The following is a 57671-nucleotide window of genomic DNA, read 5'->3' as shown; positions in this document are numbered from 1 at the left end:
GCATCTCACGCATTTCGTGTATCATACCGCGACTCTTCATCCCCTCATAACTCGGAATAACAAATACGGTATCCAACATGGATACAAATGACTTATTACCACCCATTAAATCAATTAAACCTTGAGGATCGTGGAATACACAAAAACTCCAATGCCAAGCATTTCCTTCCGTATATTCTCTTGACCAAGCACTCGGGTCAAAATTGGGAACGAATGAACCGTCGGCATTTTTTCCGCGCATCAGTTTAGTACTTGGATCAAACAGATTTCTATAGTTCATTGCCCGTTTGGCATAAATAGCTGTTTCCGCCTGGGGTTTACCCAACATTTTACCAAACTCATAGATACACCAGTCGTTATACGCATACTCCAGCGAACGCGCTACATTTTGGTCAACCTTTACATCGGCGGGTATATAGCCTAATTTGTTATAGTATTCATAACCAAAACGGCCAGTAGATGTGTGTTTGGGATAGGCATTATTGGCGCCATGTTTCAATGCTTCCCACAATAACTCTTTATCATATCCCTTCCGACCAGTAATTAACGCATCCGCGACAATAGACGCAGAATTGTTTCCAATCATCGATGCGCGGTGTCCTGGCGAAGCCCACTCAGGAAGATAACCGCTCTCTTTATAAGCATTTACCAAGCCTTCTTGCATACGATCGTTCATAGAAGGGTATAATAAATTCAATAGTGGAAATAAACTGCGGAATGTGTCCCAAAAACCTGTATCTGTAAACATTTCTCCAGGTAACACCTGGCCATTGTAGGGGCTATAGTGAATACGGTTACCCCTTGCGTCGATCTCCGAAAAATCTCTAGGGAAAAGTGTTGATCGGTACAGACAGGAATAAAATGTACGCAGCCTGTCAATATTATGGTCTTCAACTTGTACACGTCCCAGAACGTCATTCCACTGTGCTTTACCTTCGTCAATAACCTGTTGAAATGTCTTCGACTCAACTTCTTTCAAATTAATTTCTGCCTGTTCAAAACTTATAAAAGAGGAAGCGATCCGAGCAATGACTTTCTCGCCTCTCTTCAGGGAAGGGAAGCCAACGACTGCTCCGGCGTGATTATCCTGAATTTCCAATTCATCTGTTCTTATCGCGCCGCTTTTAACAGCAGCTTTGTAGGAAAAAGGTTTATCAAAAGTAACGACGAAATAATTTTTAAAATTATCCGGAACGCCGCCGCTATTCTTTGTTGAATAACCGATGATCTTATTTTCCTGAGGAATTACTTTAATATAAGAGCCCTTATCAAAGGCATCGACGATAACGTAAGCACTATCTGTTTTAGGAAAGGTAAACTGGAAGATTGCCGCTCGTTGCGACGGAGACAATTCAGTTGTTACATCGTGATCTGCGAGATAAACACTATAATAGTAAGGTTTTGCAATTTCGGCTTTATGTGAAAACCAGCTTGCTCGTTTCTCCTGATCAAATTGCGGAGTTCCCGTGACAGGCATGATTGAAAACTGCCCATAATCATTATTCCAAGGGCTTGGTTGATGGGTTTGCTTGAACCCTTTGATTTTATCTGCAGTGTAAGTATATACCCAGCCGTCTCCCATCTTGCCCGTCTGTGGTGTCCAGAAATTCATACCCCATGGCCTTGCGATCGCAGGATAGGTATTCCCGTTAGACAATTCATACTTCGATTCGGTACCGATCAGAGGATTCACAAAATCAACCGGTGAGGGCTGCTGCGCCATAGCTGCATGAATAGCGCATAGAAAAAGAATGCTACCTGTAAGTTTTTTAATATTAAACATATTTATGCTTTTGGGTTGAACGTCATTAAGAAAAAAGCTAAAACGTATTAGTAAATATAGGGAAGAAATTTAAATATAACGGATTGACCAGCTGTTTTTCACAAGATGGTTACAAAAAAAAAGCGAATAGACCTCATCGCTCCCAAATAAAATTAGCCATAAGGTATTGTCTCTTTCAAGCCAATAACCTTACGGCTAATTTTCAAACCAGAGAGTCTCTTGTCGCTAACAACCTCAACGAACTGTTGTCAATTTTTTGTGTTTACTGTGGTAGTTCCAAAAGCCTAAATTCACTTATTTGGAAATTTGATCCAGAGGATACCGCTTTTAAAACATACCTATAATAGCTATAGGGTTTTGCGTTCGTAAAAGAGAAATTAACCGACTTTCTTCTATCTGCTGAAGTAGTACCAAAGCTATAGCCTGTGACCGTGCTTAATGTTACCCAAGTTTCTCCATTGTCGGATGCCTGTATTTCCCAATCTTTCGGATCTCTTTCCGGAGCATCATTTCCGGTTGTTATGGTATAACCATTGATCGTTTGGGGTTGATAGAATGCAAACTGCCAATACATACCGGGCTGATATCCACCGATAAAAAGTTTTGTCGTAATGTTGTTGTCGATTAATTTTTTCGAACCTTCGCCAGCATCAGGACCACTGGAATTGTCCTGAGAGATTCGAAAAGTATTGTCAATATTTGTCCAGTCTTTTACAATTCCCAGATCTGTCAGCATCTTGGTAATAACGATCTGCGAACCTTTCGGAGTTTTAACACGAAGTTGATAGGTCTCGAATTTACCGACTTCAATAGAAATATCTGCTTTTGCCTTATCGGAAACTTGCTCATACTTATCTTTATCCGTCATCTTTGACCAAGTGACTGCCTGTACTGCAATGTCGCTGTCGTATGCCAAAATCAGTTTACCAGTTCCATTCTTTGTCGCATTGAAACGAATTAATTTTTCAGCATCAATTTTGATAACTTCTTCACGTTGCGCCCAATCTCCATTCTCGTTGAGGACTTTAAGTTTGACGGTAAAATTACCCGTATTTAAAAAGGTATGTTGTGGCGAAACGTTTGACGAGGTGCTGTCATCGCCAAAACTCCAGCGCGTTTCGCTATAATCCGTTGACTGATTTGTAAATTCAAAAGTAAAAGGATCATCCTTGGCAACCTGTTTTGTAGAGAAAGCTGACACCGGATTGGGTAGCTGAGGTTTTTCAACTACTACTACTTCCTTTTCTTTACTGCAACCTAGACAGGTAAACAGTAAAAGAATATAAAAACTGTATTTTACTAATTTCATCTTCATAAATTCATCGTTGTAATACCATGTGTTGCCTTCCATCTATAAAAATTCAATCATCCTCCATTCAGAACATTGAAATAAGCTACTTCCAACATTTTCTGTAATATTTAGACGATAAAATTTGTAAATACCCGGCTTTTGGACATTAAATCTTCGTGTCTGAATTCTATTCGGGAAACTCTCATTTGTTCGTGTGTCAATCGTAACCCAGTTCTTACCATCTAACGATCCCTCAAGAAACCAGCTTTTTGGGTCACGCTCGATCGCATCATTTCCGGATGTAAGTGTATATGCCCCAATTTTCAGCGTTCGCGTGAACGTCAGTGTACACTGCAGATCGCCCGTAAATGCACTTTGCAAAAATTTGGTACTCGTGAGGTCGTCCACAAATTTTAAGCTACCTTCACCCGCACTTGCACCACCATTATTATCCCGGTTTACCGATAGTGTTGCTTCTCCGGTTACATCAAATTCAACGACTTTTGCGCAATCAATTAAAATCGTGGTATAATTCTTCTGAGGATTGATTACATGCAAGGACGGATCCTTTAAATAGATCGTTACAGCGAGAAACTTCTCTTTATTTTTGGTAATAACATCCCAAGGAACCGATATATTGAATGCCGCTGCAGACTTATTACCTAATACTTGCACGCGTGAAGGAAGCGCATACTCATTATTCTGCAAACCGATCGTATTCTCGGGTACTTTCTTATTCGTTATCCAAGTTGCAATTGAATCAGTTGTACCCCGCACTTCAACATAAAAAAATTTACTTGGAAAGGATGCTAACGAAACGCCGATTGGTATCTCGATTCCTGAAGGTGTAGTATTGTAATTGTTATGATCGCTTGCTAAAATAATATTGCCAGGTGAATTTGTTATCGAAAGATAATGGATATCTGTTGCTGTCAGCAGATTCTTTGAGTCCATCGTTACAATTACGCTACTGGGATTTCCCAGCTGATTACCTTTTCCAGGATTGGATAATTTATAGGACAACGCAAACTTTTTACCGTAAACACGTTCGATCTCTGTTCGCGAAATCGTTAATAAAAAAGAGGTGGTATCTGCACCATATTGAAATTTCACAATATTCGGAAAAGAAAATGCCGAATTGGGGAGTGTAACCACCTCTTTTAGTGTTCCTGATTGGATTAATTTATTCACCGTATCGGTATTCAATTGAAGTTCAACATCAAAGGTCTTTGACGCAGGACTACTCAATTTTACTTTCATCGGAACCTGTACATAATCATTTGTTTTGATCAGATCATTGCCTCCACCTTCAGCGATAACTTGAGCGGGAGCACCCTCCCGTAAATTAAATACCTCTAAATTATCTTTTGAACAAGCCAACAATTGACTTAAGAACAAAATGATCGTTATATAATAAAATAGTCTTTTCATAATTCGCTTTTTTAAGATTATTTATCAACCCAAACTCGTCCATCTAACTGCCAATTCTCCTGTCGCGCAATTTGCAACCAGCTAAATATCTGGGCGGTTATATCAGTGTTTTTCGGTACTAACGTACTTATTGTTTCAACAGACGGAGCGCAAAGAAAATCATTCAGCTTAGAAATTTCATACGTGGAATTGCCCATCTTTAAGGTATTTCCATAAGGCCCATCGTCATAAAGTACACCATCAGTAACCGTTCCCACAATAGGCCAATTGGCCGCAAGATTCGGATAATAGGGATGTTCTTCACTTACTCCAACCTGACAATTATACTGCGTAATGACGGCCAAAGGCAAGGCTACTTTCCAAAATCGTACATCAGCCAGGTAGTAATCACCTTGGTTCCAACTGCTTCCGCCGTTTAAAAGCCCCAGCCTAAATTTAGCTGGACTACTAATCGTTCCCCACGAACTTATGTCCATCTCATTTCCCGGGAGACCGTTTGTATAGGTTTTCACAATGCGTTTACCTTCACTTGTCAGGGCTCCGACTATAGTCACATTATTCCAAGTTGCGTTGTTCAATTTAGGACCATTTACCTCACCACTTCCGTTCGGACCGCGCCCGTTGAACATCCAATAATCATCTTTAAAAGCCATGATCCATCCATTTGTTGGTGCACCTGATTCCCATTTCTCGCGTTTGCCGATAAAAGATGGATAATTGGGAAATTTGTATGTATTATTTGGCCCTTTATTCTTCTTAACTTTTAATTCAATGGTAAATTCTTCCTTATCACCAAGATCGAAAACAGGATTATCACCTTCGGTTAACTCGGCGTAGACACCGCCTTTAAATCTTAGAAAATCTCCCGAAAAGCGACTGCCCAAGTAAGGTTTATTGATATACCTTGAATTATATTTAGGTGAGTAAAAGATAGTGAAGGTATTCACATTTGGATTACTAAAAATTGTATTGTCATTCTGCGCAGGAGGAATTTCAAAAGGTCCTCCTTTACTCGAAGTAATGATAACCAGCCAGTTCTCTTTTTTAAAAGCTGGGCGTTGCACCAAGGCCTGAATAACTTCCCCTACCTGCTTATCGAAATTTTCTATGGCGGATTTATAAACAGCGCTGCTATTGTCATAGGCGCTGGCCTTTCCAGCCTTATCAACCGCTGTGAAATGGGCAGTCAACAAGGTTAATTCCGGTTGCTTTAACCCTTCCTTAACACTATTGACAACCTCCTCGTCGGTACTCTCCAACTTAGCTACCGCAACAGGAGCAAGATTTTCAACAAATAGTTTAGAACTGCTATAGACTTTGAATTCAGGGTTCTTCATATTTGCAGCGACCCTTGTATAGACTGTTGGAAAGGTCTGAAAATTATTGTTCTTAAAATTATCACCAATGACCAAATGTTTATTTTGGTTCACCCCAGTGATAATACTGGCTAGATCGGCGCCCATAGCAGTTGCATCGTCATGCTCCTCGCTTAACGAAACCCAGGAATAAATCGAATGGTTGAGCAATCCATTCATCGTTGGAATATTTGCCGTCCGGACAGACTCTCCCCTTGCTCCGTCCACGATGAGCATGAGTACTTTTGGCTTGCCATATACTAGGTCAACGGTATCTTGTTGCCCCTCATTATCAGGCAACAGGCGTCCGAATTCATCATTACAGGATATGGAAATTGATAATATAATCAAAGACATTAGCCAGCGGCCTATATTTTTAAAATTAGCTTGAGATCTCATCAGTTTAAAATTTAAGTTACTGTTCCAATTTAATCCGAATCAGATTATGTACTTCTTCATTATTAAACCGGCTAAAAAAGCCCATTAAAAGTAATGCGCGTTTACCATCCTCTGTTTTTGTCTCAACAACTTTATTGATATAACCAGAGAAATAACCAGAAGTATTATAATCTCCATTCAATTCACCGTTCGGATTCAGGATCATAAAACCATTTCGGGCAATATTACTATAACGCGAAAAATCTCCAGAAACTACGATTAAACCGTCATTCAATTGCATCGCATAGAAAGGGTTTCCACCATCAAAGGTCTTCGCCTGAAACGTTGGGTCCACTGTTCCATTTGGATTCAACATGATAACTTTTATTGCCGATACTCCGTTATATTTACTGAAGTTTCCAACGACTATGTATTTATTTGTTACACTATTGTAAGTAACCGAGGAGACATTGTAGTCGGCTCCAACACCACCGGGGTTAAATGTGGCGTCCAATGTTCCATCAGCATTCAATCGGGTGATATATCCTTTGGGTTGTCCGTCGAACCTGTTGAAAGAACCATACACTAGAATTTTGCCTTTCAAGGGGCCATTCGTATGAAAGACCGTGGCTACGGTCCCATTTCCACCAGCCATTGCTTTGCCGTCTGACCCAAATCTAAAGGACTTATCCAACGAGCCGTCTAAATTCAACCGGGCAATATGTCTGATTTCTGTACTATCCAAGATAATTGTGTCCCTAGTTTCAAGCCGGTTGGGCTTATCATAGGTCCGGCGGATATAATATCTAAAATTGCCTGTTGCTAAAATTTTCCCCTCCGATTCGTAAATATTACCAATATTACCATCAAACCCTCCGTTAAATGTCGGATAATACTTCAACGTATCACTTTGCCCTGGACGTCTAAACGGTTTAATGCCCATCGTATCGATAGCGCCAGTGGTATAAATTCGCGTTAGATTGCTGATATCTGAGTTTCGCTGTCCATACCCCGAAAAAGAACCTGCTAAAAAATAATAATTCCCTAATTTTAAGATGCTGTTTAGCGAGTTATTTGCCCCGGTACCTATGCGAAAGCTTGCATCATAGGTTCCATCTGCAAACGTCCTGACAAGACGGTTAATTGGCCGTATCGATCCTTTATTATTATAATTTGTAAAAGATCCCGTAAAGATCATTTTACCATCTTCCAAAAAAAGAACATCAGAAACGGTATTATTTGTTCCAACCCCCACTTGAAAAGTTTGATCGATTGATACATTTCCTAAAACCGTAAATTGTGGCCCGAAAAAGACAATATCGTCAATGGCAACAGAAAGCACTCCTGTACTGGCAAAAGGTGGAACTTTCAGCTTTACATAATCTGCCGTTAGCTCGACAACCTGTGCTTTTTCGCCGTTAAATCGAATGATAGCCTTATCTTTATACTTATCCAAGCCTTTAATTCGCATGATGGTCTCGACTCCTGTTTTACCCGATTCGGGTTGCATTTTATCGGTTGGATTAATTTCTATACCCAATGGCGGAAGCCCCTCCTCGTATGGAGCTGAAAACATCTTATTATTCTTATTACAACCCCAAAAAAGAGCAATAAAGAACAATAGGGATGTATATTTCCAAATCGTATTGTACATAACTTTCATAATTTAAATTACAACTGCTTATTGCTATTAACGCTTACTTTCTAATATATCTAACAGAATATCACTCTGATTGAACCCAAACTGCGCTTTGGTATAATCAATTACATGGACAACCCCATTATCCGGCTGGATATCTGATGAGGCAACGGGACATGAACGCCAGTCGTTTGGCCTACTGATATCTGGAATGTATGAAATATACAATTGTCTATACCCCATATATTTCAACCGGGTAATATTGTTCTTGTCAGAGTCATTTATGGCGTCGTTATAGACAACACCTATGTTAGAAACTGTATTTGCAAATGAGGTGTAATTTTGGCCTTTATAGACATTTAGCAAATCAAAATCAATCTGAGGATAATCCATTAATTTTCGCTTATTATTGAACATATAACGCAATAAATATTTACGCCAAATAGCACTATCTACGTCTGCCAATGTTTTGATGGTATCGCGTCCCAAATCATAAAGCAGCCAGTTCACGCTAGATTGATTGCCGGGCACATTTGACTTAGCTTGACCGATCATCTTCTTTATATTCTCATCTCTAGGGGCAAAAAAAGTAAATTCCTTGGTCTTAAAATCTTCTTCTAAACCTGCCAACCTAATAATTTTGGCAATCGAATCAAATTCCCGCGGTTTGGAATCCAGATAATCCATAATAGAACCATCAAATTTTGCCTGTGCCAATCCACCATCTTTATAATATGCATCCTTTTTGCATGATACTATGGTAAAAAGTAACATCGTTAGCAACGCATATCCTATTATCTTAGCTTTTCTCATAATAAACTGATTTAATTTCCTCCTGTCCAATAATCGTTCAACACGATCTTTGAATTAAAATTTTTGGCCGAAGCATCCAAAGGCCAGGTCCATGCACGACGATTATACTGGTCAATTGTCATGGGATTCATGGTCCATTGTGGATTGAGTATCCTTCGCGTCCGGATCAGATCAAAATATCTCACCCCTTCTCCGATCAATTCACGACAACGCTCTTCGAAAATAAAATTCTTAAGATCAGTACCGCCACCGGCATAGCGTGGAGCTTCAGCTCGATCTCGAACTATATTAAGCACTGAGATTGCCTCGGACTCGCGCGCACCACCTAAATTAGCCAAGGCCTCAGCCTCTAATAACAACGCATCAGCATAACGAAAGATCATAAATGTATTGTCTGGATTAGAGTCTTCATTTCCTGACGCAAAGACATTGGCTGCAAATTTCTTTAAAACAAATGATCCATCATTCGCATACATATCCTCATACCAGAGTTCCTTTCGCTTGTCTGCAGGACCATTCAGCGGATAAATGCGATACATAAAAATGGAGGAATAATAGGCAATACTGAATTGCTGATTGTAACGGGGAAATTTATATGGCCAACGTAAAAAATGATCCCACAAAGGTGCGTAGGCATTATTCTGATCATTATAATTGATTGTTCGGTAAAATTCAAACAGTGATTCTTCCGTGCGTCCTTTTGAGACTTTAGCCCATTCCTCCGGGGTGAGTTTGTACAAATGATGCACACCACTCGCACGCAGCTCCTTTCCAAGGCTCGCTACACTTTCGTAATATTTCGTGGCATTAGCCGAGTCAAAATTCGCATTCCACATCTTCATATGCATCAACAGCGCGATAATGCTTCCTCGGCTTGCCCGCGCACCACGCTGTGAGGCTTCTCCAAATGTCCATGGCATCATATCTTTAACAGATTCCAAGTCGGCGATACTTTTACTAATAACAGAAACCATATCCTCACGTGGGAGTTGCTTTGCGAAATATGCATCCGTATAGTAAACCACATCGCCATACAAACGTACCATCCAGAAGTAACTTAGACAACGCATAAAAGTAGCTTCTGCTTTATAGCGGTCTTTATCTGCAGCAGATAACCCAGAGATTCCCTCATCCAATTTGGCTATTAAAATATTACAGCTCTGAATCACTTTATAATAGGTATCCCAGATAGAGACCTGATACATGGCATAACCACTTGACCGACCACCACTTAATGTATTGTTATACACTGCATTCATATCATTTGTCCCCAAATCGCGAAGTATCATACGATTAGTTCCGGATGTAGGAGAGGGAAAAATTTCTCCCGACCTCGCCTCGCCAATTGCACCAATTACCCATGACTCGTTCAGTTTTTCGAAAAACTGGCTATAAATACGCGCTATATTTGATTCTACATCTTCTTTAGACTGATAGAAATTGTTACCCGTAAGTCTATCGATCGGCTCCACGGTCAAAAATTTCTTACAGCCCATCATGACAGTTGTACATAGACATATGACAACCGCTATTCTTCCTATATTTCTTTTTGTTTTCATCCTACAGATCAATTAAAAATCAATATTAACACCAACATTATATTGTCTAGGCACCGGATATCCTCCGGAAGCGTCTCTTCCCATTGTGCTTACATTTTCGGGATTGGGCCCGCTGTACTTTGATAATGTCGTTATATTGTCAGCTGAAACATATACCCTTAAACGCTCAAGTCCATATCTTCTAACTGCATTTTTCGTAAACATGTAAGAGAGCGTCACACTATTTAACTTAAAGTAAGATCCATCTTCAGCCCATAAATCTTGGTCCATCCGAAACGGATTAACGCTTGAATACCTTCTGAAATCATAAGCATAAGGATACTTTGCAATATCGCCGGGTTTCATCCACATATTAATATCATCTAAAGGAACTACAGTCCTATCCCCATAGGGATCGCTCATCAATTGCAATCGCTCTGCAAGGGCATTGTTCAAGATGGTACGTTTTGCTGTATAGGATGCATATAAGTTCAAACCGAAAGATCCGAGGGTTTCATGATTGTAATTAAAATTCAATTGCATACCCCCGGTTATCAAAGGTTGAGAATTTCCCGTACGGGCATAGTCATTTTCATCTAAAACATAGTTACCATCTAAATCTGCAAAAATTGGATCCCCAGCCTGAAATTCAGTACCATTGGCCATTCGATAACGTCGTCCGGTCGCCGGATCAACAGGTACATCTGCATCCGTACTGTAAACACCCTGATTTAATAACATGTAATTGGACATTGTTGAGGTTCCAACCCTGAAAACAACATGTTGCTTATATTTATCAATGTTTTCCCAACGAACAAATTGGCCTCCATAATGCTCAGGCAGCTTTAACAAAACATCTCGGTTGTAGGCACCGTTTACCCCTATTGACATCGTAAAACGACCTTCGGTCCAAGGCCTTAACATCATTGATAATTCATGTCCATAATTGGCAATCGCAGCTGAGTTACTATTTACTTTTTCAAATCCCAACGAAGAGGAAAGTCGTTCTTCAAATAAAATATTGTTTACTTTCTTATAATACGTGTCATAAGTCAATTCAAACCTATTTTGGAAAAAAGCGAGGTCTAACCCCAGGTTGTATTGACTTGTTGTTGTCGGTTTTAGATCAGGATTGGGAATTTGCTCATAATTAATTCCGATACCAATCTTATCATTGTAGCTTCCTGAAATATCATATTTTCCATAAACGCGCTCTAAAGTACTATTAGGCATTACATTTACCCCCCAGCTAGTCCGAAGGGAAAGCAAATTAATCCAGTCTACGTCCCTCAGAAAATTCTCATGATAGGCATTCCATCGAAGACCAACAGCAGGGTTTTTTGTATAAAGATTTCCAAATCCATTCTGCGAAGACCCGTCCATTCTATAAGAAAGATCGACCACATATTTCTTCATGTAATCATACGTCCCCGCAATGGCAAAAGATAAGCCTCTTTCCTTTCCAAAACCACGACGCAATAATCCCCCACCCTTGGAAAAATAGCCATCAAATCCGAGAGGGCCTTCAAATTGATCATTTGGCGTACGGGCCTGCAAGGTAGCATTCGCCTGTTTATCCAAGGTCCGAACCTCATTAAATAGATTGAAAAATACCGTATGGCTTTCATTAAAAGTATGGCTATAATTGATGGAGTTCCTATTATACAGGGAATTGTAACGGCCATAATAAGCATACACCTGTGCAAATTGACCATTTGCTGCCGCCGGGGTAAATGTATTTTCATTATCAGAAGTAGATTCGTAACTCATTGTTGTCGTTGCCCGCAAGCCTGGAACAATTTCATAGGAAGCTTCAATGAAAGGTTTGATCGATTTAGATGAATTATCATTTCTAGTCTTCAATGCTGAATTATATCCTGAAGATGCCAGATAAAAAGATGGGCCCGGTAACAACGTTGAGGCCATCCCATTTGTTGCCACCCCAGATTGTAAAATCCCTAAGCCATTGCCTTTACTTTTTGATCCAAGGGAAGCGCTTACCTGTGCCGTAAACTTAAATTTCTCATTGGGATAATATTCAAATCGCATATTGGTCATGTAGCGATCAAAACCCGTATTTTTGATAATACCATTTTCATTATAATAATTTAGGTTCGCTTTGTAGTTTAATTTCTGATTCCCACCATCAATCGCCACATTGTGGGTCTGGTTGTAGGTTGTCGCATAAAACAGGTCCTGCCAATTGGTAGAATTATTGTAATAAGGGTTCAAACTATCCGATAGCATGGGGGTTTGTGAAATTCGGTCGAGGTCATCCTGCGACAATGCATTTCCATAGATCTGCAATAGCTTTAGACGACGCTCTAGATTACCCCCCAAAGTTGGACGCAACTGAGGCGGTGTTTTCAGGAAGAAATTGCCCGTATACCTCACCCTGGGAACCTCGGAGTTCCCCCGTTTCGTATTGATAATAATTACGCCGTATGCAGCCAACGATCCGTACAACGATGTTGCTTGCGCATCTTTAAGCACCTCGATACTTTCGATATCCTCAGGTGGGATTAATGATAGTGGGCTGATGCCTGGCCCTTGCTGGCTTAATCCGAGTTCATTGGCTCTATCTGCATCCATTGGGACGCCATCAATGACATACAAGGGTGAAGTGGGTGTTAGAAATGACTGATCACCGCTACCCGTAACACTGATAGTCGAAAGCCCACGGATTTGAGTAGACCCTCTAAAACCGGGTGCTCCGGTATTTACCTGTATATTAAGACCCGCAACCTTACCCTGAAGTAAATTTTCTACGTTCGCCGATGGAATATCCTGGATTTCTTTTCCACTGATCTTAGTCGAGGATCCAGTAGTCGTCTCTCTCGGGCGCTTTACATAGCCCCTAACAACAACTTCATCCATTTGATTATCGATCTCTTTTAATTGAACGATTACATTTCGGTCTGACCGCACCGTCATAGTGGCTCCATCATAACCAATTAATCGAAAGGCAACCGAAGTGCCTGTTGCTGTCGTTAAGCTAAATGCTCCGGACGAATTTGTCGAGGTCGCCTCTTTTCCAGATTTGCCAAAACGTACTGTAACACCCGCCAATGGCCTTCCTTTGTTATCTGTTACCTTACCCGACATAATGACTGTCTGCGCAAAAACCTTCGCCGAAAGAAACACACACAATATCAACAGCATGCAGCTGTTATAAAATATCTTAAATTGCATAGCTATTTCAATTATTCATTATCAAATCGTGGATTCTCCCTTTGAAAATGGAAAACAATCTCCCAATCCCCCTTAGTAAAAATTTTAAAGTTCAACCCAAAATTGGCTGTAATTAGACCTCCACCGAATCCCTTTCTGGAGTAGGAAAAATCGACCTTTGCGCTATTTCCATTTGTATACTTTGTTGGAAAACTTGTTAGAGGAATTGGATAAGCTACATCATATTGCACATAAGTAGCCGTTTTTTTCATGTTAAAGCCATGCACCAGTTCGTTCCACTTTGTTTCATTAAAACTATCCGGATTAATGGGCTCACCCTTATTGTTTAAAAAGACAAAGCGTAAATTATGTCCATTCCCTCCGGTAAATCTGCGGATATAGACGACTAGGTCTTTAAACTGATCATCCGTGCGTAATAACTGATTTGACAATTCCCCATAAACCCCATTCATATAAGAAGGCCAGATATAACTTTTCTTTTTTGGATTTTTAGGATCATTTGGATCTGGAGCAGTTTCACCATTATAGGGGTTTTTATCCGAATAAGGTTCATAATCCTGAACACGCCAAGGGAGAATCATAAAATCTTTAATTACGGTGTAACCACCAGAATTAGAGACCTTTAAATCAAAATACCGAATATTCTGCACCAGATCTATACTGTCTTTAGAACGCGGCTCTATCAGCTCATTTGTCGATGAATTCCACAAAATAAAACTACCCGTAGAGTCAACCTCAAAAAGAGGTCGAAACACTAGCTGACGCTTGGCCTCAATTTCTTCCAGGTTCTTTTCAGTACCATCATAGCGGTAAATCCAACGGTAGACAGGTTTGACTTCGAAAAGATCGGTATAAGGTCGCCCATCGCCATAACGGGGGTTAACAATTTCAAAACGCAGCGGTGTGGTCGAATGATCGGTATTAATATTCCCCATCAGCGTAGTTCTTCCCAAGATGGGATAAAAAGATTTTCCGTCGTAAGTCAAGTTGACACTTAAAAATTCCTTTTCATCCGGCAAATTGTAAAGCTTTTTACATCCATTTAAGCAGACGCACATCAAGATGAGCAGGCCCAAGTTGCATGTCTTATTTAGTGTATTGAATTTTCTAGCAATTTTCATGTCCATACATTCTTAAATTGGTTATTGATTACGGTTCATTGTCCAATCTGCCAACTGGAAATCGTTACCACCATGCATACGTGCAATATTCAGACGATAAGCTTTGTACGTCTTTGTATTTGTAAAAAAGAATACGCGTAGTTGAAACCTTTCGTCAAATTCCTCCCCTTGTCTAGAGTCCAATAAGATCCATTTTCCACTTTCTCCATCAAGTCCCTGTAACGTCCAGTCCGTTGGATCCCGATCTTGAATATCATTAGCTGAACGGAGTGTATAACTGTTAGCAAGTACTTCGACAGGAAAATCCCATTGCAAATAGAACTGTCCCGGACTTGATAAAAAGAACTTTGTCTCTGGATTACCATCAAATACATATTTAGATGCTTCGACAGCATTTGGTCCACCCGAAGTTTCCTTCGACGCAGAACCTAGCCCTTTGAATTTTATGAAAAGATTTTCTGGCGGTGGGATATAGATAATCTGACTGACGAATTTGTTGAAACCGAACACATGATCAGGGTTCAATACATGAACAACAGCATTGTCTGTTTGGATATTTAATGAGCTGGTTTCAGTCGTTACCCAGTTACGGTTGAAAACAGATCTTCTCGTATCGGAAAAGTCAACAATCGTAGGACCTCCATTTATATAACCAGATGAAGATTGTTTATTTAATCCAATATGCATTGGATAGCCATATCGAATACCCCGTACGTCCTTGCCATCCTGGCTATTGAGGGAATCACTTGCAATTCTGCCTTGGATAATATATTGGCATAGCAGTGAATCCAGTATTTCATACTTAACTGAATTCAAATATTGTGCAGGCTTGTCAGAGATACTCAACGTATTGTTGAGGTTTTGAATAGCTAGTTGAAAATTGGCATTGGTCAACGCAAACAGTGTCACTGTGCTATCTTCCAATTTTTTTTGCAGACCGATTCTATCGATGACTTTCACCAAAGAATCATATATTCCAGGCTTACTTTTTAGATAACTATATAAATTACCCTTATAGATCGCTTCTTGGGATATGGGCGAATAATAGCCTTTGTCTTTAGCACAAGCATACAGCAGGACGGTAATAAAAAGTATATATACACCGCGTACAAATAGGTTATTTCTCATAATTAGTTCTTCCTTTACTTCCAATAAGCATTTTGTTCGATTAACTTATTTTGAGCGAGAATTTCTCGAGCAATTGGCCAATAGATCCCATCGTTAGCGATTAATTGTGCTAACTGCGGATTGTCATGTTTTATCTTTTCCCGTCGAATCATATCATACCATCGCTGTCCTTCACCCATCAATTCCCGTTTTCGTTCTAAAAATATAGCGTCAACCAAATCTCCATTTGTCGTCTCACTATAAACTTTAAGCCCTCTGCGTTCCCTAATTTCATTAAGTAGTTCAATGGCGGTCGATTTTTCACCCAAGACAGCTAAAGCTTCGGCACGTAAAAGCGTAATATCTTCCAAACGAGTCAGTACTGTCGCACTGGTAAATATGCGGAAGGTGGGATCCGAAGAACCTCCCATAATACATTTGATTTTGCTAAATATGGGATACTTGCCGTTGAAGTTTCGGAAATATACTTCTGTCGTAGGATTTCCCAGTGTATCGATACTAAACCGTTGGTCCTTCTTTTCGTTAAATGTTTTTAAAATCATTTCCTTTGGCATATAAATATCCGGTACGGTCTTATTGACAACAGGAGCAGCCAGCGTCAACTCTTCAATATGTCCCGTGAACGATGCCTCCACATGTGCCCATATATAAGGAAATGAGAATAGCTGCTCGGAACGCTTCTCAAAGAAAAATCCATTGCCATCCGTTAAAAACGAAGTAGACAGGTAATAGGCTCCCCCTTTACTATAATTGTCCATCACAAATTGTGAATAAGAAGCCGCATCCGCATAATTGGCTTGCCATGCAGCCAAATGTGCGAGGATAGCATATACCGAAAGTTTCCTGACCAACGCACCATTCCATCTGGAAGATGCTTCATTGTAGTAGTTCCCAATTTGCTGTTCATCACCCGTACTATAGGAATAAGGTAATAATTGAGCGGCATCATACATTTCTTTTTCGATCCAAGCGTACAGTTTTAATCGGTCCTCCTTGGGCTTATTCTCAAAATTTCCATCATGTGAATTCAGTATCAGGGGTACATCACCCCAAATGCGGACCATATTGAAATAAGCGTAAGCACGTAGAAATCGAGCCTGAGCCATATCCACCACCAAATTATTCTCCGTGTAACGCATATCTTTTTCTCTTACTCCCGGTGCGCGCTCCATAAAAATATTAGCAGCATTGACTACAGCAAACCAACGTCTCCAATTCGACAGTGCGTTCAGCGATTCATAATTCGCTTTGAGATCATTCTTAATAATTGCCTTAAGATCTTGACGGGTGGGGCTATCAAAATCCCCCGACCTCACCTCTCCATACAGCCAATAAGCATTATTATCGTCCAAAGCTGCTTTGGTTAAACCGTAAATCCCCATCAAACCTGCCCGCGTGTCTTCCAAAGCATTCCACATATTCTCTTCATTGACCGTTCGAGAAGAGTCTATATCCAGCATTTTCTTACAACCTCCCAGAAGTAATGAGAAAAATAGTGAAACACTCCATATGAGATGATATCTTTTCATTTATTTTCGTTTAAAAGTCAACTTTTATTCCTACCGTATAAATTCGTGGTATCCTCATTTTTGATCCAATATCATAACCCGTATAATCCACGATCTCAGGATCTACACCACTGTAAGATGTAATTGTAGCGACATTATTAGCAGACACATAAGCATAAGCATTTTTGATAGCTTGATTCCGGCCTGCCAAAAGAGATGTTAAGTTATAGCCCAGCGTGATCGCCCGTATTTTAAGAAAGGAGGCATTTTCTAGGAAAAGGTCTTGATCGGCCTGATAAGCAATAACCGTACTCCAAGGATTATACAAGGGATATTTGCCATAATCCCCTCTTTTTTCCCAATAGGTGATCTCCTTGATTGCATCTAGGCTTTTCGCACCTTCATTATTGATAAAATCAAAACGATTGGCCATTTCCTGATTGATGAGTTCCCGACCAAGATTATAATACATGTTCACCCCCAGGTCCCATTTGCCAAAGACAAAATTGTTGTACCAATTGCCAAAAACAGCAGGCAAACGATTGCCCTGCAGTTTCCGATCTTCATCGTTGATCATATTATCACCATTTAGATCCTTCCATATCGGATCACCTGCATGCAATTGAATCGCATTATAAGTCATTCCCTGAGGCACATCAGCATCAGTTTTGTAAATACCGTCGTTGGAAAGCAGCCAATATTGGTCTAAGGGTTTGCCAACCTCCAAAAGATTATTACCGATAACCAGCCTATCGAGACCGTTCGGTAATGCCTTCAATTTATTCTGATTATGGGATACATTGAGCGCTGTTGACCACTTAAAATTATCGGATTGAATGGGATCTAGTCCAACAGTCAATTCAGCACCGATATTCTGCACATTCATCCCAGCTGCATAGCTCGATTTATAGCCATACTCGCTATATGAAGGAATATTAATTAGGTGGTTCTTTGTCTGTTTCAAATAAACATCCAGTGAAACATAAAAATTTTTCTGTGTATTCGCATAGTCTAAACCCAAATTACCCTGGTCTATATAAGCCCATGGAATATGATAACCAACCCACCCCGATTCATACGGCCGTACCAACCCTGCAATCGCATTATAGCCAGCAATAAGCTGATTTCCCGTAAATCCCATTTGAGCGACATAATTAGGCCCTTGCGCAAAATCATCAAACACATTGTTTAGGCCGATACGTCCGACACTAAAACGGGCGGTAAGATCTTTCAGGTCAGTATTGGTCGTAAAGTAGCTATTTTTAATATTCCAATTTACCGACAAGGACGGCGTAAAAATCCAGCGGGCATCCGGTTGCGCATTAGAGGATCCGTCAGAGCGAAGCAATAGCGATGTTTCGACCTTATCCTCATAATTGTAAGTTGCTTTTCCATAAAATGAGACCAGGTTATGACGGATGCGATCTAAAAACTTAAAGATAAGCGCTTTCGGATACGCCGTCGCTTCGAGATAATTTGATTTCAGCGCATCGTCTTCCAACAGATTCACCTTAATAAAATCATTTACACCTTTATAAGCATAAGCATAGTTGTAGCGATAAGTATCCCATTGTAAACTATTGCCAACCAATAGGTTTAACGTATGGCTTTCATTTATATTCCAATCATAAAGAGCTTTATTGTCAAATACCGCCCGCTGATTATAACCATAGTAGTTTGAAGCAAAATTATTGGATTCCATCAACTTACTGTGGTAGAATTGATCCCGATACCCCTCATTATAATCGAGCATTCCTGTTGAAAGAAAATGAAAATTTCCAAAATCAAATTGCAGCTTTCCATACCCCTGCACAACGTTCGTCTTGTTATTATCAAAGCCTTTTTTATAATAGCTCAGGTACTCGTTGTAGACCTCCTTATTAGGTGACAAAGGCGCAGACAAATCTGGGAAATAGGCCAGCTGGGCAAATCTATCCCGCAGATTCAGGTTGCGATTTCGATCGAGCCGAGTGATATTTGCCTGCATAGAGAACGTTAACCAAGTCATCGGCCGCATATTCAGGCCAAACAAAGCATAATACTTATTCAATTTTACCTGGTCGGACACACCCTTATCCTGTGTTGAGCCCGCTGCAAATTGAAAATTTGCACGTGGCCCACCACCGGATAAATTTGCATTCAAATTGTATACTAAACCACTATTGTAATAAGAATCGGTCCAATCGGATCTCCCAAAATAATTCATATTAAGCGAGTCACTCAAATACACTGGATAAGAATCTCCATCATCATACTTGCCATTGGAGGTATATAAATCATAAAATTGCTTTCTGAATTTGTTTTCGTATTCACCATTGATCGTTGTGACATGTGGACGCTCAGCCAATCCCGTATACATGTTGATCGCTATCCGGTTGCTTTTATCGGCTTTATACTCTTTCGTACGAACGACGATAGCTCCATTTGCAGCATTAGGACCATACATCGCCACCGCAGATACATCTTTTAATACTTCAATAGACTTTACCATATCGATATTAATATTTGCAAATAGATTGGTCGCAGGCCCAATACGCTCGAGATTATACGTTTGTACGGCGTAAGCAAAGGGGTGTTCTCCGACCAAAGGAATTCCATCTACAACAACCAATGGCTGATTTTGAAATACATCAATATCAGAAAACAACGGCCTCGAGATGCCTCGAAAGTACATGGGCTGCTTAGTGCCTGATTCGCCGGACGGCTCAGTAACGTACAGTCCAGTGTTATTTCCTTTTAGGTATTGCTGCAGGGAAGAATAAGGTAATAAAGCTTGTTTCTTTAGTTCTACTGGATTTACTTGGCTAGTTTTAATCTGAAATATAGAATCCAATTTCGAAGTTCCAATCTGAAGCTTAAGACTATCGGACGGTGATAACACCTTATCTTGACCAAAAGCAAAAGAATAACAGGCACAGGACCACCCTAAAAGAATAAGCCTATCCAAATACCTCTTTTTAATCATGTACATATAAATGATATATAATTAGGTTATTTTTACTTTTCTACTATTACTGGTTAAAATCACCTAAAAAATAAGGCGAAATTTACTGATTTTTCGAGATAGGAAAATTGGTCGATTCCTCTCAAAAATTTATATTATGCGGTATCAAATAGAATTAATATCATAATTTAAGGTTTTAAGTATAAAATATAAAAACGTTTTAGCATAACACAACATAATGGAATGTTAAAACGGATCGGTTTGCTTAATTGGTCTACACTTATCTCACTTGGTTATAATGAAGATATATAGAAAAATGAGAAAAAAAAACTTTATGCGTTATTTTTTTTGTTTGCTAAACTGGTTTAGTAATTAACATTAAGCAATTTATAGCTCAAAAACTGGTTTTTTACATTAATAAAATATGATTTTGCTAAAATGACAGATTCAATTAATTTTTTTTCAAATTGTAACGTCATTCCGCAAATGAATCACAAAACGAATGGACAGTTTCGTACTTAAATGACTAGTAAGTGGATAGCACTATCCCTTCAGATCGCAGGGAAAATAAAAACCCCTCGTAAAGGAGGGGTGTGCATTATAGGATTTTATCTTTTACTCTTATCTATTCGGTTTATTACTCATCTCGAAGACTAATTCACCGCCATCTATAATGCTACTATAAGGTAGTCGCAGATCAGCTAATCTTCGTCCATTTAAAGAAACGGATTTAACGTAAATATTCCTTTCAGACTGATTATGGGCAACTATAGACAGGCTGCGTCCATTTTCAAAATTTACCTTTGCCGATTTTACCAGAGGACTGCCAATCCAATAACTATCTTCCCCAGGTGCAACAGGATAAAAACCCAGTGCAGTAAATAGATACCAGGCCGACATCTGTCCACAGTCGTCATTACCGCCTAATCCCGCATGACCATTATGGTACTGATTTCGGATGATTTGTCTGACACGTGCTTGAGCTTTCCAAGGATTCTTGGTGATGTTGTATAAATAAGCCACATGGTGGGAAGGCTCATTTCCGTGGACGTAATTTCCGATAATACCATCTCGCGTAATATCCTCTGTATGCTCAAAATACTTATCCGGTAATTCCATTGTAAAAAGAGAATCCAAATAAGTCTCTAAGCGCTGCTTACCTCCCATGACTGCCATCATTTCGGTAGGCTGATGCGGTACATAAAGGCTGTAATTCCATGAATTACCTTCAATAAATCCCTGTCCATGTGTATCCAGCACATCAAATTTCTCCTGAAATTTACCCGCTGAATCCTTGGGGCGCATAAATCCAATAGCGGGATCATAGAGTGATTTCCAGCTTTCAGCCCGCTTAGAAAATGTGTTATAGATATCCTCTTTCCCCAATTTTTTCGCTAGTTGCGCGATACACCAATCGTCATATGCATACTCCAATGTATTAGAAACTGATGTTCCCGATACATCTGCAGGAACATATCCCTTATCAATATAAGCACCGATCCCCTCATATTGACGCGTATTTGCTGTTTGAACGCACGCCGCTAACGCCGCTTCCGCATCACCTTTATAGACGCCCTTAAGTATGGCATCAACAATAACAGACACCGAATGATAGCCGCTCATGCACCAGTTGTCATTCGCATAATGCGACCAGATGGGCAACATCTTCAATACACTCTGGTCATAATGAGCCAGCATGGATGCCACAATATCTGCATTACGGGAAGGGTTGATTAAATTCAACAAGGGATGAAAAGCCCGAAATGTATCCCATAGCGAAAAAGAGGTATAATTCGTAAAACCTTTGGCGCTGTGCACCTCCTGATCCAAGCCTTTATACTCACCATTAACGTCCATATAAACCGTCGGCATTAAGCTGGCATGATACATCGCTGTATAAAAATTGACAAGATCTTCCTTGTTCAACATTTCAGCTTCTATCTTATGCAGTTCCTTTTCCCAAGCCTCCTGGCCTTTCTTCACGTACCCATCAAAATTCCAGTCGGGAGCCTCAGCCTCCATATTGGCCAATGCATTCTTCATACTTACAGGACTTAAAGCTACTTTCAGCAGTATTGCTTCGTGTGCCTTTGTATCGAAATCCAAATGAAGCTTCATGTTATGAGCCGCTAAATCGGGGAAATTATTGCGTTGATCGAACTTACGCCAAAAACCATTATAGACAGATTTCCCATCTTCATATTTAGCGCCATAATTTTTAAAAGCTTTGGATGTCTTTATAGCAAAATACACCGTACGGGTTCTTGACCAACCGTTTGTCTGACGGTATCCAACTAACGTAGAATCGTTCAGTACTTTCACAACAGTCCAAACATTTTTTCCTTCGTAATTATAGATCCCAGCAGTTAAATCAACAATTAGATGTGACGCATCAGACTGGTTGAAAGTATACCGATGTATACCCACTCGCGTGGTCGTCGTCAACTCTGCTTTAATCTGATGTTTATCCAGTAAAACACGGTAATAATTGGCTTCGGCCAATTCGTTCGTATGGCTATATGGAGATCGATAACCATCTTGAGGACGATCAGCTGTACCTGGATTTAACTGAACTTTACCTTGGGTAGGCATAATCTGTATATCACCAAGATCGGAGTGACCGGTACCGCTAAAATGCGTATGACTGAATCCCACAATCGTGGGATCATCATACTGATAACCGGCACAATATTTATAAACATCACCATTATAGCGGCCATTGACAGCATAAGATAGCGTATCCGTATCCGGGCTTAACTGTATAGCACCAAAAGGAACTGTAGCGCCCGGAAACGTATGACCCATCCGCGCCGTACCAATAAGCGGTTTAACGTACTGGACTAACTTAGTTTCCTGGGCCTTTAATACAAATGGAATACTAAGTAATCCCCAAAAAGCCAAACGTTTTATATTCATCACTTATGAATTATAATTTAGGATTTTTACTGTAATCCGTCCATAGCTCATCGATCGTCTTTCCAGTTTGTGCTTTCCAGAATGAATCGTTATAGCTTTTGCTACGCATTGCCGCATCCAATTTTTTAACAAAGTCTTTTTTTACATGCGTATTGATCCAATAGAGAAATCTGGCAGTAACGCGATAAGAATCGGTGTATTTCTGATTGTCGCTATAATCTGGCAGCTTCCAATTTGCACCTGCATTGTCAATTCCATCATCAAATCGGACAAAATCCGCTATCCCTTCCGTAATCCACCACGGACCGGCCCCATCAGGATACGCTTGAACAATATGCATTACCTCATGGGTAACTACGTCAATATCACCTGGATTTTTGGCAAACCATCCCGGGCTATAACGGACAATTCCGCCAGCCGTAGCAGCAACACCTTTGTAGTCTGGATCAATAACAAAAGACACTTTTTTTAGGGTCTTATTATTATATTTCTTGGCTAGTTTGGGGTAGTTTTCAAAATAAGCCGTAATGAGCCGATCTTTTAAAGATGGACTAAAATCTTTGTCCTTATTAATCCAAATCAATGTAAAACCACCTTTGCTGATACTATCAACATCCACAGCAACCTTACGGTCACTTTCTGTATGTCTCCAGTTATCTTGCGCGAAAATCGAACAAGAACAGGCCAAGCCAAAGATGGTAAGGCCTACTTTTAGATTTCTAAAGTTTATCATAACTCAAATGCTTATTTCTTTTTGTTCGATTTCACCTTGATATTTGATTGCAAATCTGTTGTCATAGAATATGGCACAGCATTTTTGGATGCTCCCCTAGTATAGTTAGGTTTTGCCCCCATATCAAAATGCAGTGCCCCACCTTCATGCAAAGCTTTGTGACTTAACCAGTTTTTTCCATACTCCTTACCGTTCATCTGTAGTGCATTTACATATACATTTTCGGCCGAATTCTTAGGAGCATCGATGATCAGTGTCTTGCCATTTTCAAACGTTAACGTCGCCTTTTTAAATAATGGCGCTCCAAGCACATATTCATCGGTCGCAGGACAAACCGGATAGAATCCTAAGGCTGAAAAAACATACCATGCCGAGGTTTGACCATTATCTTCATCACCACAATAGCCATCAGGCGTTGGTTTGTACATTCTGTCCATCACCTGACGCACCCAATATTGCGTTTTCCAAGGTTGACCAGCGTAATTGTAAAGATACGGCATATGTTGAATGGGCTGATTACCATGCGCGTACTGTCCCATATTGGCAACTTGCATTTCGCGAATTTCATGGATAATACCCCCATAATAGCTATCATCGAAATCTGGAGACTGAACAAATACCGAATCCAACATACGCACAAATGTTTTTTCTCCGCCCATCAGATCGATCAGCCCTTGAACGTCATGGAATACGCTCCATGAATAATGCCAGCTGTTTCCTTCTGTGAACGCATCCCCCCATTTCAATGGATTGAAAGGAGTCTGGAATTTTCCATCTTTATTTTTTCCACGCATAAGATTGGTCGATGGATCGAACAGGTTCCTGTAGTTCTGTGCACGCTTCGCATAGAGATCAATTTCAGCTTTCGGACGGTTCAACGCTTTTGCTAATTGATAAATTGTAAAATCGTCGTAGGCATATTCCAAGGTACGTGCCGCATTTTCATTGATTTTAACGTCATAGGGCACATAGCCCAAGCTATTATAATAATCAACACCCTTTCTACCAACTGCACTCATTGGTCCCTCGTTATTGGCCCCATGCTGCAACGCTTCGTACAACTTATTGATATCGTAACCGCGTATTCCCTTGATGTAGGCATCCGAAACTACCGAAGCAGAGTTGTTACCAACCATAATATCCGCGTATCCAGGACTACTCCACTCAGGTAAGAAACCGCCCTCCAAGTAAGCATTTAAGAGACCTTCCTGCATTTCCTTATTGATAGAAGGATACATCAAGTTTAAGAACGGATACAATGCTCTAAAGGTATCCCAAAATCCAGTTCCTCCAAACAAATAGCCCGGAAGTGTTTTTCCATTATACGGACTGTAATGGACAACTTTACCCTGCGCATCAATTTCGTAGAGTTTGTTCGGAAAGAATAAGGTCCGATACATGGTCGAATAAAATGTGCGCAATTGATCAATATCATCGCCTTCAACTTTAATTTTCCCTAACGTGGAATTCCAGATCTGACGTCCATCTTCTTTAACTTGATCAAACGACTTGTCCCCCAACTCATTTAAGTTTAATAAGGCTTGTTCGGCACTGATAAAGGACGAGGCAACTTTCACCTGAACGGGTTTCGTTTTATCCTTTACCTTAAATCCAACAATAGCGCCAGTGTGGTCACCTTTGATCTGGAGCTGGCCATCCTTTTTCTCTTTCCCTTCCCAAGTAGCAACATTTGCAAACGGTTGATCGAAAACCAAAACAAAATAATTCTTGAAATTCGCAGGCAGTGGACCACGGGCGTATTTTGATGAATAGCCAACGATCATATTTTTTTCAGGGATAATCTGAACTTCAGACCCCTTTTCATACGCGTCCAACACGATATAAGCGTCGTCTGTCTTATTAAACGAAATCCTAAACATAGCTGCTCGTTCCGTTGGTGTCATTTCCGCAGTGACATCGTGATCTGCCAGATAGACCGAATAATAATAAGGTTTTACGATCTCAGCTTTATGTGAAAACCAGCTCGCACGTTCATCTTGATCAAAGACAGGCTTTCCTGTCACTGGCATAATGGAAAAGACGCCATAATCATTCATCCAAGGCGACGGTTGGTGGGTTTGTTTCAAACCACGGATCTTATCAGCAGTATATTGATACTGCCATCCATCACCATTTTTTCCTGTTTGCGGAGTCCACATATTCATTCCCCAAGGCCGCGCGATTGAGGGATAGGTATTTCCATTGGACAACTCAAATTTGGATTCGGTACCCATTAATGGATTAACAAGATCGACAGCATCCATTTGCTGTCCTCTAAATTTCTGAGCCAAAACCGGTTTTGCGCAAAACAAACCAAAAGACAATAATGAACCCAGAAAAAGGCTTAAAGATTTATTCATTATTTAGGATATATAAATTATTTCTACTAAAACGTATTAGTAAAGATATAAAAAAGAATACTAAATCAAAACAAACCATAGGAATTGAGCCGGAAGGTCTTATGATTTTTACAATACAGGGGTTACAAATCGAGCTATCGCCGTATGCTACCTCCGGATCAATTTGGTTGAAATAATATATTCTTTAGGCGTGGATATCCCCTGATCTATTTCCTTTAACAAAACTTTCACACAAGTTTTAGCCAAAGGTTCTAATGGCTGTTGTATACAGGAAATTTTAGGGTTTAAAATATCAAACAACTCATGATCATCAAAAGAAAGCATCGGAAAGGCATAGTGATTTTCATCCGCTGGCCGCAGTGCTTTTAACCCAAGGATACACAGATAATTTGTCGTAAAAAAGAGACCATCTAACCCAGTCTGCTTCGCTGCCCAATTTTTCAACATACGCGCCCCCTTTTGCTTCAGTTCTTGATAGTGTAATTGCAGGATGCGAGGCTCCATACCGTAGGCTTCACAAAAATCCAAATAGGCACCTTTACGCCCCAACATTTGCGGCTGATCGGAATCGATGGTTACTAATCCAAAATCTTGGCAACCGATAGATTTCAAATGATCGCAGGCTTTTTTTGCACTAACGTCATTATCAATGTGCACATAATGGGTATCCACATCTGGAGAATTTCTATCAAAGACTACTAGTGGAACCCTATGTTCCAATATTTTTCGCTGATATGCTTCCAGATCTACTGTTGGAGCTAAAATAATCCCCTCCACCTTCTTTTCCAACATTGAATCGATGATATCCCGCGCATTTTGTGAATCTCCAAGGGTACTACTGTAGAGGACGTGATACCCTTTTTTTCGAAATAATTCCTCCACATACAAAGCAAATGGCCCAAAAAAAGAATCCCCGATATTTTCCACAATCAGACCAATGGTATTTGATCGCCCTGTTGCTAAACTCTTTGCAAGCGCATTAGGCTTATAACCAACTTTCTCAACGTAAGCAAGTACGCGATTTTCCAATTCCTTACTAATGCGAGCTCGCTCGGCTTTGTGATTGATGACTAATGAAACAGTGGATTTAGAAACATTGAGCTCCTGTGCAATTTCTTTAATTGATTTGGCCATAAAAGCATTTTCATAAAATTAAGGTGAAATTAGAAAATAAATATGAACATATCGGAAATTACAATTGATAGCAGACAATAAATTAACATTCCACTCTTTACTATACAAAAGAATTAGACTGACAATGAATAACAAACAAAGGCTCCTTTACCCCAAAAGATATTTCTGACTACATGTAGATTGGTAAAACATCACCCCAACTGCGGGTCAGTCTTCGAATGGCTTCCAGTCTCGACGCGACCGGCAAACTCACGTACAAATTTGGTATCCGCCGCATGTACAGTCACATCATACCAACCATGGATTTTGTGGGATTCCACAATCCATTTGATAGACATTCCTTCGGCAAGTACACTGGATTTCTTCCAGGTGCTGTAAGCGTTATCCACGGCATGTACACGGACCGGGTTTTTTCCATGATTATAAATCTCCAGCACAAGATTGCCTGTCAACTGGCCTTTCTTCCCGATTTCATAACTTGCTTTAACAGACAGCGGTTCGCCCTCTCCTTTGAATCCGCGCATGAATCCGTTTGGTCCATATACGGTCAGATCATAATAACCATCGCTAAAATCCGCTAAGTTCCAGTCAAAACTAAGCTGTTGCCCCGCAATAACAGCAAATGGCCAAAAGCTTACGCCATCTTTATAGCTGGGTCCACTATAGATATTAAATGGGCTATTTAGCGATTTATTGCCAAAGATGCGATTACCTGCTTCCATTGTCAGATGAATCTGTTTTTGATGTTTAACAAAAGACTCATTCACATAAAGTTCATACGCTAGCGCACTCGAGTTTTTCTGACCTTTTTCCTGTCTTGCCAGTAAAGTGGAATGACCCTTAGCCCGCAACCTCGCCGCCTCCTCTTCCGACCATACGTGAAAATTATTGGGTAGCGGTTTCGATTTTGCCTGATCAATAACATAGATCTGCTGATTCCTATCCAGAAAGGGTAAATCAACAACATCCGCTCCTTCAGCTTTTCGAAATACCGATGTCAAATCGCCCGTAATCGCCCGGCGCCACGAACTGATATTGTCCTCCTTCACCTGCCTACCGAGCTTTTTCTCAAAGAAATGTTCCATAAACTGAATGGTCGATGTAATATCGCAAATCTCAGAGTTTACCCACCCCCCTCTTGACCAAGGAGATGCGACAATCAACGGTACGCGGTAACCAAGTCCAACAGGCCCTTCCGTTGCATTGCCTCTATCCGCAACATCGGCGATCTCCTGAGCCAAACTCACATATTCACCACTATAATCTAATGTAGGTGAAGTTTTTCCAGAACGCTCATCTGCAGGATTAGGTGCCACAAAAGGTGGAACGTGGTCGAAATACCCATCGTTCTCATCATAATTGAGAATAAAGATAGTCTTCTTCCAGATTTCGGGATTCTCCGTCAGAATATTCAATAGTTCAGACACATACCAAGCACCATACATAGGTGCACTCGGATGGTCTGAGAAGCTTTGCGGTGCTACAAGCCAAGACACTGCGGGTAACTTCCCAGATTTCACATCATGTCTAAATTGGTGTAAAACATCTCCCTTAGGAACAGTAATCTTTTCACCTTCATGTGTCACCACGCTTGTCTCACGATAGAAAGAATCACCCTCATTCGTTTGGAAAGCGCGTTCATGCAAGGCACGCTGTTCTTTAGGAAGCTGCTGAAAAGCATGATCCGTAAGTCGTGCCAAATGTTTTTGATAGCTATTCAGCTGCTCCTTCTTCTGCTTGAGTTTATTCTGTGTTTTCTGGACACTCTCAGAGCTATTATTAGCTAATGCTTTTTCAAGTTCTTGAATCTCCGCTGGTAATTCTGCAACACGTCTACGCATAAAATCAAGATGGCTTTTCTTGAATTCAATATGATATTGTGCAAACCATTCCAAATTATTGTCCGTGAAATTACCCAACAGATCCTCACCGTCTAAGCCGCTTTCTATGCTGACTTCATTTTGGTAGACTTTCCAGGAGATCCCTGCTTCTTCCAAACGCTCAGGAAAAGTCTTCCAATGTGCCCAACGGTTAAAATAGATATCTGAATTCCGCACTAATGGCTTCGCTCCTTTATGTGGTACACAGGTTCCCGTCCAAAAGAAATGCCTATTGGTTGTTGTACCTGTAATAGACGAACAGAAATGCTGGTCACAGATTGTAAAGGCATCAGCCAATGCATAATAAAAAGGGATATCTTCACGTGTATAATAACCCATTGTCAAAGGGATCTCTTTTAAGCTCTTGCCCCCTGGGCGTTTAGCGTCGATCCAGTTATCATGCTTTCCATTGTTACGGGCTGCCATCTGATTTTCCCAAGAATGCGGTAAATCTCCCGTCCAGGCAGCATTTGAGTTTTTGATATCCAGTCGGAACGGCGAATAGGTCTTACCTGCAGCCGAGGACTGCAACCATACAGGGTTACCATTAGGCAATTTAATCGCCCGTGGATCATTGAATCCCCGAACACCATGAAGTGTTCCAAAACTATGATCAAAAGAACGATTCTCTTGCATTAATAATACAATATGTTCGGCATCTAAAAAGGTACTTCCTGTTATAGGTTCAATCGCCAATGCACGCTGTATGGCATCTGGCATAGCACTCTGTAAGCCAAAAACACCAGCTAACAATGAAGCCTTCTTAATAAAATCTCTCCTGCTATCCATAAATAAATTTGTTATCTCTCTACTAAATTCAATGGTCTAAAGCGAATATATCCATTCGCTGTCGTTTTTAATGTAACGTTTTTAACAAAAATCCCCGCAAACGATTGATCTCATCTGCGGGGATTGTTTTTTTCGAAGGAATTATTTCAAAAGCCACATCAATTGGTTGATTTCATCCTTACCGCCATATTGGCGGGCGAGTGCTTCATCCAGATTTTGTCCGTTATAGTTGTACTCACTGGCTGGATAACGCCAACGAACAGGTATTTTGGTTGGATCATCTGCATTTAAACTGGATTCTGGGTTGATTTTCCATTTTGGGTAACCCGTACGACGATAATCGTAGTAGGGATTTATTCGTCCCTGCAAGAAACTAGCTAAATACTTTTGCGTCATAATTGCCTCAATCTGCGCTTCTTTAGCAGCAGGGAATTGATTACCATAGGAAGCAGTAGCACTGGCGATATAGGCTTCATCCAAGGGCATATTGTGTGTGTATTGGCTAGTATTTGGGGTGTTGTCAGCAATGAATTTCATTGCTGACTCAATACCTTTTTTATACCAATTGACTGAAGACTCTGTAACCCATCCTCTTGCAGCTGCTTCAGCAACTACAAAACATAGATGCGCATAGCTGTACTGTTGCGTTGGTTCGCCACTTACGAGCTCAGTATAGCGATCATTCAATTTAGAATAATCGTTTTTCTTCTTCAAGTCCGCAATATCGCCAAATGCCAATGATGGATCAATACCAACGTATGCTTCGAAATCACTCACTTGCTTGCCATTGGCAATTTGCAAAGCTGATGGATTTGCATAGAAAAATAGCCTTCTATCTTTATACTGCTTCAAACGATCGATAATCTCCGTAGACACAACGGGATAAATAACGAAACTATTACTGATTTTATAAAAAGGATAGGTTTGACCACTTTTATCCGAGCGTACTAACTGAAAATTATCGGCATTCGCTGTGAATATAGGCTTGTTCGTTAGAATCGATTGAAACCGTCCCTTTAAATTCAAATCTGCATCAGCTTCCTTTTTGCTCAATTGGATCAGTACATTTAACGCAAAACTGTTGACAAGCTTTCTCCATTTTGTTATATCTCCACCATACATCGGATCGCCTGCAAATTTTGCTCCGCTTGCAAAGAGCTGATCTGCTTTTTCTAATTCATCAAGAATACCCAAAAAGACTTCCTTTTGGCTGTCGTATTTTGGAAAATATGTTTTGTCAGACTCCCCTTTTAATGCTTCTTTATAAGGTATATCTCCAACACTCATGGTAGCCTCATAAAATTTTACAGCCCTAGCGAAATACATTAATCCATTGTAGGAATTTGCTAACACATCTGTCGAAGCATACTGTCCCATAAAGTGAGCATCATTGATTGCATTCATCGATATACTCCCTTCACCGAATCCGTTATATTGATACCCTTCAACCAATTCCGTCCATGCAATCTCCTTTGTTAATAAATAGGGCTGCATAAATGATTTCTGAGTAGGCTGGTTCGCTAAATTTAATATGATACGAGTCGCTAACATCGAAGAATTCACTTGAACAGGAGTTTCCGGATTCGTGTTTATCTCATCAAATTTTGAACAACTTGCCAATGAGATTAAACTCCCCATGGCAATATATATACACATTTTTTTCGTTTTCATCTTAATTTTACTGGTTTTTAGAAAGTTACATTTAAATTAAAACCTATGTAACGCATAGATGGTGAGTTCAAATCTTCTGAACCTACATCTGGATCAGAAAAACGGTATTCTTTTGTCCAAAGAAGCAAATTCTGCCCAGTAACCCCCACACTGGCACGCTTAGCTTTAAATTTAGATGCTAATTTCTCAGGGACGCGATAATTGAGCGATAGCTCGCGAAGTTTAATAAATGTCTCATCCCAATAATTACGTCTTCCAGAATACGCAGATTTCCAATAGGTCTCATAAGAAACTACTTTATCATTGTCTGCAAAAACACGCGTGTCTTCTGCAATTTGTCCGTATTTATCATACGTAACACCTCCTGAAACGATCTTCACACCAGGTGCAACAAACGTTTTATTACCATTAACGACCTCTTCGTAACGATATGAATTGTCTGAATCAGGATGCGCACCCGTCTGCCATAAACGAGCGTTCATACCTGAATAAGACATTCCTTTTATTCGACCGTCAACACTCAAAGAAAGCGAGAAGTCTTTGTAACGAAATTGATTTGTCAATCCACCGAACCATTTTGGGGCAGTATAACCATACAACTGAGCAGCATATTTTGCAGATATTGGCATTCCCGAAGCATTGTTAACAATCTGACCGTCAGGCGATCTTTCCCAATCCTTTACTGTAATATAATCCGTCCTAGCTCCTGTTTTAACGTATAATGCATCTGCAGAATAAACAGGATCAAGCTTGTGGAAGAATTCCAAGTTTTGCGACATATTTAAAATAATATCCCATTGGAAATTTTCCTTTTTGATAGCAGCTGTACCCAATGTAATTTCATGACCTTTGGTCATTTTCTCCTCTTGCGTATTAATTAACCGCGAAGTAAAGCCTGATGACCCCGATATGGTTGCATAAGTTGTTACATTATGTAGTAGACGATAATAGCGGGTATAATTACCATAGAATCGATTTTTCCATAATCCAAAATCAAAACCGAACTCTGTTAAATCGCGCTGCGTAGGTGATATGGAGTAATCCTTGATTGAATTCGGATAAGAAGCGGTTGGCAATCCATCCCACACATTGTTGCTAATTGTAAAGGCCTGGTTTATTTCATATGGAGAAGGTACTGTCTTCGTAACGGCCCAAGATCCACGGATTTTAAACATATCCAACCAAGCTGGCTTATTTCCTATAAGATCACTTACGACTATACTACTTGAAACTGAAGGATAAAAATAGGAACGTTGTTCTTTAGATAAAGCCGAAGACCAATCGTTACGTCCTGTCGCTTCTACAAAAACAGCATTACGCCAGGAGACAGAAAGGCGTCCATAGGTGCTGTTGACCATTTCTTTTGTTTTACTTTCAACAGTCGACACTGGATCAATTGAGTTTCGAAGTGAGTAAAAACCTGGAATCGATAACCCATTGACTGTCGTAGCTGTAACGGCATTGTCACGTCGATAAAAAAGAGCACCGCCCACTAATCCGTCGAAGCCAAAATCACCAACTTTCTTTTTCGCTGTAAAGATTACGTCATTTGTTGTACTAAAACCATCCTGATTTTGCATCCAATACTTTCCTTTACTGTCAAAGCCGGAATATCCCCCCCTCGTACCATAAATGCCCATTGGATTGCGTTGCTCTCGTCTTTGTCCATAATAATCATATCCTGTACGTACCATCAGTTTCCCCCAATCAGAAACCTTATAATTCAAGGTCAAGGCAGCGTTCATCTTATTAACCAGCTCAGGGGTAACCTTCTCATAGGCCGTTAAATATGGATTATCATACCAGGCTTTATACATCCAATTTTGAGATTGATCTTTAATCAACCAATAATCTTTGTAATCCTGTAAATTATACTCAGGCCCAGTCCAGACGAGAATATTGTAAATATATCCCTGATCATTATATCCTGCGCCAAAATTACTTGTTGCTGAACGACGGTTATAGGCAAGGCGCGTTTCTATATCAACTTTTTCGCTAATCTTGGTCTGCCCAGCGACAGACATGTTTGTCATATTCAGCTTTTGGTTTGGATATTGCCCTTTATTATAGATATGATTGATCGACGTTCTAATACTTCCGTGTTCACCCTGATTGGTAAAACTCACGGAGTTATTGGATATAAATCCCGGCTCAAGGAAATTCTTAAAATTGTCCTTGCCCCGGGAAAGCAACTCCATCTCTTCTAGTTGTTTTGTCTGTGGGTTCCATTGTTTGGCTGTACGCCCAATATCCAGTTTATCTCCCCACACATAATCATCATTATTAAACTTTCCCCCTTCACCTGAAGAGTAACCATGTTGTACCTCGGGCAAAGCTAGATAACCCGAAAAAAACATGTTATTGCTATTGACGGAGATCTCCGTTCCTTTTTCCGCAAGTCCCTTTTTTGTCGTAATCATAATGGCCCCACCAGCCCCCATGCTACCGTACAAGGCCGTTGCGGTTGCACCTTTCAGAACGTTCATATCTTCGATATTATCTACCGGCACATCACGTAGGGTAAGATTTTCATAGGCGACACCATCGATCACCAAAATAGGCGTTAGTCCCCTTACTTGGATTTGGGGTGTACTGTTAAACTCCGTACTGTTCAAAACACGGACACCCGAAATACGTCCGGTCAATGTGGTTCCTACATCAACCCCCTTTACACGCGTCAGATCATCACCTTTAATGCTTTGCGTTGCATATCCCAGTGCTTTTTGTTCTCTCTTTATACCCAGTGCCGTTACAACAACTTCACCGAGCTCTTCGGAAGATTTGCCTAACTTAATAACATCAGCATTTGAAGCGGATACTTCACTTGTCTGATAACCAATATAGGAGATCAATAAAATGGCATCGTCTGCCACATTTGCAAATCGAAAAGTGCCTTGCTGATCGGTCGTTGTTACTTGTGTACTGCCTTTAACACGTACCGTGACTCCAGCGATAGGCTGCCCCGTTTCTTGGTCGACAACCTTTCCTCGGATCTCTTTGGCTGCATTAGAAACCGGCTTTTCGTTTTTAACCTTAGTATCGTTGCCCGTTTTCCTCGATATCACATAAAGCTTCTCATCAATTTTTTTGACCTCAAGATTTCCGTTAGAAATGGTCTGTATAAATTGAACGATTTGCTCCTTTTTCAGTTTATCAAGGTCGGCGGCTTCATTGATCTTTTGGTTCGAGATAGAAGCATCATAACCAAATTTGACGTTAAATTTCTGTTCCATTCGCGTGAGGAGTTTCCCAATCCCTTCACTGGTAGAAAATTGTGAGGCCAAGGTATGAAGTGCGAGCGACTGAAAGAGCAGTGCACTTCCCATAAGTTTTAAATAGTAATTGGTCCTTTTCATAAATTACTTCTTATAGATAATTGTTTGATTAAATGCGGTATTAAGCATCTTGAGTGACTTTTCTAAATCACTAGCAGGTAGATAACCCGTATAACTTTCAGTCCGGAAGGAATCGATTAATTCAAGATGACTATCGGGATAAAGATTATTTAGATCGGCTACGATCTGCATGAGTGGAACTTGATTAAATGACAAGAGATCACTCTTCCAGTTCGATGCAATGCTCGTATCCGCTTTGGCAACATTAAATTGTCTTTGTCGCATATCGTAGGCGACTTTTTGGCCAGGGGTAACAAATGAATATTGCCCGGCACGTGAGACCCGTACTTTACCATGACTCAACACGAGACTGCTACGTCCTTCAGAACAATTTAAATTAAATGCGGTGCCTAATACGCGTACATCAAAGTCGCCAGAACTGGCGATTACAAAAGGTTGTTCAGCATTCTTAGCTACTTCAAAAAAAGCTTCCCCCGAAAGCTTAATCCGACGTAAACTGTCTGTATCAAAATCTGACAACAATTCAATATGTGCACCTTGCCGAAGAGAAACATGTGTACCATCGGGCAATACAAGCTGCTTAACAAATTTTGTCGGATTGGAATAATGAACAATTTCAGAAACTTTATTAATCTCTTGTTGGCCCTTAAATTTAAATTGGAAGAGGCCAGCAAGACCGATTAAAAGTAAACAGGCAGCGGCGGAAATGACAGACCACCGTCTTTTCCAAATAGGTATTAAGCGCGGAGTCAATGACGAACCTGTAATTGTAAAGAAGATATCCTCGGAAGTCGTTTTATTTAGTTCACAATCGCGATTGTCCAGCGAAACTACCTCCTCGACATCTGGAAGTTCATCCCTGTCACAAGAAGTCAGTAAATCAAGAAATATGGCGTTTTCTTCGGGACTAAGTTCTCCCTTAAGGAATTTTTTATATAAAGCAGCTATTTTGGAATTCATCATTCTATGCCCATCTTTAAATACATATACGTACCTAGATGACCGAAAGACGATGCGGTTCTAAAAAATTTTTAAAAAAATCAATAGGGCTATTGAAATCTCAAAATGATCAAGAATATATTGCCGAACAAACTTGTTGCCCTTAACCAATTGATCACGGACGGTATTGACGGAAATCCCAAGCCTATCTGCAATTTCCTGATTATCCAAAAACTCTTCTTTACTCAACAAAAAGATTTCGAGTCGCGATTTTGGGAGTTTTGAAATGGCCTCACGATAAACTCGCTCCAAATCTTTAAACCGAATTGCTTCCTCATTCGAATTGTCTACCAATTTGGTCCAATCGATATCTGTAGCCTGAAATTGGAATCTGACCTTTTGTTTCCGCAATTCGTCAAACACAAGGTTCCGGGCAATCGTATAGAGATAAGACTGTGGATTTTTATTACCATCCAATTCTTCCCATTTTTTCCAAATGCGGGAGAAGGCTTCTTGTACCAAATCTGCGGCAGCTGGTTCTTCTTTAAGGTGTAAATAAGCATATTTATACACTTTATCCTTGTACAGCAAAAAGAATGTTTTAAAATCCAGGACATTATTATTTTCAATAGGCATTCTTCATCACTTATAATTGATCCTACAAGTTTAGTGAGAATTTTTTAAAATATACCATGAGACGCACATCATATACGACCTATAAATCGCAGTTTTACAAGTGATAACACTTTAATTATAATGAATTTATATTAAATTAACACAATGGGTAATCGGCGCTCCATTAAAAATACTGTGATCACTGAATCATATAACCTTATACATCCTGGACAAGCTGGAAATAAAAAAGTCTCTTTGCAATAAGCAAGGAGACTTTTTTTTATGGTCCTGTAATTTTATAGCAGACTACACGAGCTATTTTAATAACGGAAATGGTCCTAAAAAGTAAGTTCCGCGTTTATAGAAACGGAGAAAGAAATCAAGTACCTTATCGTTCACAGGAAAGAAAAATTGCTTATCCACCTCTGCCTTAAATAGATTAATATAATACTTAGGTAACTCGCTTGGAAAGAAATCTTCAACCAAAAGATTCAAGAAATACCGTGCATAAGGCAGTTCTTCCTCACTATCCTTCACTATAAAGCTGTTAGTATCTAATGGAAAAAATTCTTCTATGCCGCCGAACACTTCCAAACCAGTTTTAGGATTAAAGAAAACAGTCACTTTAGCATCTTCTGTAAGATCCAGGTTTGATTCAGGAAGCGGGGATTCTTCTTTACTGGGATATTTTTGCTGATATTTCTTAAAAAAATCAGTTGCAAATTCCTTTACTTCTTTTCCTTCCATAAACGCAACTGCTGCCTTATGTTCTGCTTGGAATAATTTGCCCATATCTTTCAGCTGCTTTTCAGTTTTCTTTAAGCTCTTATCCTTTCCATTCAATGCCTCAATACGATACGTCATCTCATACTGCTCAGGTAAATCAAAATTTACTTCGTCGGGGTTAACAACGGTCATGATTCCAGACAAGTTCCAGGCATCTTTCCATGGTACAATTTCCATGTAGAAAGATAACGTTTCTGTAGGCTCAACAAATTGCTGTATGGAGTCCTTAAAGATCTTAAACGGAGTTTTTGTGCCGATATGCTTTACATGCACATACAGCTCGTCTGTCTTTACATATTCAAAAAAGCTATTGATGCGGTTACCTAGCGTTTTGACAATACGGTATAGCGCATGTTCCTTTCCTATCACCTCAGCGACAAATTCAGAAGCCTTCAATGCAAACAAATGTAGTCTATAATTATTGAAGTGGTTGTCTCGCACACGATAGATCATCTGTTGTAATTGATTTTGGTCGTGTTGATATCGTCCAATCTCAGCAACTTGCATCAAATGATTCAAATTGGTATTATATTCGCCCGCCGTCAGGTAATTTGTAGCAACAAGTTTCTCTATAAAATTACGGACGTCAAAATAACTCGCACCTTCTTCCAAAACATATTCTAGCTTTAACTTCTCATTTTCAGGCGCAACCTCATAATGCTCTTCCAAAATTGAATAGGCCAAATCTGTAATCAACTGAATCAAACGTCCACGTGGATCGATAAACAAATGTGGATTACGTTCGCTGAAAAACAACCAAGTCAATACAGCAATATCTTCGCTATTAATATCCTCGGCGTAATAATCTGTCAAGGCATCATCAGTATAGAAAGGTAGAAGTTGATTATACAGTTCTGTATGGATTGTTCTAAATGCGGAAAAAATTCCTGTTTTTGCGATAACATCTTCTAAGTAACAGGTCAGATAGATACTCAATGTTTTTAAAGCATCTGTATGTATTAGATCATTCGTTTCTTGCTCCTCAAACCAAAGCGTAGATAAACTATCATTGATTTCATTTGCAACACGTAAATAATAACTATCTATTTCATTTGTTTTTTGATAAGTGTGGTGTGCAATCCAATCTTGAATAAAAATTCTGTTTCCTCTCATATGAAAAATGCTAAAACCAAAAGTAGCCAAATTTTCGAAATATCCATATGGGCAAAATATAAACATCAATTAAAATAGTAGACTGTGGTTAAAGCAGTCACAAATAGCAAAAGATACCTAACTATTCGAGGTATAATTTACTAACACTGTCCACTGAAGCACTTGCAATTAGCGTAATTCGAGAAATTATACCCGCCAAAAGAATAAAATTGCCACAAATAAAAAGAAGAGATACCCAAATAGATATCTCTTCTTTTTATTAAAAGTTAAAAGGGATCTGTCAATCACCCTGTAGCAATCACATTCTTACTATCACCAAAATGATCTTGCAACGTAGGATTCAAAATAGCGCATGTTTTCAATAAATCACGTACCGGATATTTGGCCACAACATCTTCCAGGGCCGCCAAATGCCGTTCGTGGTGTACATCTGTTCCTACAAAATCATACATCCCCGATTTAATCATAGTTAAGGCTGTAGATTTCACTTCAACACCATAATAACGACTAATTGAGAGCAAATTAAGCTGTAACATGCACCCTGCATCCTTGATCTGCTTATACATATTGAAGTTGTAATGATAGTAGTTATAACGCTCTGGATGTGCCAAAATAGGTTGATAGCCCAGATTTTGTATATCCAATATGGTTTGAAATAGCGCTTTGGATTCTTGTAAATAGGACATCTCGATCAATACATATCCCCCCGGCATAACACACAACTCATTCGATTGGATGAGATTTACAATACCGTCATCAATCATATGCTCTGCAGCGGAATGGATTTCCGGCATATTAGGGAGCCCCTTCATACCAGCTAAAAGCTTACCCTTAGCCGCTTCAATCGTACGAATTGAATTTGGATGTACACCATCCATAATATGCGGTGTACAGACATATTTCTCAAAGCCCATCCTTCCAAGTCCTTTCAACAGTGTCAAGGATTGCTCAATAGATTGACTTCCATCGTCTATTCCAGGCAGAATATGGTTGTGCATATCCACTTCCAAGAAGGCCAATTTTCCCACAACCTTTACTTTTGAATCCTGAGTTTTTTTCCCAAACAGTTTTGAAAATATCCCCATATTGTGCTGTATAAATCGTTTAGTTAGTCTATTAAAGTAGTTTGTTAAACACCAAATGTACCATAAACAAGCCAAATAAACTTAATATTATTTTAACATTATGAAAATATAACCATAATATTACAAAATTGATCAAAACAATAGTGTAATAAATTTGTTTTGACCGCCTTTTAGTTACTTTTTATTTAATTCTTTGATAATCTGATCCATTAAATAACTGACTGCGCCATCGCTTGTCTGAGGTAACCGTGTAGACATTTCAACTTCAGCGCGGTTGCCTACGATTCCTTTGGAAGTAATTGCAGTACTGCCATATTGATTGAGTTGTGTCAACATTTCTTCCCATTGTTTCCCTGGTGAAACACCCATTTCCTTTAACATATCAGGCAGCTTTTTTAAATCCATCGCCGCCGACATCTTATTTTGCTTCATCAGCTTGATGAAATCTTTGTTTGTTGGACCACTCATCTTATTTTGACGGATGTCATTTAAAGACAGAGAATCATTACTGACCATAACCAAATCCTCCTTTAGAAGAACATACATTGGAACATCCACATTTTTCTTGGTTGAAAATGCATAAATACCATCATGGACTTGGCCAACATGCTTTGAAACAGCCATTTCTAAGCCTTTTTTGATCAAGCGTTGATCCTTTGATGTAAACATCCAAATAAATACAGGAAGTGTTTCTTCTTTGGTCTTTTTCACTTCGGTTGCATTGTAATCATCGTCATAAGTATAATCGATGTAGTCTTTCTTGAATTTACGAAGACCGTTAACAACTACAAGATGGTCGCCCGGCATTACTTGAGCAATTGCTTTTTCATCTAGTGCTATTTCGAGCGCCATCAGCCCCCATTCTAAAACATCCTGTTGCGGCCCCAGCAAACCACCATAATATTTTGCCATATAGGCCGGCATTTCTGTCAGATAAGCTTCCGAATTAATATTCACATTGAAGAAACCTAAAGTCTTATCGGTCAAATATTTATTAAACTTAGCATTAGGCTTTTTAGCATACATTCTTTTGGACATCTCAGCAAGCCCTTTATCCAATCCAACAGAACCTTTTAATTTCAGCACACTTCCTTCTTGCGCAAAATCCAATATACCATCTTGATATCCGGTTTTGAACTTATCCAGCTTAATCCCCATGTAATAATAAGGAAGTGAGGTATACGGAGTAAGGCCACGATAAAGATCCTCTACACGGGGAACGTACAAGCGAATAAGTCCCATGTTTTTCTGAACTTTCTCCTGATCAGCACTTGATAGGGACTTGTAATTCCCTGCAAGCAACCGGTTAGCTTCGTTCAACAACCACTTTTCAAGTAAGCCATTGCGGATAGAATCATTTTTTCGATTTTGATCTTCATATGCTGTATAAAGTGAATCATAGTAACTCGGGTCATGCATTTCAACTTCTTCACTCCCAACAACATCCACTACCGGCGGCTGAATTTCTGCAGCAGCTAATTCAACGGTATCCGGGTCTACATCGATAGCAACAGGAGGCGATACCTGCTCAGGAAGCTTTACAGCCTCATCCCACACGACCGCTGCGGAATCCATTGCCACCACTGTAGTATCTGCCCAGGCGTCCTCGTCATCGGCCGGACGTGCGATATAGTCTACCTTCTTAATACCATACCGACCAGCGATTGAATCATTATCGAAAAAAGTGGGATTTGCCGTCGCCGAAATAAATCGAGCAATATGATCGTTATAGACCAACATGCTGCCCGCTTTGAGACTGACGCTGCTGTAGCCATTTGAAAATGCTTTTGGTTCACCGGCTGCATGGAGCAATTGTTCAAATTGCCCCTTATTGTTCAAAGAAAATAAGAATTCCGTAAAACTAATACTATCAGTTTTCCTGGTATAAAAATAAGCAGGCTTAGAAAGGTCGACGCCTAAATTTTTGATATCATTGTTCGCAGAAATACCAGCTTTTTCAAAAAAACCCGCTTTTTGAAGTAACTCGTTCAGTTTGTTCGCATTTGCTTTCTGTACAATATCTTTCAGGTTGAAAGCAGCAATCACTTCCACATCTTCGGGGACCTGTTTGATTAGGTCCTGCGCCTGAGCACTTGCCCCGAAGGACAAACAGGCGAATGCAACTAATATAAATTTTGATTTCATCTTATAAATAATTTTTCAGCTGAACCGGACTTGTTGTTCATTTGCAGTTTATGCGCTAAGCACGTCTCGGTTTTCACCCTATTATGAGGTTATTTTGTTAGTGTGATTTTATTCGCCAAACTCGATTTACCATACACCAGATCCATAAAAGGCAACTTCAGCAGTACCCCTTTTTTATTTCCTGCAACCTTTGCCAAACTGTTTCCCTGAGAGATTACAGGCTTTTCAAAACGTACGATCTGTGTATAGAATGCGTCTGCAAACTGGGTTGTATTGTCGCTTCCCAACTGATTGAATTTTGCTTTCCACTCATTGGAAGCCACAAATTTGCGTTCAAATACATGAGATTGCGCATGATAATAATATCGGTTCGAATTCGATATCTTAGTTTTAAAACGGTTTGCCAAGATATCCGAAAAAGCATTCAACGATTCAATCTGGCTAAAATCACAGGAAATATTAACAATGTAATTGGTAAAATCCGTCTTGTACGCTACATTAGAAATACCTTTAGTCTGCTTCAATAACTGAACAGCAGATCGAATTTCCTTCTCCATTTCGGCTTGAGAAGGTATTCGGATTCCCTTTATACTTTTCATCTTCATTAAAGAAGACACCTTCGTCTTACTTTTACTCAAATTTAATGTCGCCGCAATATGCCCAGAACCGTCTGATTTTAAATCAATCTGTTCAACAAAATCAAAACAACTTGACAATGTCAAAGTCATTAAAAAGGCACAAATCACGCCATAGAATCTTCTCAATTTTCTTTTTGCTTTAAATCCATTCATTAGAACTCGGTACGATTAATAATTTGTCAAATCAATATATGTTTTACATCAGCAGCAAACATTGTGCTATTTTTTCTTATTGACAAAATTATTAAAGTCGCGAAAGCATTTCACTACCTGAATTCAGGGAAAAATGAGAATACATATATTAAACCTACTCCTTCACGAAAGAATTAAAGCCGCTATCTTTAGACCATTGCAGTGTATTATAATAGGGATGTATCCACTTATTTAAATCATTAGGGACATAACAGGACAGTCCGGAGTACCGCAAAATGGGTTTACCCAGAAACCTGGCCGTATTCGCCTTATAGATAACCAATTTCGAAACTGTAGCCTCGATAGCTGTTGTCTCTGAGGGCAACATGTTCTGATGCACAAAATCAAGAAAATCAAAACCAGCGGATAAAGACTTCTCGTCAAAATCCAGTCGCTGTAAGTTGTCGCGATATACCGTTGTCAGGGGGGATTTATTCAGTGCAATATGGACGTTGTTTGCAAGATCCGACCAATAGGCATTATTCACTACAGCTATCGTAGCAGACTGATAGAGGCCTGTTAACTGATTATAAAAATTAAAATATGTTGCCGCTGCAGACCTCAGCCCCCGCTCTAGATTAGGATCAAATAAATCTTTCAAGACCAAATGATAAGGCATACTAGTGGATAACACTTCAGCTGGTGAAGCAATCGTATATTTAGCTTTTTCCCGAAGCTGATATAAGACTTCCACACTCGCCATGGAACAGGCATCGAACATTAAAAAGTCAAGCCCAGAAGGAATAACCGTTTGCAGATCCCTGAGTTCAGTTTTGCTTCCCCTGTCTTCGTTAAAAGACATCAATTTGACACCAACATTTGGCAGCCAGTTTGTCGCATGTGACCATAACACAAGCCCTACTGGACGACTGCCGGCATATGCATTCATAGTCAATAGGATTTGTTTCATTACTTGGGGGCTTGCCGAATCTTGATCCCCATATGATTTGATGACTGTACTTTTAATTTCTTGACTTTGATCGGCTACAATTTTGTAGATTTTGGGCGTGGTGCCCGCCAAAGAGGCATATACATAAACATCGGCGTCCAATCCAACCAACCCCTCTTCCATTGCATTGATGCTGTTATAAGCATCTGAAACCAGGTTATTATTAGCACCAATATAAACCAACAACACACGGCTATCGCTCTCCATTAACTTGTCTCTTTTGTCATTGCAACTATTTAACAGCGTCATAGATAAAATAGACAATACCATCAATACGCGGAACATAATCAAATTCATAGTAAAAACACTTAAAAACAGTAACAAATATATCTAAAAATCAAACTGATACATCAATAAAATAATTATTTACACAAAAGAATACGAAGACTTCATATTAATTTAACTTAACTTAAGTATTTTTGCCATTACTTTATTAACAAACACTAACTATCAATATGATTAAGAAGATCATAACTATTCCACAACAGCATATGTTGCGAATAGCTTGCTTTATGATTGCATCGCTTACATTTAATTCCTGTCAGAAGCCTGAATCTCGAATCGAGCAGCCGGCAGTAAAATTTACCCCCACCATCGTCGGCCAAATCAACACAAAAGCTACCGGAACTACCTGGGAACAGAATGACCAAATCGGTGTATACATGTACAGATCAGGTCAACCGTTGGAGTCAGCGACTGTTATCGACCAGGTCAACAATCACTTGTTCACTTTTAATGGTTCGCTCTTTCAAAGCAACAATTCAATTTTCTTAAACGCTGAAAAAGTGGATTTCATCGCATACTATCCGTATAAATCGCTAACAGATTTTCAATATCCAATTGATTTAAGTGATCAGTCCAATCCCGCAGCTTTAGATCTGATGTACGCAAATAACGCTAAAAACATCGATAAAAGTAACAACACCATCCCGCTTAACTTTGTAAGGCAATTGAGTAAAATCAGTATTCATCTCTCCATTACCAATACCGCTGTACTGGAGGCAAATCAAGTTACGGTTAAATTACCAGCAATAAGCACGCAAGGGGGATTCGACTTAACATCTGGAAAATTGACGGTGAATTCAACGGAGAAAAAAGATGTTCAGGGAAAATTAACGGTAAATGCGAATAAAACAGCTTTAATTGAATTTCTACTCCTTCCGGGTGAAGATATCACCGGAAAGGCAATTAAGTTTGTTGCTTCTAATGGCGATAGCTATACCTGGACGGTACCACAAAATCAAAACCTAAAGCAACTGACCGCAGGTAACAGATACAGCTTTGACATCAAAATCGACAACGGTAAACCGAGCGGTGGAGTCGGTGATTCACAAGCCTATCTAGAAATTCCCAAGATGAACAGTCTCAGCAATGATGAGGTTTTTATACAGCATTTTATGCCGGACGCCAGCGACAGTAGAAACTATGCGATGTTATATGACAAAAAATTAAAAATGGCGTATTGGGTAGCTTATCCGTTATACAGCAGCATTTTGGGATCGGGCAATCGCACGGATGCATGGGGATATGATCCGCAAGTCTCTACGGCTTTTCAACCTAATTTATTTAATGGTTTCAAGCCAAGCGGCTACGACAGAGGACACCAATTACCAAGTGCGGACCGCAACTTAAATACAACCCAAAATAAAACAACGTTTTACTTCACCAACATGACCGCACAAGCTTCACGTCTGAACCAAGGTATTTGGGCAAACCTGGAAACGAAAGTCAGAACCTGGACGGCACAGTGTGATACGATGTATGTCGTAACAGGAGCAATGCCTACAACAAGTACCAATACAGTATTGGATTTCGCGCAGGACAATGATGGCAAAGATATCGCCAAACCCAAATATTACTTCAAAGCACTAGCAATGAAAAAAGGATCCGAATATTATACCATTGCCTATAAGATAAATAATGAAACCCCACCTTCTGGAGTAACCTTTGAAAACTATAGATTATCGGTAAGCGACCTTGAAAAGGCTACAGGATTCATGTTCTTCCCCGATCTCAATGACGCTCAAAAAGCAAATATTAACACCTCTATTTGGAAATAATTAATAAACGACTTAGTCATATCAATTCATTTTAATTATGAAAGTAAACCAACTTTTATTCCTAGCGACTGCAGCAGCAGCCATTACAAGTTCCTGCCAAAAGGCACCTGTTTCAGAACAAGAAATTACTAAAGCGGTAACTTTTTCGTCAACAATCTCCAATCAAGTTACGACCAAAGCAACTGGAGCAAACTGGGAAAGCAACGATGCTATCGGTGTTTTCATGAAAACCGGCAGCGGCCTAAGCAATGCATTGGCAAGCAACAAACAGTATGTTACATCGAGTGGAGACGGAAACTTCAAAGCGAATGGCACTACCGAAGAAATCTCTTATCCTGCTGATGGTTCCAACGTAGATTTCATTGCCTACTACCCTTATCAAACAACCATCAGCAACAATGTCTACCCAGTCAATGTAAGCGATCAAAGTCAACAAAATAAAATCGACTTATTATATGCTAATAATGTAACTGGTGCCAATAAAAATACAGCAAACGCCCAATTACAATTTAGCCACAAACTAAGTAAAATTGAATTGACGATTGCGGCCGGAACTGGCGTTAGTTCCCTATCAGGTCTTACCGTAACTTACAATGGATTCAATACAACTGCAAATTTCGACCTTGCAACAGGTACATTAGCTGCTGGCACTAACCCGGCGGCTATCAAAGCAAAAACAACCGCTGGAACAACCACTACATCAGCAGAAGCCATCTTATTGCCTGTCGCCAACATTTCTGGAGCAAAAGTTGAATTCAAAATTGGCAATGAAATCTATACGTGGACTTTACCATCATCAACAACTTACGAAGCTGGTAAAAAATATAGCTATAACATTACTTTACAGGAGGAAGCAGGCAACAATACAGCTATTGTAGCTTCAGGAAGTATTGTTGACTGGACCGATGTACCTTCGGGGTCTTATACTATCGGGAAAGACGAAGAAAATGGCGGTGGCACAACTGATCCCGTTGAGCAGACATTATATACTGAAGATTTTGGTTCAACAATAGTTTCATCAAATACGAAGATCGCAGCATTTACAGGCTGGTCAAATACGGCTGTAACCTATACAGATCAATTTGCGGTGTCTGATATTCGCGTATTAAAATCGGGAGATAACTTAACAAACCACGTATGGCTACCGGCAAATAAAGATGCTGAATTGGCTATTAGCAACATTAACACCGAAAAATCATCCAAATTAAAACTTACATTTGATATCGCCGCTAATGTGTTTAACGCAGGTACAAAATTCGACATCAAAGATCTCTCAATAGATTTAAATGGACAAAAATTTAGTCCAACTTCCAAAGTATTATCGAAAGAAAATAATGATGCAAATATTTTTTACACGGTAGAGGTTGATCTTTCCGCAGCAACATCAGTTCCTGCTAGCTCTAAAATTACATTAACAACAACTGTTACAAATAATACTGTTGGTGTCCGCATCGATAATATCGTCTTAAAAGGCCAAAAATAAAATACAATAAAAACATCTTCAAATGCAACACATCCATCATGTGTTGCATTTGTTAGCTAAATACATTTCACTTTTTAACCTCAAGCTATGTATAAAAAATACATACTTTTTGCGCTCTTATCGGCGGCCAGTACCCCTATCTTTGCCCAAAAGGCCAACGTACAGGGTATCGTACGCAATCAGTTGAGCAAAGAACCTTTTTCCAATGTACGTCTCGTCTTTGAAAAAAATCAAAAAACAGTGGTTACGGATTCCAAAGGAAACTTCAATCTACCGAAGTTAAATTCAGGCGAGGAAACCATCCTGATCACGGGCGGTAACATCCAAGAAACTAAAATTACTGTTCAAATCCCGACCTCCGGTCTGCTCAAAATGGAAGACATTTATGTTCTTCCAAGTACTGACAATGATAATATGGTACAACTGAGCATGGCTGCAGATGATTTATTGGATGATGATAACGAATCTTTCGATCAAAACATTTCGGCCAAAATTATCCTTTCCAATGACGTATACGTTAACAAAATTGGTTATCAGCTCTCACAGTTCCGTTTCCGCCTTCGCGGATACAACAACCGATACGAACAAAAATATATCAACGGTGTACATTTCAATGACCAGTTGCGTGGTGTCTTCAACTACGCCTCCATCGGAGCCATCAATGATTTGACCCGAAATGGTGACGAAGACAACGCCATGGATGCCTCGACTTTTACATTCGGCTCCATTGGCGGCTCTGAAAACATCAACATGCGTGCAAGCACCTTTGCGAAAGGCGCAAAGGCAACAGCTACCTATACCAACCGGAATTACTATAGCCGCAGCATGCTGAGCTATTCTACCGGTCTCATGGACAATGGCTGGGCATTTACAGGGTTGATCGGTGGTCGTTATGCCGATAAAGGTTATGTAGAAGGAACATTCTACAAGAATGTCTCTTATGCCCTGTCGATTGAAAAACAATTCCAACAAGGAAAACACAGCTTATCCCTAGTTACCTTTGGTTCACCCGTAGAGCGCGGTCAACAATCAGGCTCCTTTCAGGAAGCCTACGATCTCCTCGACAATAACCTATACAACCCCAATTGGGGTTACCAAGATGGAAAAATCAGGAATTCGCGTGTAGTAACGGCTTACGACCCTACCGCAATCCTTTCACATATCTGGAAAATCGATCCGAACACAAAACTGACTACAGGTATATCACTGCATTATGGCAAATATGCCAGTACTGCATTAAACTGGTACAGAGCAAAAGACCCAAGGCCTGACTACTACCGCAATTTACCTAGCTACTATACACAGCAAGAGGATATTGACAAATATACCGAAGCATGGAAATCCAAAGCAGTATCTCAAGTCGACTGGGCTAGTTTATATAATCAAAACAAGGAAGCGGTAATGAAAGGTGAGCTTTCAGCACTATATATGGTCGAAAAACGTCACAGCGACCTGCTGGAAAGTAGTTTCAATTCGACGTTAAACAAGACCATTAACGAACATTCAAAGTTAACGGCAGGCATTGCAGTTAAAGGCTCACAATCACAGCAATATAAAACAGTAGACGACTTGTTAGGTGCCGAATATGTATTGGACACCGATAAATACGCAGAACAGGATTTTGGACAAGGAGCTTTACCAGCCCAGAATAACCTGTTAAATCCAGACTTTAAAGCTCGTGAGGGTGATACATTTGGTTACCGCTTCAATATCAATATGAAGTCGGCGAATGCTTGGCTACAAAATGAATACAGCTATTCGAATATCGATTTCTTCTACGGGACACAACTTTCCTATACCAGTTTTGAACGGATTGGTTATATGAAAAATGGACGTTTCCCAAATGATTCTTATGGAAAAGGACAGGAGCATCATTTTGTAGACTATGCATTTAAAGGGGGGATGACCTACAAATTCAATGGACGTCATTTGTTGAATGCGAAAATCAGTTACCAAACCAAGGCTCCTTTGGCCAATGATGCCTACGTCTCACCACGTGTAAGTGACTTCACCTTAGCGGACTTAAAAAGTGCGAAGATCTTCTCAACAGATATTAGCTATATTTTCTCCTTGCCAAAGTTAAATGGACGCTTGTCGGTATTTCAGACTAATTTTACGGATCTAATTAGCCGTCAAAGTTATTACAACGATGCTGCACGTACATTTATCAACCACGGTTTAGAAGATATGGATCAAATTCATAGGGGGGTTGAGTTAGGCTTAACATACAAGATCGATAACAACTGGAGTATTGATCTTGCTGCTACAAAAGCCGAATACTACTATAGTAATAATCCAATGGGGGTCATGAACTCTGAAAATGGATATATCAATGGTATTCCTGCGACTAATGTACGTGAAACAGTATATCTTAATAATTATTATGTTGGCGGAATGCCACAAACAACAGGAACATTTGGCCTCCGCTATTTTGTCGATTATTGGTTCTTTGGTGCCAATGTAAACTATGCAGGCGATATGTACTTAGCCAAAGCACCGCTTCGCCAGTTGATGTCCGACTATTCGACCATCAGTCCGGATGATGCAGAACTTTACGAGGCATACCAAAATTTGACGCATCAAGAGAAATTTAAGAACAGTGCGACTGTAGATCTTTCTATCGGAAAGATTTTATACCTAAAAGATCGTGGTAAATCAATCAATTTCAATTTGGCTGTCAATAACGTATTAAACGACAAAAACATTCGAACAGGCGGTTACGAAAATGCACGCCTGGACATTACCGCACCTAATAAGTTTAATTCGAAATATTATTATATGCAGGGGATCAACTGTTTTTTGAATGTATCCTATAGATTTTAACTTCAATAATCATGAATAAAAAAAATATACAAGCTGTCTATACCACGATGTTATCAGTCATCTGTGTCGGACTTATCCTATTTACCAATGCGTGTAAGCGCGACTATACTGAGCCGCCATTGACTGAACCCATATACAGTGGTCCAGGTGCTAACATCACAATAGGAGCATTAAAAGAAAAATATGCTAACATTGTGGATCCAAAAGTAATTGAAGAAGATTTAATTATTAAAGCATTTGTCACAGGTAACGATATTTCGGGAAATATCTACAAGCAGCTATACATTCAGGACGAAACTGCAGCCATTAATATCGGCGTCGATCAAAACAGCGTTTATTCATCCTTTAGAGCTGGCCAAGAAGTTTACGTTAACCTAAAGGGTTTATCCATGGTCAAATATGGTGGTGAATTGCAAATTGGTTTTAGCGGAACCAATGCGAATCGTATCTCGTGGCTTGTTTTTCAAGAGCATGTACTACGAAATAAGTGGTCTGATGCAGCTAATTTAACGCCGTTGGAAGTCGACCTGTCCAAGTTAGACGCATCAATGGTCAACAAATTGGTCATTATTAAAAATGTACGCTTCAACAACGGCGGCATTAACGCCTTCGCAGGTGGAACCGCTACTGTCAGCGAAGTCGTCAAAGATGCGAATGCCAAAACATTGGATGTTCGCAACAGCAACTTCTCTACCTTTGCTAAAGAGATCCTTCCTAAAGGAAACGGAACACTAGTCGGAATATTAGGTCGTTACAATGGTGGTTGGCAGCTCTTCTTACGTGACAAGACAGATGTTATTGACTTTGATGGTACAGATGCGGGAACAACACCGACTGATCCCGAAACCGGAGGGACACTATTCAGTGAAACATTTGGCAATGGCACTTATCCAAGTGGCAACCGTCCAAAAATTGCAGATTTCACCGATTTCGACATGAAAGCTCCGGTGACCTACACCGAAGAAAGCAATTCCGCCGATATTCGAACAGCGACAGGAATCAGTGCCTCGGTTTGGCTTCCGGCAAACAAAGATATTACACTGAAAATCGCTGGAATACAAACGGCCAACAAAACGGACCTTACATTGAGTTATCAGCTCGTTCCTAATATTTACAATATTGGTGAAGCGACCAACCTTAATGCCATGAAGGTGAAGGTAAACGGAACAACTTATACAATTCCAAGCACACCAGTAGCGATCACCTCAACAGATGACCGTAATAAATATTACACGGTCAGTATTCCTAACATTACACCTGCAGCAACAAGTACCGTCGAATTTATAATGACTGGCGCGGACAATGCATTTGGCTTCCGTTTAGATAATATTAAAATCGTAAGCGCAACTGGCGGAAGCGGTTCAGACAACACGATTATCGTTACTAAATAGATGAAAGATGAACTATAAACACATCAGCTGCATTTTACTTCTCCTTTTATTTGCTGTAAATCCGAGTTTCGCACAAACCAACCGTCGGGTTTACCCCATCGCATTCTACAATTTGGAGAATTTATATGACGCCGTAAAAGATTCTTCCATCAATGACGATGAGTTTACGCCAAAGGGTGCCAACACATGGACAGAAGCCAAATACCAGCAAAAGATTAAAAATATGGCGCGAGCAATTCGCGCTATTGGTTCGCCGAGTTCAAACCTCGGGCCCATAGCTTTAGGCGTAGCCGAAATTGAAAACCGCCGGGTTCTGGAAGATCTTACACGAGATCCCCAACTCCGTGAGCTGGGATTAAAGATCATTCATCATGACTCCCCTGACCGCCGTGGTGTGGATGTTGGATTCCTTTATAATCCAGAATTCTTTACCCCCTATCGCGATCAGGCATATTCCTTTCATTTACCGGAAAATCCCGGGTTCAAGACGCGTGATCAGCTCTTAATATCCGGAACTATTGCTGGCGATACAGTGCATATCATTGTTAACCACTGGCCTTCGCGTTATGGCAATAAATCTTCTGGACTTCGCGAATTCGCCGCAGGTATTACTAAAGGGATATGTGATTCCCTATATCGTGAAAATCCGGAGGCCAAGATTATCATCATGGGCGATTTGAATGATGACCCCAAAGATAAAAGCGTGAAGGATGTCTTGCAGGCCAAGAAAAACCCACAAGATGTACCAACTCAAGGATTGTTTAATACCATGTGGAAGTTTTACGATAAGGGAATTGGATCACTGGGTTATCAGGGGCAATGGAACCTCTTTGATCAGATCATTATTTCCAGGCCACTATTGGATAATAAAAACAAAGGCTTACGTTTCGTCAAAGCAGAAATCTTCAATAGAGACTTTCTGGTTCAACAGGAAGGACGCAACAAAGGTTACCCGCACCGGACATTTTCAGGCGGCGTATTTATCAATGGCTACTCGGATCACTTTCCAACATTGATCTTTCTGGTAAAATAATATAAATGAAATCCGATTAACTCTTCTTAAACGGACTTAAATATAGGAGCTCCTTATATACGAGCTCCTATCTTTTTTTGATATCGCCAGTCTTCAGGAATCTATCATTATACACAAAATATAAACTACCATTTAATCGCACTATTATACCATAGTTAAAACGCAATTTTTTACTAGATTTAAATCATGAAGCTTATCATATTTGATCTAGACGGGACACTACTAGATACATTACAAGACCTTGGAGACAGTTGTAACGCAGTTCTGCAACAGTATGGATATCCAACTCATCCACTCGTAGCCTATAAGAAATTTGTAGGCAATGGGGTGGAGAAACTTATCGAAAGGGCATTACCCGAAGAAGCACGAACCCCACAGACGATGCCGCTCGTACTTGCCGCTTTTAAGAGCTATTACGAGCAAAAACCCATAACACACACAAAACCATATACCGGAATTATACCGCTGCTCCAAGAATTGAAATCCTTAGGTTATCTCATCTCCGTAGCGTCCAATAAGTACCACGAGGCAGTCCTCCCGCTGATGCAGCAATATTTCTCCGATCTTCAATTTGACCTTATTTTGGGACATCGCGCTGGTCATCCAGCTAAACCAGATCCAGCGATTGTCTTAGACAGCCTCCAAACACTGGGCGTCGGCAAACATGAATGCTTTTATGTAGGCGATTCATCTGTGGATATGGATACCGCCAATAATGCCGGGGTAACAGCCATAGGCGTGACATGGGGTTTTCGCGATGAAGATGAATTAAAGGAACATGGTGCCCAATACATTATCCACAGCCCAGAAGAGCTTCTAGGTATTATATAATCGTATAGTATAAAAAGAAAAGCGGCACTCAAATCAATCGTGATCCAGATGCCGCTTTTTTTAAAGCAGGTGACTACATTTTCGCATCCATTAATTGCTCGTTTTGTGTTTTGAGGTTACCCCGCTTTTGGCACACTATCAGCAATCGAAATACTTCTATTCAAAATGCGACAGTATCGGATTATTGATCTGGGCCGAAATTCCATTTGTGAACCGCGTAACGACATTAGAAGAGAATAATGTGCAACAACAACTGAAAGAACTGATTCGACAAAATTTCAATCATCCGTCGATTTATATCTGGGGCATGCACAACGAAGTGTATACACCTACGGCCTACACCGTTGATCTCACCACAAAATTAAATGATCTGGCAAAGTCCGAAGATCCGGACCGATATACCGTTTCTGTCAGCGGTTATAATGTCATCGACCACCCGGTCAACAACAATGCAGACGTGCAAGGCATCAACCATTATTTTGGATGGTACAACGGCGAACTGGAAGATAAATCAGCCAAAGACGACGATGTCGCCTCCTGGGCAAAACGAATCAGTGAAGCATTTAAAGATTACCGAATCATCTTTTCGGAATATGGTGCCGAAGCGATTCCCGAAGATCAGGCCGAAGAAATTGGTAACTTTGGCAATCAATGGAGCAACCCTGCCTTTTTCCCCGAAGAATATGCCACCAAATTCCATGAAGTCCATTGGGGAGTAATCGCTAAAAGTCCGATTTTCTTAGGCTCCTATGTTTGGAATACCTTTGATTTTGCGACGCCGATCACCGCACTCAATGTCAATCCCCGAAATTATAAAGGATTGGTGTCCTTTGACCGTAAATTGAAGAAGGATGGTTTTTATTGGTACAAAGCCAACTGGAGCAAAGAACCTGTATTATATATCACACAACGCCGTATGATGAATAGAGGGAATGAAATCACAGCTGTTACAGTTTATTCCAACAGAGGTGAGCCTACATTGATAGTTAATGGACAGTTTATCAAAGGCGCCAAAATTGGTCAGACCAATGTACATTACATCTTCGAAAACGTGAAGCTAAAAAATACAGTGGAAGCGAAAATACGTCCGAAAGATGGCAAGATATTAACCGACCATATTGAATGGAACTATGATCCAGCGTATAAACAGGGTCCATCGGGACCTACTAAATCAAAAACAGAACACGTCGGTCTATAGTTGACCGACAAAAGCCGGGTGTTTACCGAGATTGTTTCGAGATTGGCCTAATGAGCGTGGTCAGTGCGCTATTTCCGTCCTATCTTTGAGTCATCAAATAAGAAATAAAGATTTAAAAAAATAAACATCATGGCAACTAAAACGACATTCAGCATCAACAGTAAAACAATTACTAAAGTTTTTCAAGATCTTTTTGATTCCTTCAAAAGCTCCCGTTTAAAAGTTTCATCCAAGAATGGACAAGAATACTTAAATATTTCCCTGCTTTTAGCTGTAATCATCGGAATTATTTTCCCTGTAGCTTTTATTGCATTGATTATTCTAAGTTTGATTGCACCTATTGAAATTGCAATTCTTCAAGAAGTAAAAGAAGAGCATGCAAATCAAAAGATGATTGAACTCAAATAAAATACTATACTATCACCTACAAAGATGGGCTATCCAATTTTTGGATAGCCCCTTCTTTTATAAAATTCTCGGCATATATCCATACAGTACAATTTCATCTATTCATCCGCAAATGATCAAAATGATCTCTCTACGCTAGCTTTCAGTCAAAAGATGACATAAGATTTCCAAAAAGTAGCTCCCTGTCTACAAGCTTACAATTGGATTTGGTTTTTTAGTGCTAAATTTGAATTCCAAACTAAACAAAATAGGCTATAGTTAATTTATTGGGGTGAAAGAACAATAACGTGAAAAACAGTAGAAAATTATTTATTATCAGGACAGTTTTAATTGCCTTCCTCATTCTTTCCTTGACTTATATCGGTTCGATATTTACCTATCAATATATTGAATACCAAAAAACCGAATCCCGTCTAAATAAAGCATACAGCTCTAAGAATGAATTGACAAATCTTTTTTATGAACTCTTCTCATCATATAACGACTCCGGAAATGCGTTTCGTTCCTACACCGTGGATTTTAGTGCCAAAAATTTAAAGAACTACAGCAATAGTTTGGATACGCTCAGGTTTTATATTGATTCACTATCGGAATTATCTTCACAAAAAGGACTTATTTTCTCCACAAATACTTCCCTGGAACAAAATATTTCCCTCTCGGATGAGTTCGCACGCATTAAAAAATCTGTTGACAACATGATTTTTCTTGCGAAAGACTCTCTTTCGCTCTTAACCAAAACAAATAAAAACATCCGTCCAGGAAATAATAGAATATTTGCAGATTCAGTTGTCAACAAAATATTGCGCGATACTGCTCTTAATGTCAACATGAAAGATACGATAGTTCGAAAAAAAGAGAAGCTATTCACCCGTATTTTCAAAGCCAAAAATGATACCTTGGTCGCAGATAGGCTGGAGCAAAATTTCAATGTTAACCAAATTAAAGCTATACATAGCCAAATCCAAAATTTGATAGAGCAAAATGAGATTTTCCATCTCCAAGATTTCAGTAAGATTCGCCGTTCATTTATGGAGCTTCAGCAGAAAGAAAGGCAGCTTTTACAATCTAACTACAACTTATTCAACACGATTAGTACTGCATTGCTACGAATTAAAACTCATGAAGATGGAATGTTAAGAGCTGCTGAAATTCGAGATTTCAAGCTTTATCGTGAAAACTCCTCCATTTTTGGAAAGCAGGTTATCGCTTCTATTATTCTCATGATAATTATGGTAACACTCCTCTTGTCATACCACTACAATACACTGGTGTATGAACGGAAACTGACCGCTGCCAGAGACTACGCTTTGAAAACAGCAAAGGAGAAGACGAGTATATTAGCCAATGTAAGTCATGATGTACGCACACCGGTCAATTCTTTAGTGAGCATTATTGACTTACTAAAAAACAACGCCGAAAGCAATAGGATCAATCCTATTTTATTAGATGCCATCACACAAGATATTCATGTGATAAATGATACCGTTGAGGATATTTTAAATCTCGGTAAGCTAGAGTCTGGTACATTAGAAATAAAGGCCGAATATTTTTCACCATCTCAACTACTCTTCAATGTGATTAAAATGCTCCAGTCACAGGCAGATAAAAAAGGACTAAAACTTATTAGCTCCATTGATATCGATCGCGACATCTTAATCAAAAGCGGAACATATCGCGTAAGACAGATTGTTTCCAACCTCCTCAGTAACGCCATTAAATATACGGATAAGGGGACGATAGAAGTGAAAGCCTATATCACCAGAAATCAGGGATCAAAATTACATATTGTAGTTAACGATACAGGAATGGGTATTTCTGCAAAAGATCAAGAGCATATTTTTGAACAGTATTATATGACTGATCAAAAATCCAAAAGTAGTTTTGGATTGGGATTGCATATTTCTAAACTCATGGCTGCACAGCTAAACGGAACGTTAAGTGTTAACAGTCAACAAGGTAAAGGATCAACATTTACATTAGTCGTCCCATTTACCGAAGAAAAGAAAAACAGAAAACCAAGCACAAATTTGAGCAAATTATCAAAAGATTTAAGTTTTGTCGTTATTGATGATAATGCAATTAATAATCTATTTGTAAAACAAGCATTGCAACATTTCGAAAATGTAAAGATCTATCAAGATTCAACTGCTGCAATAACTTACCTGAAAGAAAATAAAACGGATATTATTATAACCGATCTCAAAATGCATGGTCCTACGGGCTGGGACATTCTAAATACTGTCAAAGACACCAACCCTATGCGAGGATGGAATAGTAAAGTTATTGCATTAACGTCAGACGAATCACAGGTAACCATGCAGGCTCCAGAAGGCCAGCAACATGAATTTGATGGCATTATGACCAAACCCTTAAACAAAGCTATTCTTGCCGAAATCATTGCGCGCATTTCGTAAATTAAATAATCTTCCCACGTTAATACTTATATCTTCAACGGCATAGAATCAGCCAGCGCTGCCATCAGCCGAAAATGCTCTCCATTCCAATATCTTCCTGTCCCTTACCGACCAAGCTACAATCATTGATAACGATCCGTAGTACAGTGGCCACTAGCCTGACTCCAAAGTAAACAATAGCAGAAAAGTGATGATGAAACGGCTCTGTATATGGACAATAGTTTATGGTGACAGCAATTATAGAAAAACAATATGGCCATGACGAATTATTTCGCCATAAAATCTGTATTCCCAAATTACGATTATAGCCATGTTGTCCCTTGAAGCTAGATTGTCTAGATGGATACTATGCTGATATACCTCACAGAAGAGCGAGTTCCTGTCCATGAAAAATGTTGCTATACCGTTATGGCGATCATGAAACTATATTCCGGAACGAATAAACTATTTACATCTTTTAACCGGATACAGTTATAGAAGATTCATGTAGCAACTACTGGAAATACGAATGATAGCACATAGAAAGTGGACCGTCACTGAGGACAGTGCCGGTTGCGGAGCATGGCCGATGGACCAGCCCCGTCGACGGCCACGGAGGTAGTTAAACG

The 57671-nt window shown here is 39.8% G+C and carries 35 protein-coding genes (1 of these 35 running past the window's edge); 9 read left to right on the top strand and 26 right to left on the bottom strand.

What is annotated here, in order from left to right:
• The 26 genes from B3E00_RS10715 to B3E00_RS10590 form a co-directional block, all read right to left on the bottom strand.
• On the bottom strand, positions 1 to 1783 hold the 5' portion of the coding sequence (locus B3E00_RS10715) for a GH92 family glycosyl hydrolase (RefSeq protein ID WP_293887543.1). It extends 512 nt beyond the left edge of the window; the window shows 1783 of its 2295 coding nt (coding positions 1-1783); its start codon is at positions 1781 to 1783; its stop codon lies off the left edge, out of view.
• Positions 1784 to 2045: 262 nt separating this feature from the next.
• A complete protein-coding gene (locus B3E00_RS10710) occupies positions 2046 to 3134 on the bottom strand; it encodes a PKD domain-containing protein (protein ID WP_293938391.1) in 1089 nt (362 codons plus the stop codon).
• Entirely contained in the window at positions 3135 to 4505 is a 1371-nt protein-coding gene (locus B3E00_RS10705) for a discoidin domain-containing protein (protein WP_293938390.1), read from the bottom strand. It lies immediately after the preceding gene.
• A 17-nt stretch (positions 4506 to 4522) separates the two neighbouring features.
• The gene (locus tag B3E00_RS10700; RefSeq protein WP_293938389.1) at positions 4523 to 6259 is read right to left on the bottom strand and encodes a DUF4983 domain-containing protein; all 1737 of its coding nucleotides are present in this window, start codon (positions 6257 to 6259) and stop codon (positions 4523 to 4525) included.
• A 16-nt stretch (positions 6260 to 6275) separates the two neighbouring features.
• The gene (locus tag B3E00_RS10695) at positions 6276 to 7892 is read right to left on the bottom strand and encodes a DUF5008 domain-containing protein (protein WP_293938388.1); all 1617 of its coding nucleotides are present in this window, start codon (positions 7890 to 7892) and stop codon (positions 6276 to 6278) included.
• A 36-nt stretch (positions 7893 to 7928) separates the two neighbouring features.
• On the bottom strand, positions 7929 to 8690 hold the full coding sequence (locus tag B3E00_RS10690; RefSeq protein WP_293938387.1) for a fasciclin domain-containing protein: 762 nt from the start codon (positions 8688 to 8690) through the stop codon (positions 7929 to 7931).
• Positions 8691 to 8701: 11 nt separating this feature from the next.
• Positions 8702 to 10249 carry a RagB/SusD family nutrient uptake outer membrane protein gene (locus B3E00_RS10685; protein ID WP_293938386.1) on the bottom strand — a complete coding sequence of 516 codons (1548 nt, stop codon included), beginning with the start codon at positions 10247 to 10249 and terminating at the stop codon, positions 8702 to 8704.
• A gap of 12 nt (positions 10250 to 10261) precedes the next feature.
• Positions 10262 to 13420 (bottom strand): SusC/RagA family TonB-linked outer membrane protein, encoded by a 3159-nt coding sequence (locus B3E00_RS10680; RefSeq protein WP_293938385.1) that lies wholly within the window; start codon positions 13418 to 13420, stop codon positions 10262 to 10264.
• 11 nt (positions 13421 to 13431) lie between these two features.
• The gene (locus B3E00_RS10675; RefSeq protein WP_293938384.1) at positions 13432 to 14541 is read right to left on the bottom strand and encodes a DUF5007 domain-containing protein; all 1110 of its coding nucleotides are present in this window, start codon (positions 14539 to 14541) and stop codon (positions 13432 to 13434) included.
• Between the two features lie 21 nt (positions 14542 to 14562).
• Entirely contained in the window at positions 14563 to 15669 is a 1107-nt protein-coding gene (locus B3E00_RS10670; protein WP_293938383.1) for a fasciclin domain-containing protein, read from the bottom strand.
• Positions 15670 to 15683: 14 nt separating this feature from the next.
• Positions 15684 to 17198: a RagB/SusD family nutrient uptake outer membrane protein gene (locus B3E00_RS10665; RefSeq protein WP_293938382.1), complete on the bottom strand. Its 1515-nt coding sequence runs from the start codon at positions 17196 to 17198 to the stop codon at positions 15684 to 15686.
• A gap of 10 nt (positions 17199 to 17208) precedes the next feature.
• On the bottom strand, positions 17209 to 20148 hold the full coding sequence (locus tag B3E00_RS10660; protein ID WP_293938381.1) for a SusC/RagA family TonB-linked outer membrane protein: 2940 nt from the start codon (positions 20146 to 20148) through the stop codon (positions 17209 to 17211).
• A gap of 594 nt (positions 20149 to 20742) precedes the next feature.
• Entirely contained in the window at positions 20743 to 23037 is a 2295-nt protein-coding gene (locus B3E00_RS10655) for a GH92 family glycosyl hydrolase (RefSeq protein WP_293938380.1), read from the bottom strand.
• Positions 23038 to 23047: 10 nt separating this feature from the next.
• Positions 23048 to 23770, bottom strand: coding sequence for a basic secretory protein-like protein (locus B3E00_RS10650; protein ID WP_209577441.1), 723 nt, complete (start codon positions 23768 to 23770; stop codon positions 23048 to 23050).
• A gap of 11 nt (positions 23771 to 23781) precedes the next feature.
• On the bottom strand, positions 23782 to 26130 hold the full coding sequence (locus B3E00_RS10645; RefSeq protein WP_293938379.1) for a GH92 family glycosyl hydrolase: 2349 nt from the start codon (positions 26128 to 26130) through the stop codon (positions 23782 to 23784).
• Positions 26131 to 26277: 147 nt separating this feature from the next.
• Entirely contained in the window at positions 26278 to 27264 is a 987-nt protein-coding gene (locus B3E00_RS10640) for a LacI family DNA-binding transcriptional regulator (protein ID WP_293938378.1), read from the bottom strand.
• Between the two features lie 191 nt (positions 27265 to 27455).
• Positions 27456 to 29933, bottom strand: coding sequence for a phosphocholine-specific phospholipase C (locus tag B3E00_RS10635; protein WP_209577435.1), 2478 nt, complete (start codon positions 29931 to 29933; stop codon positions 27456 to 27458).
• A gap of 141 nt (positions 29934 to 30074) precedes the next feature.
• Positions 30075 to 31604, bottom strand: a complete 1530-nt coding sequence (locus B3E00_RS10630; RefSeq protein ID WP_209577433.1) for a SusD/RagB family nutrient-binding outer membrane lipoprotein — start codon at positions 31602 to 31604, stop codon at positions 30075 to 30077.
• 17 nt (positions 31605 to 31621) lie between these two features.
• Complete coding sequence (locus B3E00_RS10625) at positions 31622 to 34960, bottom strand: SusC/RagA family TonB-linked outer membrane protein (RefSeq protein WP_293938377.1); 3339 nt, start codon at positions 34958 to 34960, stop codon at positions 31622 to 31624.
• Between the two features lie 3 nt (positions 34961 to 34963).
• The gene (locus B3E00_RS10620) at positions 34964 to 35923 is read right to left on the bottom strand and encodes a FecR family protein (protein WP_293938376.1); all 960 of its coding nucleotides are present in this window, start codon (positions 35921 to 35923) and stop codon (positions 34964 to 34966) included.
• Between the two features lie 57 nt (positions 35924 to 35980).
• On the bottom strand, positions 35981 to 36535 hold the full coding sequence (locus tag B3E00_RS10615) for an RNA polymerase sigma factor (protein WP_209577427.1): 555 nt from the start codon (positions 36533 to 36535) through the stop codon (positions 35981 to 35983).
• 294 nt (positions 36536 to 36829) lie between these two features.
• Complete coding sequence (locus B3E00_RS10610) at positions 36830 to 38413, bottom strand: DUF3843 family protein (protein WP_293882521.1); 1584 nt, start codon at positions 38411 to 38413, stop codon at positions 36830 to 36832.
• Positions 38414 to 38697: 284 nt separating this feature from the next.
• Positions 38698 to 39498: a tyrosine-protein phosphatase gene (locus B3E00_RS10605; RefSeq protein ID WP_209577423.1), complete on the bottom strand. Its 801-nt coding sequence runs from the start codon at positions 39496 to 39498 to the stop codon at positions 38698 to 38700.
• Between the two features lie 174 nt (positions 39499 to 39672).
• The gene (locus tag B3E00_RS10600; RefSeq protein WP_293938375.1) at positions 39673 to 41643 is read right to left on the bottom strand and encodes a DUF4836 family protein; all 1971 of its coding nucleotides are present in this window, start codon (positions 41641 to 41643) and stop codon (positions 39673 to 39675) included.
• A gap of 89 nt (positions 41644 to 41732) precedes the next feature.
• Positions 41733 to 42434 carry a hypothetical protein gene (locus B3E00_RS10595; RefSeq protein ID WP_293882516.1) on the bottom strand — a complete coding sequence of 234 codons (702 nt, stop codon included), beginning with the start codon at positions 42432 to 42434 and terminating at the stop codon, positions 41733 to 41735.
• A 154-nt stretch (positions 42435 to 42588) separates the two neighbouring features.
• The gene (locus tag B3E00_RS10590; protein WP_293882514.1) at positions 42589 to 43719 is read right to left on the bottom strand and encodes a clostripain-related cysteine peptidase; all 1131 of its coding nucleotides are present in this window, start codon (positions 43717 to 43719) and stop codon (positions 42589 to 42591) included.
• Positions 43720 to 43877: 158 nt separating this feature from the next.
• On the opposite strand from B3E00_RS10590, the gene B3E00_RS10585 reads away from it, so the two are divergent.
• The 9 genes from B3E00_RS10585 (at position 43878) to B3E00_RS10545 (ending at position 57063) form a co-directional block, all read left to right on the top strand.
• Positions 43878 to 45482 carry a fimbrillin family protein gene (locus B3E00_RS10585; RefSeq protein WP_209577415.1) on the top strand — a complete coding sequence of 535 codons (1605 nt, stop codon included), beginning with the start codon at positions 43878 to 43880 and terminating at the stop codon, positions 45480 to 45482.
• Positions 45483 to 45519: 37 nt separating this feature from the next.
• On the top strand, positions 45520 to 46965 hold the full coding sequence (locus B3E00_RS10580; RefSeq protein WP_209577412.1) for a fimbrillin family protein: 1446 nt from the start codon (positions 45520 to 45522) through the stop codon (positions 46963 to 46965).
• Between the two features lie 87 nt (positions 46966 to 47052).
• Positions 47053 to 49788 (top strand): TonB-dependent receptor, encoded by a 2736-nt coding sequence (locus tag B3E00_RS10575; RefSeq protein WP_293938374.1) that lies wholly within the window; start codon positions 47053 to 47055, stop codon positions 49786 to 49788.
• Between the two features lie 11 nt (positions 49789 to 49799).
• Positions 49800 to 51179 (top strand): DUF5689 domain-containing protein, encoded by a 1380-nt coding sequence (locus tag B3E00_RS10570; protein WP_293938373.1) that lies wholly within the window; start codon positions 49800 to 49802, stop codon positions 51177 to 51179.
• Positions 51180 to 51186: 7 nt separating this feature from the next.
• Positions 51187 to 52212: an endonuclease/exonuclease/phosphatase family protein gene (locus tag B3E00_RS10565; RefSeq protein ID WP_209577409.1), complete on the top strand. Its 1026-nt coding sequence runs from the start codon at positions 51187 to 51189 to the stop codon at positions 52210 to 52212.
• A 186-nt stretch (positions 52213 to 52398) separates the two neighbouring features.
• Complete coding sequence (locus tag B3E00_RS10560; RefSeq protein WP_209577406.1) at positions 52399 to 53043, top strand: HAD family hydrolase; 645 nt, start codon at positions 52399 to 52401, stop codon at positions 53041 to 53043.
• A 103-nt stretch (positions 53044 to 53146) separates the two neighbouring features.
• Positions 53147 to 54241 (top strand): glycoside hydrolase family 2 TIM barrel-domain containing protein, encoded by a 1095-nt coding sequence (locus B3E00_RS10555; protein WP_293882507.1) that lies wholly within the window; start codon positions 53147 to 53149, stop codon positions 54239 to 54241.
• Positions 54242 to 54370: 129 nt separating this feature from the next.
• Positions 54371 to 54649 (top strand): DUF4342 domain-containing protein, encoded by a 279-nt coding sequence (locus B3E00_RS10550; protein ID WP_070561781.1) that lies wholly within the window; start codon positions 54371 to 54373, stop codon positions 54647 to 54649.
• 287 nt (positions 54650 to 54936) lie between these two features.
• Positions 54937 to 57063, top strand: a complete 2127-nt coding sequence (locus B3E00_RS10545; RefSeq protein ID WP_293938372.1) for an ATP-binding response regulator — start codon at positions 54937 to 54939, stop codon at positions 57061 to 57063.
• Positions 57064 to 57671: the final 608 nt, after the last annotated feature.

Origin of the sequence: Sphingobacterium sp. UBA5996 (genome assembly GCF_002429765.1) — a bacterium.
In the GTDB taxonomy this organism is placed as follows: domain Bacteria; phylum Bacteroidota; class Bacteroidia; order Sphingobacteriales; family Sphingobacteriaceae; genus Sphingobacterium.
Note: the sequence above shows the minus strand (reverse complement) of the source record. Positions and strands in the feature narration are given on the sequence as shown.

Bases quoted from the DNA above. Each gene is read 5' to 3' on its own strand.
- B3E00_RS10615 (WP_209577427.1), bottom strand. From the start codon at position 36,535: ATGCCTATTGAAAATAATAATGTCCTGGATTTTAAAACATTCTTTTTG.
- B3E00_RS10560 (WP_209577406.1), top strand. From the start codon at position 52,399: ATGAAGCTTATCATATTTGATCTAGACGGGACACTACTAGATACATTA.
- B3E00_RS10590 (WP_293882514.1), bottom strand. From the start codon at position 43,719: ATGAATTTGATTATGTTCCGCGTATTGATGGTATTGTCTATTTTATCT.
- B3E00_RS10565 (WP_209577409.1), top strand. From the start codon at position 51,187: ATGAACTATAAACACATCAGCTGCATTTTACTTCTCCTTTTATTTGCT.
- B3E00_RS10645 (WP_293938379.1), bottom strand. From the start codon at position 26,130: ATGAATAAATCTTTAAGCCTTTTTCTGGGTTCATTATTGTCTTTTGGT.
- B3E00_RS10695 (WP_293938388.1), bottom strand. From the start codon at position 7,892: ATGTACAATACGATTTGGAAATATACATCCCTATTGTTCTTTATTGCT.
- B3E00_RS10700 (WP_293938389.1), bottom strand. From the start codon at position 6,259: ATGAGATCTCAAGCTAATTTTAAAAATATAGGCCGCTGGCTAATGTCT.
- B3E00_RS10635 (WP_209577435.1), bottom strand. From the start codon at position 29,933: ATGGATAGCAGGAGAGATTTTATTAAGAAGGCTTCATTGTTAGCTGGT.
- B3E00_RS10575 (WP_293938374.1), top strand. From the start codon at position 47,053: ATGTATAAAAAATACATACTTTTTGCGCTCTTATCGGCGGCCAGTACC.
- B3E00_RS10610 (WP_293882521.1), bottom strand. From the start codon at position 38,413: ATGAGAGGAAACAGAATTTTTATTCAAGATTGGATTGCACACCACACT.
- B3E00_RS10640 (WP_293938378.1), bottom strand. From the start codon at position 27,264: ATGGCCAAATCAATTAAAGAAATTGCACAGGAGCTCAATGTTTCTAAA.
- B3E00_RS10585 (WP_209577415.1), top strand. From the start codon at position 43,878: ATGATTAAGAAGATCATAACTATTCCACAACAGCATATGTTGCGAATA.
- B3E00_RS10675 (WP_293938384.1), bottom strand. From the start codon at position 14,541: ATGAAAATTGCTAGAAAATTCAATACACTAAATAAGACATGCAACTTG.
- B3E00_RS10605 (WP_209577423.1), bottom strand. From the start codon at position 39,498: ATGGGGATATTTTCAAAACTGTTTGGGAAAAAAACTCAGGATTCAAAA.
- B3E00_RS10630 (WP_209577433.1), bottom strand. From the start codon at position 31,604: ATGAAAACGAAAAAAATGTGTATATATATTGCCATGGGGAGTTTAATC.
- B3E00_RS10550 (WP_070561781.1), top strand. From the start codon at position 54,371: ATGGCAACTAAAACGACATTCAGCATCAACAGTAAAACAATTACTAAA.
- B3E00_RS10600 (WP_293938375.1), bottom strand. From the start codon at position 41,643: ATGAAATCAAAATTTATATTAGTTGCATTCGCCTGTTTGTCCTTCGGG.
- B3E00_RS10655 (WP_293938380.1), bottom strand. From the start codon at position 23,037: ATGAATATAAAACGTTTGGCTTTTTGGGGATTACTTAGTATTCCATTT.
- B3E00_RS10580 (WP_209577412.1), top strand. From the start codon at position 45,520: ATGAAAGTAAACCAACTTTTATTCCTAGCGACTGCAGCAGCAGCCATT.
- B3E00_RS10685 (WP_293938386.1), bottom strand. From the start codon at position 10,249: ATGAAAACAAAAAGAAATATAGGAAGAATAGCGGTTGTCATATGTCTA.
- B3E00_RS10625 (WP_293938377.1), bottom strand. From the start codon at position 34,960: ATGAAAAGGACCAATTACTATTTAAAACTTATGGGAAGTGCACTGCTC.
- B3E00_RS10705 (WP_293938390.1), bottom strand. From the start codon at position 4,505: ATGAAAAGACTATTTTATTATATAACGATCATTTTGTTCTTAAGTCAA.
- B3E00_RS10665 (WP_293938382.1), bottom strand. From the start codon at position 17,198: ATGAAAAGATATCATCTCATATGGAGTGTTTCACTATTTTTCTCATTA.
- B3E00_RS10595 (WP_293882516.1), bottom strand. From the start codon at position 42,434: ATGAATGGATTTAAAGCAAAAAGAAAATTGAGAAGATTCTATGGCGTG.
- B3E00_RS10660 (WP_293938381.1), bottom strand. From the start codon at position 20,148: ATGTACATGATTAAAAAGAGGTATTTGGATAGGCTTATTCTTTTAGGG.
- B3E00_RS10650 (WP_209577441.1), bottom strand. From the start codon at position 23,770: ATGATAAACTTTAGAAATCTAAAAGTAGGCCTTACCATCTTTGGCTTG.
- B3E00_RS10680 (WP_293938385.1), bottom strand. From the start codon at position 13,420: ATGCAATTTAAGATATTTTATAACAGCTGCATGCTGTTGATATTGTGT.
- B3E00_RS10690 (WP_293938387.1), bottom strand. From the start codon at position 8,690: ATGAGAAAAGCTAAGATAATAGGATATGCGTTGCTAACGATGTTACTT.
- B3E00_RS10570 (WP_293938373.1), top strand. From the start codon at position 49,800: ATGAATAAAAAAAATATACAAGCTGTCTATACCACGATGTTATCAGTC.
- B3E00_RS10620 (WP_293938376.1), bottom strand. From the start codon at position 35,923: ATGATGAATTCCAAAATAGCTGCTTTATATAAAAAATTCCTTAAGGGA.
- B3E00_RS10710 (WP_293938391.1), bottom strand. From the start codon at position 3,134: ATGGAAGGCAACACATGGTATTACAACGATGAATTTATGAAGATGAAA.
- B3E00_RS10670 (WP_293938383.1), bottom strand. From the start codon at position 15,669: ATGAGAAATAACCTATTTGTACGCGGTGTATATATACTTTTTATTACC.